The 55,914-nt window shown below is 57.1% G+C and carries 55 protein-coding genes, 3 tRNA genes, 1 pseudogene and 2 riboswitches (1 of these 61 only partly in view); of the genes and pseudogenes, 29 read left to right on the top strand and 30 right to left on the bottom strand.

The features are described 5' to 3' along the window. Positions 1–352, top strand: the 3' portion of a protein-coding gene (locus tag ACR0FB_RS16570) for a group III truncated hemoglobin (RefSeq protein ID WP_480492054.1). The gene continues 62 nt to the left of window position 1, outside the view; 352 of the gene's 414 nt are visible here — the last part of the coding sequence; its start codon lies off the left edge, out of view; its stop codon occupies positions 350–352. A gap of 135 nt (positions 353–487) precedes the next feature. Then, positions 488–1,426, top strand: a complete 939-nt coding sequence (locus ACR0FB_RS16565) for a DMT family transporter (protein ID WP_209835164.1) — start codon at positions 488–490, stop codon at positions 1,424–1,426. Between the two features lie 8 nt (positions 1,427–1,434). On the opposite strand, the gene ACR0FB_RS16560 is transcribed toward ACR0FB_RS16565, so the two are convergent. Together ACR0FB_RS16560 and ACR0FB_RS16555 are read right to left on the bottom strand one after the other, a co-directional pair. Next, complete coding sequence (locus ACR0FB_RS16560) at positions 1,435–2,163, bottom strand: NYN domain-containing protein (protein ID WP_257599578.1); 729 nt, start codon at positions 2,161–2,163, stop codon at positions 1,435–1,437. Between the two features lie 88 nt (positions 2,164–2,251). Continuing rightward, positions 2,252–3,364 (bottom strand): S-(hydroxymethyl)glutathione dehydrogenase/class III alcohol dehydrogenase, encoded by a 1,113-nt coding sequence (locus ACR0FB_RS16555; RefSeq protein ID WP_209835163.1) that lies wholly within the window; start codon positions 3,362–3,364, stop codon positions 2,252–2,254. A 130-nt stretch (positions 3,365–3,494) separates the two neighbouring features. Between ACR0FB_RS16555 and ACR0FB_RS16550 the strand changes: the two genes are divergently transcribed. Beyond that, complete coding sequence (locus ACR0FB_RS16550; protein WP_171637451.1) at positions 3,495–3,782, top strand: I78 family peptidase inhibitor; 288 nt, start codon at positions 3,495–3,497, stop codon at positions 3,780–3,782. A 62-nt stretch (positions 3,783–3,844) separates the two neighbouring features. Then, positions 3,845–5,497, top strand: a complete 1,653-nt coding sequence (locus tag ACR0FB_RS16545) for a DUF6504 family protein (protein ID WP_480621455.1) — start codon at positions 3,845–3,847, stop codon at positions 5,495–5,497. A gap of 3 nt (positions 5,498–5,500) precedes the next feature. Here the strand turns inward: ACR0FB_RS16545 and ACR0FB_RS16540 are convergent, their stop codons facing one another. After that, complete coding sequence (locus ACR0FB_RS16540; protein ID WP_480621454.1) at positions 5,501–6,226, bottom strand: SDR family NAD(P)-dependent oxidoreductase; 726 nt, start codon at positions 6,224–6,226, stop codon at positions 5,501–5,503. Positions 6,227–6,419: 193 nt separating this feature from the next. Here ACR0FB_RS16540 and ACR0FB_RS16535 point away from each other — a divergent pair, with 193 nt between their 5' ends. From ACR0FB_RS16535 to ACR0FB_RS16515, 5 genes are read left to right on the top strand one after another with little or no spacing between them, the layout of a single operon-like run. Further along, positions 6,420–7,751, top strand: a complete 1,332-nt coding sequence (locus ACR0FB_RS16535; protein WP_171637457.1) for an NAD(P)/FAD-dependent oxidoreductase — start codon at positions 6,420–6,422, stop codon at positions 7,749–7,751. Further along, positions 7,705–8,250: a chalcone isomerase family protein gene (locus ACR0FB_RS16530; RefSeq protein ID WP_171637459.1), complete on the top strand. Its 546-nt coding sequence runs from the start codon at positions 7,705–7,707 to the stop codon at positions 8,248–8,250. The genes ACR0FB_RS16535 and ACR0FB_RS16530 overlap by 47 nt, the downstream gene beginning before the upstream one ends. Then, a complete protein-coding gene (locus ACR0FB_RS16525; protein ID WP_480621453.1) occupies positions 8,250–9,473 on the top strand; it encodes an MFS transporter in 1,224 nt (407 codons plus the stop codon). The genes ACR0FB_RS16530 and ACR0FB_RS16525 overlap by 1 nt, the downstream gene beginning before the upstream one ends. Next, the gene (locus ACR0FB_RS16520; RefSeq protein ID WP_480621452.1) at positions 9,470–10,087 is read left to right on the top strand and encodes a DUF3833 domain-containing protein; all 618 of its coding nucleotides are present in this window, start codon (positions 9,470–9,472) and stop codon (positions 10,085–10,087) included. The genes ACR0FB_RS16525 and ACR0FB_RS16520 overlap by 4 nt, the downstream gene beginning before the upstream one ends. Beyond that, positions 10,084–10,626: a DUF3833 family protein gene (locus ACR0FB_RS16515; protein ID WP_480621451.1), complete on the top strand. Its 543-nt coding sequence runs from the start codon at positions 10,084–10,086 to the stop codon at positions 10,624–10,626. Before ACR0FB_RS16520 ends, ACR0FB_RS16515 begins: the two co-directional genes overlap by 4 nt. Positions 10,627–10,655: 29 nt before the next feature. Here ACR0FB_RS16515 and ACR0FB_RS16510 read toward each other — a convergent pair whose 3' ends face one another. Together ACR0FB_RS16510 and ACR0FB_RS16505 are read right to left on the bottom strand one after the other, a co-directional pair. After that, positions 10,656–10,880, bottom strand: a complete 225-nt coding sequence (locus ACR0FB_RS16510) for a hypothetical protein (RefSeq protein ID WP_152459486.1) — start codon at positions 10,878–10,880, stop codon at positions 10,656–10,658. 301 nt (positions 10,881–11,181) lie between these two features. Further along, positions 11,182–11,334, bottom strand: a pseudogene (locus ACR0FB_RS16505) (IS5/IS1182 family transposase); the annotation flags it as partial. Between the two features lie 73 nt (positions 11,335–11,407). After that, positions 11,408–11,611, top strand: a riboswitch (cobalamin riboswitch). Positions 11,612–11,693: 82 nt separating this feature from the next. Between ACR0FB_RS16505 and ACR0FB_RS16500 the strand changes: the two are divergent. Both ACR0FB_RS16500 and ACR0FB_RS16495 read left to right on the top strand, forming a co-directional pair. Continuing rightward, entirely contained in the window at positions 11,694–12,947 is a 1,254-nt protein-coding gene (locus ACR0FB_RS16500) for an aromatic ring-hydroxylating oxygenase subunit alpha (protein ID WP_171724747.1), read from the top strand. 5 nt (positions 12,948–12,952) lie between these two features. Further along, positions 12,953–14,035 (top strand): FAD-binding oxidoreductase, encoded by a 1,083-nt coding sequence (locus tag ACR0FB_RS16495; RefSeq protein ID WP_480621450.1) that lies wholly within the window; start codon positions 12,953–12,955, stop codon positions 14,033–14,035. A 16-nt stretch (positions 14,036–14,051) separates the two neighbouring features. Here ACR0FB_RS16495 and ACR0FB_RS16490 read toward each other — a convergent pair whose 3' ends face one another. Beyond that, positions 14,052–14,327: a hypothetical protein gene (locus ACR0FB_RS16490; protein ID WP_209835156.1), complete on the bottom strand. Its 276-nt coding sequence runs from the start codon at positions 14,325–14,327 to the stop codon at positions 14,052–14,054. Between the two features lie 309 nt (positions 14,328–14,636). On the opposite strand from ACR0FB_RS16490, the gene ACR0FB_RS16485 reads away from it, so the two are divergent. The 5 genes from ACR0FB_RS16485 to ACR0FB_RS16465 all read left to right on the top strand — a co-directional run bounded on the left by ACR0FB_RS16485 (position 14,637) and on the right by ACR0FB_RS16465 (position 18,617). Next, positions 14,637–15,821 carry a tyrosine-type recombinase/integrase gene (locus ACR0FB_RS16485; protein WP_480621449.1) on the top strand — a complete coding sequence of 395 codons (1,185 nt, stop codon included), beginning with the start codon at positions 14,637–14,639 and terminating at the stop codon, positions 15,819–15,821. Positions 15,822–15,929: 108 nt separating this feature from the next. Then, positions 15,930–16,598, top strand: coding sequence for a hypothetical protein (locus ACR0FB_RS16480; protein ID WP_480621448.1), 669 nt, complete (start codon positions 15,930–15,932; stop codon positions 16,596–16,598). Between the two features lie 103 nt (positions 16,599–16,701). Beyond that, positions 16,702–16,926 carry a helix-turn-helix transcriptional regulator gene (locus ACR0FB_RS16475; RefSeq protein ID WP_171638472.1) on the top strand — a complete coding sequence of 75 codons (225 nt, stop codon included), beginning with the start codon at positions 16,702–16,704 and terminating at the stop codon, positions 16,924–16,926. Between the two features lie 133 nt (positions 16,927–17,059). Then, the gene (locus ACR0FB_RS16470; RefSeq protein WP_425079899.1) at positions 17,060–17,284 is read left to right on the top strand and encodes a hypothetical protein; all 225 of its coding nucleotides are present in this window, start codon (positions 17,060–17,062) and stop codon (positions 17,282–17,284) included. A 181-nt stretch (positions 17,285–17,465) separates the two neighbouring features. Next, positions 17,466–18,617: a hypothetical protein gene (locus ACR0FB_RS16465; RefSeq protein ID WP_480621447.1), complete on the top strand. Its 1,152-nt coding sequence runs from the start codon at positions 17,466–17,468 to the stop codon at positions 18,615–18,617. 167 nt (positions 18,618–18,784) lie between these two features. Here the strand turns inward: ACR0FB_RS16465 and ACR0FB_RS16460 are convergent, their stop codons facing one another. The 3 genes from ACR0FB_RS16460 to ACR0FB_RS16450 all read right to left on the bottom strand — a co-directional run bounded on the left by ACR0FB_RS16460 (position 18,785) and on the right by ACR0FB_RS16450 (position 22,894). Further along, complete coding sequence (locus tag ACR0FB_RS16460; protein ID WP_480621446.1) at positions 18,785–20,311, bottom strand: DUF1214 domain-containing protein; 1,527 nt, start codon at positions 20,309–20,311, stop codon at positions 18,785–18,787. 172 nt (positions 20,312–20,483) lie between these two features. Continuing rightward, positions 20,484–22,157, bottom strand: a complete 1,674-nt coding sequence (locus ACR0FB_RS16455) for an alkaline phosphatase family protein (protein WP_480621445.1) — start codon at positions 22,155–22,157, stop codon at positions 20,484–20,486. 661 nt (positions 22,158–22,818) lie between these two features. Further along, positions 22,819–22,894: transfer RNA gene (locus tag ACR0FB_RS16450), tRNA-Lys, on the bottom strand. 210 nt (positions 22,895–23,104) lie between these two features. On the opposite strand from ACR0FB_RS16450, the gene dapF reads away from it, so the two are divergent. Together dapF and mtaB are read left to right on the top strand one after the other, a co-directional pair. Continuing rightward, positions 23,105–23,947 carry a diaminopimelate epimerase gene (gene dapF / locus ACR0FB_RS16445; RefSeq protein WP_480621444.1) on the top strand — a complete coding sequence of 281 codons (843 nt, stop codon included), beginning with the start codon at positions 23,105–23,107 and terminating at the stop codon, positions 23,945–23,947. Beyond that, positions 23,944–25,200 (top strand): tRNA (N(6)-L-threonylcarbamoyladenosine(37)-C(2))-methylthiotransferase MtaB, encoded by a 1,257-nt coding sequence (mtaB, locus tag ACR0FB_RS16440; RefSeq protein ID WP_480621443.1) that lies wholly within the window; start codon positions 23,944–23,946, stop codon positions 25,198–25,200. Before dapF ends, mtaB begins: the two co-directional genes overlap by 4 nt. A 22-nt stretch (positions 25,201–25,222) precedes the next feature. On the opposite strand, the gene ACR0FB_RS16435 is transcribed toward mtaB, so the two are convergent. The 4 genes from ACR0FB_RS16435 to petA form a co-directional block, all read right to left on the bottom strand. After that, positions 25,223–25,639, bottom strand: a complete 417-nt coding sequence (locus ACR0FB_RS16435; protein WP_480486281.1) for a nuclear transport factor 2 family protein — start codon at positions 25,637–25,639, stop codon at positions 25,223–25,225. 150 nt (positions 25,640–25,789) lie between these two features. Continuing rightward, positions 25,790–26,575, bottom strand: coding sequence for a cytochrome c1 (locus ACR0FB_RS16430; RefSeq protein ID WP_171638459.1), 786 nt, complete (start codon positions 26,573–26,575; stop codon positions 25,790–25,792). 17 nt (positions 26,576–26,592) lie between these two features. Continuing rightward, the gene (gene petB, locus ACR0FB_RS16425; protein ID WP_171638457.1) at positions 26,593–27,924 is read right to left on the bottom strand and encodes a cytochrome b; all 1,332 of its coding nucleotides are present in this window, start codon (positions 27,922–27,924) and stop codon (positions 26,593–26,595) included. Positions 27,925–27,939: 15 nt separating this feature from the next. Next, positions 27,940–28,524: a ubiquinol-cytochrome c reductase iron-sulfur subunit gene (gene petA, locus ACR0FB_RS16420; protein ID WP_152459513.1), complete on the bottom strand. Its 585-nt coding sequence runs from the start codon at positions 28,522–28,524 to the stop codon at positions 27,940–27,942. Positions 28,525–28,985: 461 nt separating this feature from the next. Between petA and ACR0FB_RS16415 the strand changes: the two genes are divergently transcribed. After that, complete coding sequence (locus ACR0FB_RS16415) at positions 28,986–29,432, top strand: c-type cytochrome (RefSeq protein WP_171638455.1); 447 nt, start codon at positions 28,986–28,988, stop codon at positions 29,430–29,432. A gap of 19 nt (positions 29,433–29,451) precedes the next feature. Here ACR0FB_RS16415 and ACR0FB_RS16410 read toward each other — a convergent pair whose 3' ends face one another. Beyond that, positions 29,452–30,063 carry an FMN-binding negative transcriptional regulator gene (locus tag ACR0FB_RS16410; protein ID WP_171638453.1) on the bottom strand — a complete coding sequence of 204 codons (612 nt, stop codon included), beginning with the start codon at positions 30,061–30,063 and terminating at the stop codon, positions 29,452–29,454. Between the two features lie 54 nt (positions 30,064–30,117). Beyond that, positions 30,118–30,317: riboswitch (FMN riboswitch) on the top strand. A 119-nt stretch (positions 30,318–30,436) separates the two neighbouring features. Here ACR0FB_RS16410 and ACR0FB_RS16405 point away from each other — a divergent pair. From ACR0FB_RS16405 to cobO, 5 genes are all read left to right on the top strand, one after another. Beyond that, positions 30,437–30,877 carry a 6,7-dimethyl-8-ribityllumazine synthase gene (locus ACR0FB_RS16405; protein ID WP_480621442.1) on the top strand — a complete coding sequence of 147 codons (441 nt, stop codon included), beginning with the start codon at positions 30,437–30,439 and terminating at the stop codon, positions 30,875–30,877. A 118-nt stretch (positions 30,878–30,995) separates the two neighbouring features. After that, a complete protein-coding gene (gene aroC / locus ACR0FB_RS16400) occupies positions 30,996–32,096 on the top strand; it encodes a chorismate synthase (RefSeq protein ID WP_480621441.1) in 1,101 nt (366 codons plus the stop codon). Beyond that, the gene (locus ACR0FB_RS16395; RefSeq protein WP_480621440.1) at positions 32,080–32,742 is read left to right on the top strand and encodes an HD domain-containing protein; all 663 of its coding nucleotides are present in this window, start codon (positions 32,080–32,082) and stop codon (positions 32,740–32,742) included. Before aroC ends, ACR0FB_RS16395 begins: the two co-directional genes overlap by 17 nt. A gap of 45 nt (positions 32,743–32,787) precedes the next feature. Then, on the top strand, positions 32,788–33,723 hold the full coding sequence (locus ACR0FB_RS16390; RefSeq protein WP_480621439.1) for a DMT family transporter: 936 nt from the start codon (positions 32,788–32,790) through the stop codon (positions 33,721–33,723). Positions 33,724–33,779: 56 nt separating this feature from the next. Further along, positions 33,780–34,379 carry a cob(I)yrinic acid a,c-diamide adenosyltransferase gene (cobO, locus tag ACR0FB_RS16385; protein ID WP_480621438.1) on the top strand — a complete coding sequence of 200 codons (600 nt, stop codon included), beginning with the start codon at positions 33,780–33,782 and terminating at the stop codon, positions 34,377–34,379. A 74-nt stretch (positions 34,380–34,453) separates the two neighbouring features. Here the strand turns inward: cobO and arsB are convergent, their stop codons facing one another. Genes arsB through ACR0FB_RS16365 form a run of 4 tightly spaced genes read right to left on the bottom strand, consistent with a single transcriptional unit; the run spans position 34,454 to position 38,554 of the window. Then, positions 34,454–35,473, bottom strand: a complete 1,020-nt coding sequence (gene arsB / locus ACR0FB_RS16380) for an ACR3 family arsenite efflux transporter (RefSeq protein ID WP_480621437.1) — start codon at positions 35,471–35,473, stop codon at positions 34,454–34,456. Next, positions 35,470–36,735 (bottom strand): organoarsenical effux MFS transporter ArsJ, encoded by a 1,266-nt coding sequence (gene arsJ / locus ACR0FB_RS16375; RefSeq protein WP_480621436.1) that lies wholly within the window; start codon positions 36,733–36,735, stop codon positions 35,470–35,472. Before arsJ ends, arsB begins: the two co-directional genes overlap by 4 nt. Beyond that, entirely contained in the window at positions 36,732–37,730 is a 999-nt protein-coding gene (locus ACR0FB_RS16370; RefSeq protein ID WP_480621435.1) for an ArsJ-associated glyceraldehyde-3-phosphate dehydrogenase, read from the bottom strand. The genes arsJ and ACR0FB_RS16370 overlap by 4 nt, the downstream gene beginning before the upstream one ends. Then, positions 37,727–38,554: an arsenate reductase/protein-tyrosine-phosphatase family protein gene (locus tag ACR0FB_RS16365; protein ID WP_480621434.1), complete on the bottom strand. Its 828-nt coding sequence runs from the start codon at positions 38,552–38,554 to the stop codon at positions 37,727–37,729. The genes ACR0FB_RS16370 and ACR0FB_RS16365 overlap by 4 nt, the downstream gene beginning before the upstream one ends. A gap of 235 nt (positions 38,555–38,789) precedes the next feature. Between ACR0FB_RS16365 and ACR0FB_RS16360 the strand changes: the two genes are divergently transcribed. Continuing rightward, positions 38,790–38,865 (top strand) — tRNA-Thr (locus ACR0FB_RS16360). A 62-nt stretch (positions 38,866–38,927) separates the two neighbouring features. On the opposite strand, the gene dxs is transcribed toward ACR0FB_RS16360, so the two are convergent. The 6 genes from dxs to ACR0FB_RS16330 form a co-directional block, all read right to left on the bottom strand. Next, complete coding sequence (dxs, locus tag ACR0FB_RS16355; protein WP_171638434.1) at positions 38,928–40,856, bottom strand: 1-deoxy-D-xylulose-5-phosphate synthase; 1,929 nt, start codon at positions 40,854–40,856, stop codon at positions 38,928–38,930. A gap of 16 nt (positions 40,857–40,872) precedes the next feature. Then, positions 40,873–41,739: a polyprenyl synthetase family protein gene (locus tag ACR0FB_RS16350; RefSeq protein WP_171724771.1), complete on the bottom strand. Its 867-nt coding sequence runs from the start codon at positions 41,737–41,739 to the stop codon at positions 40,873–40,875. Beyond that, positions 41,740–41,982, bottom strand: a complete 243-nt coding sequence (locus tag ACR0FB_RS16345) for an exodeoxyribonuclease VII small subunit (protein WP_152459693.1) — start codon at positions 41,980–41,982, stop codon at positions 41,740–41,742. Continuing rightward, complete coding sequence (locus ACR0FB_RS16340; protein ID WP_210093597.1) at positions 41,979–42,905, bottom strand: histone deacetylase family protein; 927 nt, start codon at positions 42,903–42,905, stop codon at positions 41,979–41,981. Before ACR0FB_RS16340 ends, ACR0FB_RS16345 begins: the two co-directional genes overlap by 4 nt. A 68-nt stretch (positions 42,906–42,973) precedes the next feature. After that, the gene (locus tag ACR0FB_RS16335; RefSeq protein WP_480621433.1) at positions 42,974–43,675 is read right to left on the bottom strand and encodes a response regulator; all 702 of its coding nucleotides are present in this window, start codon (positions 43,673–43,675) and stop codon (positions 42,974–42,976) included. Then, a complete protein-coding gene (locus tag ACR0FB_RS16330; RefSeq protein ID WP_171638426.1) occupies positions 43,672–44,184 on the bottom strand; it encodes a MarR family winged helix-turn-helix transcriptional regulator in 513 nt (170 codons plus the stop codon). The genes ACR0FB_RS16335 and ACR0FB_RS16330 overlap by 4 nt, the downstream gene beginning before the upstream one ends. 161 nt (positions 44,185–44,345) lie before the next feature. Between ACR0FB_RS16330 and ACR0FB_RS16325 the strand changes: the two genes are divergently transcribed. From ACR0FB_RS16325 to ACR0FB_RS16315, 3 genes are all read left to right on the top strand, one after another. After that, positions 44,346–45,212: a branched-chain amino acid aminotransferase gene (locus tag ACR0FB_RS16325; protein WP_171638424.1), complete on the top strand. Its 867-nt coding sequence runs from the start codon at positions 44,346–44,348 to the stop codon at positions 45,210–45,212. Positions 45,213–45,319: 107 nt separating this feature from the next. After that, complete coding sequence (locus ACR0FB_RS16320; RefSeq protein WP_171638422.1) at positions 45,320–46,270, top strand: AraC family transcriptional regulator; 951 nt, start codon at positions 45,320–45,322, stop codon at positions 46,268–46,270. 111 nt (positions 46,271–46,381) lie between these two features. Further along, positions 46,382–46,747: an SPW repeat domain-containing protein gene (locus ACR0FB_RS16315; RefSeq protein WP_480621432.1), complete on the top strand. Its 366-nt coding sequence runs from the start codon at positions 46,382–46,384 to the stop codon at positions 46,745–46,747. A gap of 257 nt (positions 46,748–47,004) precedes the next feature. Here ACR0FB_RS16315 and ACR0FB_RS16310 read toward each other — a convergent pair whose 3' ends face one another. The 5 genes from ACR0FB_RS16310 to ACR0FB_RS16290 all read right to left on the bottom strand — a co-directional run bounded on the left by ACR0FB_RS16310 (position 47,005) and on the right by ACR0FB_RS16290 (position 54,954). After that, entirely contained in the window at positions 47,005–48,306 is a 1,302-nt protein-coding gene (locus ACR0FB_RS16310) for an adenylate/guanylate cyclase domain-containing protein (protein WP_171638420.1), read from the bottom strand. A 178-nt stretch (positions 48,307–48,484) separates the two neighbouring features. Then, positions 48,485–49,675 (bottom strand): acyl-CoA dehydratase activase-related protein, encoded by a 1,191-nt coding sequence (locus ACR0FB_RS16305; RefSeq protein WP_171724776.1) that lies wholly within the window; start codon positions 49,673–49,675, stop codon positions 48,485–48,487. Further along, positions 49,626–51,761: a BadF/BadG/BcrA/BcrD ATPase family protein gene (locus ACR0FB_RS16300; protein WP_480486260.1), complete on the bottom strand. Its 2,136-nt coding sequence runs from the start codon at positions 51,759–51,761 to the stop codon at positions 49,626–49,628. Before ACR0FB_RS16300 ends, ACR0FB_RS16305 begins: the two co-directional genes overlap by 50 nt. Continuing rightward, positions 51,758–53,269: a hypothetical protein gene (locus tag ACR0FB_RS16295; protein WP_480621431.1), complete on the bottom strand. Its 1,512-nt coding sequence runs from the start codon at positions 53,267–53,269 to the stop codon at positions 51,758–51,760. Before ACR0FB_RS16295 ends, ACR0FB_RS16300 begins: the two co-directional genes overlap by 4 nt. Before the next feature lie 152 nt (positions 53,270–53,421). Continuing rightward, complete coding sequence (locus ACR0FB_RS16290) at positions 53,422–54,954, bottom strand: amidohydrolase family protein (protein ID WP_480621430.1); 1,533 nt, start codon at positions 54,952–54,954, stop codon at positions 53,422–53,424. A 446-nt stretch (positions 54,955–55,400) separates the two neighbouring features. On the opposite strand from ACR0FB_RS16290, the gene ACR0FB_RS16285 reads away from it, so the two are divergent. Next, positions 55,401–55,694, top strand: coding sequence for a hypothetical protein (locus tag ACR0FB_RS16285; RefSeq protein ID WP_480621429.1), 294 nt, complete (start codon positions 55,401–55,403; stop codon positions 55,692–55,694). A 130-nt stretch (positions 55,695–55,824) separates the two neighbouring features. Here ACR0FB_RS16285 and ACR0FB_RS16280 read toward each other — a convergent pair. After that, a tRNA-Met gene (locus ACR0FB_RS16280) sits at positions 55,825–55,901 on the bottom strand. Positions 55,902–55,914: the final 13 nt, after the last annotated feature.

Genomic DNA, 55,914 nt, shown 5'->3' with positions numbered 1-55,914 from the left:
TCGCGCCTTTTACGCCCGTGTGCGGCAGGACGCGGTACTTGGCCCGGTATTCGCCAACCATGTCACCGACTGGCCCGCGCATGAGGAAAAGATCGCATCCTTCTGGCGCAACGCCATCCTGTTCGAGCGCAGCTATGACGGCAACCCGCAGCGGGTGCATATCGAACGACCGGACGTGAAGCCCGAGATGTTCGCCCATTGGCTGGACCTGTTCGAAGAGGTCGCCACCCAGACCCTGCCCCCGGAAACCGCCACCCCATGGGTCGCTCTGGCGCGCCGCATCGGTGTTGGGATGAAAGCCGGGGTGCAATCGGCCCGCCAGCCCAAGAACGCGCCACCGATCCTGCGTTGAGCCCACGTCATGGCTGCCTTGCGATGTTAGCGGTAAATTAGGGGCTATGCGGGTCGAGGAAATAGGGTTAGTCAGAGACACGACAGCCCCTTTTGCGCTGCCCCTTCACATCGACACATCACCCGAGGCCGACCCATGAGCACTCAGAACACCACCCTCCGGGGTCTTGGCTATGCATTCGCGGGCTTTGCGGTCTTCGCCACCCATGACGCGCTGATCAAGGTGCTGGGCGGGACCTACTCGGTGATGCAGATCATCTTTTTTGCCACGCTGTTTTCCTTTGTTCCGATGGCCGTGACGATCTTGACGGACCGGACCACGGGCAACTTCCTGCCGCATCACCCCTGGTTGGTGTTGCTGCGCTCGGGTCTGATGGTCACGGCCATGTCCTGCGCGTTCTATGCCTTTTCGGTCCTGCCCCTGGCCGAGGTCTATTCGTTGCTGTTTTCTTTCCCGCTGATCGTCACGGTCCTGTCGATTCCGATACTGGGCGAAGTCGTCCGGGCCCAGCGCTGGGCTGCGGTTGGCGTGGGTCTGATCGGGGTGCTGATCGTTCTGCGCCCCGGCGCAACGGATATCACGCTCGGCCATCTGGCCGCCCTGATGGCCGCATTCTGCAGCGCCTTTGCATCGGTGCTGGTGCGCAAGATCGGAAACGAGGAACGATCGGCCGTGCTGATCCTCTACCCAATGCTGCTGGCGATCGTGGTCATGAGCCTGGCCCAACCGGCCGTTTATCAGCCGCCGTCCCTGTTGCATCTGGCCATGATGGCGCTGGTCGGCGTGTTTTCCGTGATCGCCCAGCACCTGATCATTCTGGCCTATCGCGCTGCGCCCGCCGGCGTCATCGCGCCCAGCCAGTACAGCCAGATCATCTGGGCCACGATATTCGGCATGATGTTCTTTGGCGAAACGCCCGACATGTGGGTCGCAGTCGGGGCCAGCATCATCATCGCGTCCGGTGTGTTCGTTGTCTGGCGCGAGAGCCGGGCCAATGTGTCGCCGAACAAGCCTGTTCTGCGCGTCCGCTCGCCGCGTTCCGACACCGGCGCCTCAGCGCGACCGGGGTCGTAGGGCGTCTGCTACTGATCTTTCAATCTGATCTTCAGGCCGCCGTTTTCGCCTGTTTCCTCGAACTTCCCGATGGCTCGTACCAAGTCGCTCAGCCGCTTGAAGCCATAGGTTCGCGTGTCAAAATCCGGATAGTTCATGCTGAGCTGACTGCCTAGCCAGCCAAGGCCCGCCCACCCGTCCGGTTCCTCGGATTTGAGCACTACATTCCGGATCAACTGATAAGCATGGTTCAGTTCTTGTTTGGCAGAGGGCTTCTTAGCTTTCTCCGGGGAATCGTTCGCCTGCACCTCCTCCTTTTTTATATTCTCGATGTAGATGAACCGGTTGCAAGCCGCGACAAAGGCTTTGGGCGTCTTTTCCTCGCCGATCCCGAAAACACTCAGCCCCTGTTCGCGGATGCGGCTGGCCAGGCGGGTGAAATCGCTATCGGATGACACCAGAACGAACCCGTCGAAGCGGCCCGAATGCAGAATGTCCATCGCGTCGATCACCAGGGCGATGTCCCCGGCGTTCTTGCCGGTGGTATTGGCGAATTGCTGATGGGGGACGATGGCGTATTCCGCCAGTTTCTCGGCGCTCCAGCCCTGCGGGATACCGCCGGAAAAATCGCCGTAGATCCGGCGCAGACTGGCCTCGCCCAATGTGGCGACTTCTTCGAAGATTTCGGCGACGTGTTTTGCCGGAACATTCTCGGCGTCAATCAGAACGGCAAGGCGTTCTGTGGTGGTGTTGGTCAACTTGGTTTCTCAATTCAGACGTATTATTCTGACCTGAACATAGGGGCAAACGCGGGCGGGTGTAACCCCGCCCGTTCACATTCGGGGTTCAGTAGATCACCACCGACCGGATGCTTTCGCCCTTGTGCATCAGGTCGAAGCCGGTGTTGATATCGTCCAGACCCATGGTGTGGGTGATCATCGGGTCGATCTCGATCTTGCCTTCCATGTACCAGTCGACAATCTTGGGCACGTCCGTGCGCCCGCGCGCGCCGCCGAAGGCGGTGCCGCGCCACGACCGGCCGGTGACCAGCTGGAACGGACGGGTCGAGATCTCGGCCCCCGCGGGTGCGACGCCGATGATGATCGATTCGCCCCAGCCCTTGTGCGCCGATTCCAGCGCCGCGCGCATCACGCCGACATTGCCTGTTGCATCAAAGGTGTAATCCGCGCCGCCCTTGGTCAGGTTGACCAGATAGGGCACCAGATCGCCCTCGACCTCGGACGGGTTGACGAAATCGGTCATGCCGAATTTCTCGGCCATCTCGACCTTGGCCGGGTTCAGGTCGACGCCGACGATCTGATCGGCCCCGGCCAGACGCAGGCCCTGAATCACGTTCAGACCGATCCCGCCCAGACCGAACACGATGGCACGGCTGCCGATTTCCACCTTGGCGGTGTTGATCACCGCGCCAATGCCGGTGGTCACACCACAACCGATGTAGCAGATCTTGTCGAAAGGCGCGTCTTCACGCACTTTGGCCAGCGCAATCTCGGGCAGAACCGTGTGGTTCGAGAAGGTCGAGCAGCCCATGTAATGCAGGATCGGATCCCCATCCAAGGTCGAGAAACGAGAGGTGCCATCGGGCATCAGGCCCTGGCCCTGGGTTTCCCGGATCGCCTGACACAGGTTGGTCTTGGGATGCAGACAGTATTCGCACTCACGGCATTCGGGGGTGTAGAGCGGGATCACATGATCGCCCGGCTTCAGGCTGGTCACGCCTGGGCCGACCTCGACCACAACGCCTGCGCCTTCATGGCCCAGAATGGCCGGGAACAGGCCTTCGGGGTCGGCACCCGACAGGGTGAATTCATCCGTATGACAGATACCGGTGGCCTTGATTTCAACCAGAACCTCGCCCGCCTTTGGGCCTTCAAGGTTCACATCCATCACTTCCAAAGGTTTGCCTGCCTGAATGGCGACGGCGGCACGGGTACGCATGGTACTTATCTCCCTGTCACTTTTGCCCCGACCCTGCGTCAAATACAGGGTGGTTTCAACTGTGCTTTCTTGGCAGGTTGGCTAATTATTTGATATTGCAGAAACGACATTGCCAGAATGAGGAACGCCAATGCACCGTTTTTTACCGATCTTTATCTTTCTGGCGGCCTGCGCAGACACAAGCGTCCCGCAGGATGTCGCCGCCACCTCAGAAGACGCACCTGTTGATCTGGCATTTTGCAAGGGCGAGCCCTTTGCCGAATCCGTTGGTCAGCCCGTTTCAACGATTCAGGCTGGTCTTCCCGAACGGTCTCGTGTTTTGGGCCCGGACGACATCGCGACACAGGATTACCGTATCGACAGGCTGAACGTCTATGTGAACGACGCCGGTGTTATTCAGCGTCTGACCTGCGGGTAAGCGTGGACTCGGCTGGTGATTCTGAATTAAGAACAAAATAAGAACATCAATGATGCCTGCCGATGCCCAAACGCCGAATTCTTTCGCTCTGGTTTCCCCGTCTGGGGGCCGAACGGCTGGTCCGCGCCGCGCGGGGCCTGCATGCCGGGCCTTTGGCCGTTGTGGCCGAACAGTCGAACATGCAGATCGTCACGTCATTGAATGCCGAGGCGCAGGCCGCCGGATTGCGCGTGGGTCAGCCGGTCCGCGATGCCCATGCCATGTGCGCCAGCCTGATCACCCGCCCTCGCAACGCCCCGGCCGAGGCTGCGTTTCTGACCGCGCTGCGCCGCTGGGCGGGCAAGTTCAGCCCGTGGGTGGCCGAAGAGGCCCCCGATGGCCTGATCGTTGACCTGTCGGGCTGTGCCCATCTGTTCGGCGGTGAAGAGGCCTTGCTGAGCGTGCTTGAGACCGACTGCGCCGACATGGGCCTGAGCGTGCAGATGGGCATCGCCGACACGCTGGGCGCAGCCTGGGCGTTGGCGCGCTATGCCGGGCAAGAGGCCACGTCCGATCGCAACGGCGACGCCATCAACCAAGAGGCCCGCGCCACCCGCGCCCGGGCAAGCAAGCGGCGGCACTGGACCAGGGGCGGGGCCGCGCCACAGGTGATGGCGCTGGGCGGTGGCGCGCGGATTGCCGCGCCGGGGCAGGCCTATGGCGCGCTCAGCCCCTTGCCCATCGCGGCGCTGCGGCTGGACGATCAGACCGTGGCGCAACTGAACCGCCTGGGCCTGCGCCGGATCGGTGATCTGCTGGGCCAGCCGCGTGCCAGTTTGGCACGGCGGTTCGGCCGCGGGCTGGTGTTGCGTCTGGATCAGGCCATGGGCAGCGCGCCCGAGCCGGTCTCGCCCGCCCGTCCGCCCAATCACTTTGCGGTGCGGATGACTCTGCCCAACCCGATTGGCCTGGTCGAAGACGTGATGGCCGCTGTCGATCGGATTCTGCCAACGCTCTGCACCAAACTGGAAGAGAAGGGGCGCGGGGTCCGCACGCTGCGCCTGGAAGCCCACCGTGCGGATCAGGCCGCTGAAATTATCGAGATCGGCCTGGCCCGTCCGACCTATGATAAAAACCGTATTTGCCCTTTGTTAGAGATGAAAGTTGACAAGATCGACGCAGGCTATGGCATCGACTTGCTGCGGCTTGAAGCGATCCAGACAGAACCCATCCACGCCCGCACCATCGCCGGTCATGCCGAAGCGCGCCGCGTGGCCCGCAACCGGCTTGAGGGCAATACAGCCGTGGATGACCTGATTGGGAAACTGGGCGCGCGGGTAGGGCTGGACGCGATCACCCGGCGGCATCCTGCGGCCTCTCATATCCCCGAGAAAACGGCGCAAACGCTGGCGGCGGCCTGGTCGGAACCCGCGCGCGACTGGCCTGCCCCGCCGCGCCCCCGCCCCTTGCAGATGTGGCAGCCCGAACCCGTGATGGCCCCGGAAACCCCGAATGTGCCCCGCACCTTTCGCTGGCGTGGACGAGACTGGCAACTGGCACAGGCCACCGGCCCGGAACGCATCGCGCCGGAATGGTGGCTGGATGATCCCAACTGGCGCAGCGGGGTACGCGATTACTGGGTGGTGGTGACAGAACAAGGGGAGCGCCTGTGGTTGTTCTATGGGCACGGGGGCGCGATGTCCGCAGGCTGGTTCTGTCAGGGGCAGTTTTGTTAGAGTCTATTTCCCACGATAAACCAGCAGATCCGGCAGACAGTCGATCAGACGAATGAACCAGGAAAACGGTGCCGGAAAATCCGTACGGAAACGGCGACGCGCCATCGCCTTGACCACGCGATCCGCCGCATCCTCGGGCGACATCAGCATCGGCATCTTGAAACCGTTCTTTTCGGTCAGTCGGGTCTTGATAAAGCCCGGATTGACGATACGCACCGTCACGCCAGTATCCGCCAGATCGTGTCGCATCGTCTCGGCCAGAGAAATCAGTGCGGCCTTGCTGGCTCCGTACCCGATGGCGGCAGGCAGCCCATGATACCCGGCCAGTGACCCGATCAGAGTAACCTCTCCCTGGCCTGCCCGGACAAAACCCGGAACGGTTTCACCCAGAACCCGCAGCGCACCCAGATAGTTCACATCGCTCATCCTGAGCGACGCCTCGGTGTCCCATTCGGGCGAACGCATGGGGTCATAAGCCCCGGCATTGTAAACCAGCCCATCGACATGCCCCGCCTCGGCAACAGCCGAACGAACAGAGTCTAAATGGGTCACATCGCACCGAATCGCGCGCGCATCCGACAGTTCAGAACACAGTTCGGACAACCTCTCAAGATTGCGCGCAGACAGGATCAGGGAAGCACCCTGTTGGCCAAGCGCATGCGCCAAAGCGCGACCCAGCCCTTCGCTAGCGCCGATGATCCAAATGGTTTTGCCGTCAAAGCTGCTCATGTGTGGGCCGATTCAGTTGTGTTTCACGATAATACGGCCTTGCGCCCGCTTCGGATCAAAACGGTGGCGCAGGTCACGGAAGCTCAAACCAGACGCCACAAGGTAGTGCATCTGTTAAAAACTTCTAATCGGATTGATCCACTTGTGCCTACCCTGCGTATCTTCTTGTAAACTGTCACATAAAGAGGCTGGAATGTTCGACGAACCCCGGGGTGTACGGAAGAAAATCGCGATTGTAGGTGCAGGCATTTCGGGTCTTTCCGCCGCTTACTATCTTTCAAAAAACAACGACGTGACAGTCTATGAAGCCGAGCCTCGGCTTGGTGGCCATGCCCGCACGGTGATGGCCGGAAAGAACGGGGATCAACCGGTCGATACGGGCTTTATCGTCTTCAACTATGCGACATATCCCTACCTGACCCGGCTGTTTGATGAGCTCGGCGTGCCCGTGATCGAAAGCGAGATGAGCTTTGGCGCGACAATCGACAATGGCCGCATTGAATACGGGTTGAACAATCTGCGCACACTGACCGCTCAAAAGCGCAATCTGGCGCGTCCGGCTTACTATAAGATGATCGCTGATATTCTGCGGTTTGGCAAAGAAGCCCCCGGAGCCGCCAAGGACGATGACACCACGATTGGCGAATTGGTGGACCAGCTGCGGCTGGGTCACTGGTTCCGGCACAATTATCTGATGCCGATGTGCGGTGCCATCTGGTCCACGCCGGTCGAGTTCGTGGATCAGTTCCCCGCACGCTCTTTGGTACAGTTTTTCCGCAATCACGCTTTGCTGGCAAGTGGTCGCGCAAACCAGCATCAATGGTACACGGTCAAAGGCGGCAGCATAGAGTATGTCCGCCGGATCGACGCAGCCCTTCGTGCGCGGGGGGCAGAAATACGTCTGGCCAGCCCCGTTCAGAATATATCCCGTGACGAGATGGGCATCACCATCCACAGCCAGGGCGCCGTGGATCAGTTCGATGAAATCATCCTGGCCACCCATTCGGACCAGTCGCTTGCCATTTTAGGTGATGGCGCGACCCCCGCGGAAGCCGCTGCATTGGGCGCAATCCGCTACCAGCCCAATATGGCCATATTGCATTGTGACCCAGGTCAGATGCCAAAGCGGCGCGCCTGCTGGTCAAGCTGGACCTATCGTTCGCAAGCCGGAGACGTGGGGGTAACCTACTGGATGAACCGGCTTCAGAACATTCCGGACAGTGACCCGCTGTTTGTAACGCTGAACGCTTCATCAGAAATTCCCGCGGAAAAGATCTATGACAAAGTCGAATTTGCCCATCCGGTCTTCGACAAGGCCGCGCTGAAGGCGCAAGGGCAAATCCGCGAGATGCAGGGACAGAACCGAACCTGGTTTGCCGGTGCTTACAACCGGCACGGATTTCACGAAGACGGGATAGCCAGCGCGATGCATGTCGTTGCTCGAATAAATGGTGCCCCGCAAACCATCGGAGCTGATAATGGCATTCTTGGGAAAGACCCGGCCCTATCTGTTGCCGCAGAATAAGGCGATATGGCGCACAGCGTTTCTTGCACTTTCCTTGCTGATCCCCAATGGGCTGATCGCATCGCCGGTCACGGAAGAACTGAACGGTGCCCAACTGCGCGGAACCGCGACGTTCCGGTATCTGGGTTTGCCGATCTATGACGCCAAACTCTATACGCCCAAAGGTGCGCCGTTCAGTTGGAGCGAAGATATCGCCCTGCAACTGACTTATCGCAAGAACATCAAGAAGAAAGCGCTGGTCAATTCGACGCTTGACGAGATGGACCGCATTGGCCGTTCAGCACCGGTTCGCGACCAACTGAACCGGTGTTTCAAAGCCGTGGCAAAAGGGGACAGCTATCTGGCGGTTTCTGATGGTCCCGACAAGGTCAGTTTCTGGTTGAACGGGCAAAAGACGTGCACCATGGCGCATCCGGGCATCAAGCGCAGTTTCATGTCTGTATTTCTGGGAGACAACACGCGGTCCGCGTCCTTCACGCGCAGGCTACAGGGGCGGTGATGCTCTATCCCCGGGTCAGTCTCTATGCGCTGATGCTCGCTGCGGCGGGTATCCCGCTTTATATCCACTTGCCGCGCTTTGCAGCCGTGAACCTGGGTATTGGCCTTGGGGTCATTGGTACGGTGCTGCTGGTGATCCGTTTGGTGGATCTGGTGCAGGATCCGCTGATCGGTTGGGCAATCGACCGATGGCCCGGCGGCCAGCTTGCATTTGCCGCGATGGCGGCTTTGGGGCTGGCGATCGGGTTTCCCCTGCTTTTCAATCTGCCGCAGGGTGCCAGCGTGCCGGAACTGGTCGCGATCCTGATCTTGCTGTTCTCGGCGTACAGCCTGGGAACCATCCTTCTTTATGGTCGCAGCGCAACTCTGGCGAAGCGAACCGATCCGAAAGAGCTGATGACACTGGCCGCCTATCGTGAAGGCGGGCAGTTGACCGGGGTGGTCATCGCAGCCAGCGCTCCGGCCCTGTTGGTTGCTTTCGGGGCACACTCCCAAGGCTACCCCGCATTCGGCGCGTTCCTGGGGCTGCTGTCCGTTGTGACCCTGACACTGACGATCCCGATCTGGCGACGCAGACCGATCACCGGATCAGGCCTGTCCTTTGCGGGTCTGGGTCAGGCCGGTGGCTTGCGCCTTCTTGCGCTGGCTTTGGTCAACAGCCTCCCGGTTGCCATAACCTCCACCCTGTTTCTGTTTTTTGTGGAAGACCGGCTGCAACTGCCGGGCAAGGCGGGTCCTTTGTTGATCCTGTTCTTCCTGAGCGCAGGCGCGAGCGTTCCGCTCTGGGCAAAGCTCAGTAACAAAATTGGCCCGAAACAGACTCTGATTATTGCCATGCCGCTCTCGATCGCCGGCTTTATCGGCGCTGCCACACTGAGTTCAGGAAACCTTGCGGGTTTTGCAATGATCTGTCTCGCCTCGGGCGCGGCGCTGGGCGCGGATATGGTCGTGTTGCCGGCCATGTTCTCGATCGTGCTTACCCGGGCCGGGCTGAACGCATCAGCCGCGTTTGGCATCTGGTCCTTCGCTGGCAAACTGGGCCTCGCCCTGGCTGCCTTTTTCACTCTGCCGCTGCTGGAACGCAGCGGTTTCACCCCCGGTCAAACCAATTCAGCACAGGCACTGGATACACTCAATCTTGCCTATGCGGTGCTGCCCTGCATCCTGAAAGTCGGAGCGTTCGGGATGGTGTTGACCCTGCCCACCGAGGTCACAAGCAAATGAACGCTTTCACCATCATCCTTCTGGTCCTTCTGACCGCTGTCTTCATCCGTGCAAGGCTGCTGAGCTTTCGCGCGCAATCGCCGTCCGATTACAGTGGCACCGGGCCAGATTTTTCCCTGAAAAAGCACCTGAACGGAGAGATCTTGTCCGAAGGCCTGATCTATGGCCCCAACGGCAAAATGTCGAACAGCTTTGTCGCGCGCATGTCCGGCGAATGGCAAGGCAACTCGGGCACGCTGACCGAGTACTTCACCTATTCCAACGGAAAACAGATGACCCGCAAATGGTACCTGACGCTGGGAACTGGCAACACATTCACGGCAATGGCGGATGATATCGTGGGCGAAGGTCGGGGCATTATCTCGGGGTCCACGGTGAAACTGACCTATCGTATCATTCTGCCAGATGACGCTGGTGGACACACACTGGATGTCACCGATTGGATGTACCTGACAGAAACCGGCGTCATCATGAATCGGTCCGAGATGCGCAAGTTTGGCGTCAAGGTCGCGGAACTGATCGCCACAATGCGTCCAAGCCCCAGATCGAAACCGATGCATCCAAGTGGGTCAAACGGGTATGACGCGACTTCGGAAGGGAAGCCGTTGCAATGATCACCTTTCGCTCTTTCATCGCCTGCGTCGCCATCGCAAGCCTTACACTTCTGGCGGCCTGCTCCAGCAAACCGAAGGTACCAAAAACGTTTCTGTCGGACCGGCAGTTGAACCTGGAAGAGTTTTTTGAGGGTAAAACAGTGGCCTACGGTCAGTTTCAGGATGTTCTGGGAAATATCCCCCGCAGATTCACGGTTGATATCGACGGAACATGGGACGGCGAAACCCTGACCCTGGTCGAAGACTTCGTCTACGACGATGGCGCGACGGAACAACGCATCTGGACATTGACCAAAACCGGAGAGGATACGTGGACCGGTACGGCGCCTGGCGTGCTGGGCACCGCCAGCGGGATTGAACGCGGGGATACGTTCAACTGGAAATACAAGATCGACCTGCCGATCAAGGACGGGACCATGCGTGTCAAATTCGACGACTGGATGTGGCTGCTGGATGACGACCGTCTGCTGAACCGCGCGTATGTCTCACGCTATGGCGTCCGTCTGGGTGAAGTCATCCTGTTCTTCGAGAAGAAATAGGGCCGTCAGGCCCGGTTTCATCACAAAAGTCAGTAGAAAATAAACTCGTCCACCAATGCTGTCGTCGATCCCTTGACCTCACCGGCCGTGTTTGCCCTTGGCCCGTCCGAGGCTGCGCCCTCGGCGCGTTCGCCGCCCTCGACCTTCAAGCGCGCGCGTTCTATCTGCCCCCAGAGGAAAAACAGACCATCCCGTTTTCCCATGAGGCGCGAAGGAACTGTTGTCCGCAAAACACCTGTTTTCGGTTTTGGCATCTGCTCTCTTACTGCCTCCGGTGTTTTCCACCATTTTCGGAAAACGTAATGGTTTTTCCCGAAAAAGACAATTTTTTATGGACAAAATGAGGTTTTCTACCGTCCGTTGACAGGATGGACTGACAACTCTCGCATGACGGATATTCGCCTTCTTCACCTGCCTCATGGCAAGCCAGCACTATCCCAAACGGATCAACTTCACCCAAAAGGGTTTGCTGCAAACCTCCTTCACTTGGCCTGACTCTCTCTTTTCCAGCCATGCTCAGGCGACGTGCAGCGTTTCGTTTCTGAGCAGAGCAGCCGGGCCTTCGCTGTCACGGCTGGGGGACAATTTGACGGCCCGGATGTCAGACGTGGCCGCATCCATCGCAAAGCCCACTGGCCCCTGCAGAACGCCGTGCTGGCGGGCTTGCCATGCCCCTGTGCCAAGGACCGTGATCCCGGCGCCGTCCACTCAGCCGGAAAATTTCCATGTCTGTTTTGAAACCGGAAATGTCGCAAGCATTTCAGCGCCCAAGCAGGTAGAAAGTAGGCTGCCATCGTGAGGTGCCGCTGTTTGATTCTCAGACCGCGGAGAATTGGGAAGCCGGTGGAATTCCGGCGCTGCCCCCGCAACGGTAAGGAAGGTCAGGTTCGACAATCAACCACTGGGACGAGGATCCCGGGAAGGTGTCGCAACCGGGTGCAAGCCCCTTTCAAGTCCGGAAACCAGCCTTGCAGATATGTCAAACCGCGGGTGGCGGTGGGGGCACGGGTTTCGGACGTGGTCCTCGCGCGCCTCCGGACGGTTCCTCCCTGTCATCTGCCCAAGCAATGCCGCGGGGCGCGGCAGGAGAGCCAGAAGTGAACAATGTCCAAAACCTGTTGGCGCGTCGAATCCCGGGCTATGCTCTGGAACGGGCCTTTTACACCGACCCCGAGATCTTTCAGACCGACCTGGAAACCATCCACTATCGCGAATGGCTCTTTGCCATTCCGGCCTGTGAACTGGTGAAAGCCGGCGACTATGTAACGTACAACGTGGGTGCCTATCGCGTGATCATCGTGCGCGGCGCCGACAACCAGATCCGGGCGTTTCACAACACCTGCCGCCATCGCGGCTCGATCATATGCAAGGCGGCAAAAGGCAACGCGCCGAAGCTGGTTTGCCCGTATCACCAATGGACCTACGAGCTTGACGGCTCTTTGCTGTGGGCCCGCGACATGGGGCCAGAGTTTGATCCCAGACAGCATGGTTTGAAGACGGTTCATTGCCGCGAGCTTGCCGGGTTGGTCTATATCTGTCTGGCGGATGTCGCCCCGGATTTTGACACGTTTGCCAATATCGCGCGCCCGTATCTTGAGCCGCATGATCTTGCGAATGCCAAGGTCGCATTCGAAAGCTCGATCATCGAGAACGGCAACTGGAAACTGGTCTGGGAAAACAATCGCGAGTGCTATCACTGCGGCGGCAACCACCCTGCGCTGTGCCGGACCTTCCCTGATGATCCGGGCGTGACGGGGATCGAAGGCGGTGAAACCCCAGCCTATATGCAAGCCCATTTCGACAGGTGCCAGTCAGCGGGTATGCCATCGCAGTTCTATCTGCACGAGGACGGCCAATTCCGTCTGGCGCGCATGCCGCTGAAAGAAGGCGCCGAGAGCTATACGATGGACGGGAAATCCGCCGTGCGCCGCTGGTTGGGCCGGTCGCCCTTTGCGGATGCGGGATCGCTTTTGAAGTTCCACTATCCGACTACGTGGAACCACTTTCTTGCCGATCACTCGATTGTTTTCCGTGTTACGCCGATCAGCCCGACAGAGACCGAGGTCACGACCAAATGGCTGGTCAACAAGGATGCGGTTGAAGGCGTTGACTACGATGTGAAACGCCTGACCGAAGTCTGGGTCGCCACAAATGACGAAGACCGTCAGGTGGTCGAGGACAACCAGCAGGGCATCAACAGCCCGGCCTATGTGCCCGGCCCGTATTCAGCCATTCAGGAATCCGGCGTACTGCAATTCGTGGATTGGTATTGCAGCACAGTGTCGGCCCGCCTGACCCCTGACTACATGGCGGCGGAGTAAGTCTGATGAAAGATCTGGACACGCTTTCATCAGCCGTTTGGCAGGATGGAGAGATGCTGGAATGTGTCTCGGTCGTGCCCGAGATGCCGAACACCGCCAGCTTTTCGTTCCGGGCCCCCTCTGGGGCGCAGTTCGCCTATCACCCCGGTCAGTTCCTGACGCTCGAGATTCCGGCGCTTGGCCAGCCCGGGGGAGTCGTGTATCGCACCTACACGATCTCATCGTCGCCATCGCGGCCGCGGTCGATCACCATCACCGCCAAAGCGCAACCCGACAGTATCGGCACGCGCTGGATGCTGGACAATCTTCAACCCGGCATGCGGCTCAAGGCCATTGGGCCTGCGGGCCTGTTCACCAACGTACTGAGCGATGCGCGCAAGTTCCTGTTTATCTCGGCTGGCTCAGGCATCACACCGATGATGTCAATGACCACCTGCATGTGGGACGAAGGCCGCGATCTGGACGTTGTCTTCATCAACTGCGCCAAGCGGCCATCCGAGATCATCTTCCGCCAGCGCTTGGAACAGATGGCCAGCCGCACGGATGGATTGGACCTGAAGTTCGTGGTGGAAGAGCCGGACCGCTACCGCCCATGGACGGGATATCAGGGGCAGTTCAACCAATTGATGCTGGGCCTGATGGCGCCGGATTACCTTGAGCGCGAAGTCTATTGCTGCGGTCCCGAGCCCTTCATGCAAGCGGTGCGCGACGCGCTGGCCGGTCTTGGTTTTGATATGGACAACTATTATCAGGAAAGCTTCGGCGCGCCGGTGGAAACCGAGGCGGATCAGCCCGAGTTGGATGACGTTGTTCTGGACGACGACAGCAGCGCCGAAATCCTGTTCGCGACCTCGGGCGTGACGGCCAAGGTTGCCGAGACCGACACGGTGCTTGCCGCCGCCCGCTCGGTTGGCCTGAACATTCCGTCAGGCTGTACCTTCGGCGTGTGCGGTACCTGCAAGGTCAAGAAAACCGCTGGCGAGGTCCACATGGTCCACAACGGAGGGATCTCGGAAGATGACATCGACGCGGGGTACATTCTGGCCTGCTGCTCGAACCCGATCGGCAAGGTCGAAGTCGAGGTTTAGGCGCTTCGCATCCCGATCAAAGCCGCAGCGTGGCTGACACCCGCTGCGGCTTTCGGCGCGTTTTTTCTGCCCGTTGCAGAATCCGGGCCAGATTGGGTCGCCGGATGTCCGGCACTTTCAGAACTTTGTCATCTTCACGCAGAACCAGCTGCCCGTCTGCTCTGGGTTTCGACATGTGCGAGGCGTGGACCTCTTCCATCGCATCCCGCTTGATACCATGCTGGCCGAATTCGAGATTTGTTCCGCCGAGGTCGTGTTGGATGGCACAAAGCGTGTCCGGCACCTCGATCAAGCCCGTGGCTTCGACCGTCGTTCACAGCTGGGCCAAACACAAGCAGTTCGCTGTAAGCCAAGATCATAGTCCATGGAAAAAAGTGGTGAGCCGTGCAGGATTCGAACCTGCGACCCACTGATTAAAAGAACGGCCAGAGCCATTTCGCTGTATTTCTCCGGATTTCGCCACATTGACAAAAATGAAGCGAAAACAATTATTTACGTTGACCTTCGTTGCGCCTTGAATTCATGAATTACTCCAGAATTCGCCGCCATTTGCTTCCGTATAGCTTCCGGAAGCAGGCCGGAAGCAAGGAGTGTTCTGGATATGTTCAAATTGACCAAACGCGCGGTTGAGGGGCTTGCCGTAGAGACCAAGGAATACCTTGTCTGGGACCGGGACATGCGCGGCTTTGGGCTGCGGGTCTATCCCTCCGGCAAGAAGGCCTATCTAGTTCAGTACCGAGCCGGTCGCCGGACGCGACGGATCACAATCGGCCAGCATGGTGTTCTGACGGCTGAGGAAGCACGGACACACGCCAAGCAGCTTCTGGGCGACGTTGCGCGCGGATCAGACCCATCTGCCGAGAAGCAAGCCAAGCGGCGCGCACCGACCGTTGCCGGGCTGTGTGACCGGTTCCTCGAGGAATATGTCGATCAGCATTGTAAGCCAACCACGGCCCGCGATTATCACAGCATCATTCGCCGATTCATCCGGCCCAAACTTGGACCTATACCAATTGGCGAAGTAACCCGTGCCGACGTGGTGGCATTTCATCACGGTTTGCGCGAGACGCCTTATCAGGCAAACCGGGCGGCGGCGATGCTGTCGAAGCTATTCAATCTGGCCGAGGATTGGGGGTTGCGGCAACCGGGATCGAACCCCGCGCGCCGGATCAAAAATTTTCGCGAAGAAGAAAAGAAACGCTATCTGTCAGACGCGGAACAGATACGGCTTGGTGAAGTGCTGGCCGAAGCGCTGGAAGACGGCACAGAGACCGTTTACGTGGTGTCGGCCCTGCTACTGCTGATTTACACCGGATGCCGCCTCAGCGAGATTCTGACGCTGCGGTGGGACTATGTTACGTCGCACCATTTGGAGTTACCGGACAGCAAGACCGGCCGTCGCCGTATTCCGTTGCCGAGGGAAGCCTATGACATCCTGATGGATTTGCCCCGGCAACCGGGAAACCCCTATGTAATATTAGGGGAGTCAGATGATGGCCCATTGAACAACCTGCAAAAGCCGTGGCGACGTATACGTAAGACGGCAGGGTTGGAGGATGTCCGTATTCACGACCTGCGACATACATATGCCTCGGTCGCCATGAAAGACGGGATCGATCCGTTCACTCTGAAAGAGATTATGGGACACAAGAATCTGACAACGACACTACGTTACGCGCACCTTGCCGATGATGCTGTTCAGCGCGCGGCTGGGTCTGTCGCGGCAAGATTGGCACGCGCAGTTCGAAAGGACGTAAGAACCGCGCCCCTTCGGGTTGTGCAGTAATGTTACCTTACATAGGGGCATCGGCAAGGATTTGAACGCTCTATGTATAGGTTACGTTACATAGGGCACCACAACGCGACCATAAGATATCATACAGGCTTGGAACACATGCTGGACAATCACGACAAGAAGCTTGAACTGGACCTTGAGCATATGTGGAGCCAGATGCAACTACCGTTGCCCGTCGCTAAGGGCTTTGCCACGGATATTGAATATATTGCTCGACACTATCGCCCCAAAGACCGGCGATCAAAGCCGCTTCCTGCGAAAGAGCGCAAGGCGATTTACAGCAAGCTCAACAAGACCATCGGCTCTCTGCTGGATCAGCTTTCAAACCTGCCTCCTTCTATTCAATGGGAAATTGAAGAAGTTGGAATGGCGAATGAGCCGGAAGACTATTTTGAGAACGCGATTGGTGCTGACCACGAAGGGCTGGACTACGGAGAGTATTTGATTGACGTCCTGAAAGGGAATCTCCCCGAGATAGCGTTCCTGATCCAAGAAGGTCTGGACCATCACAAGCGCCCACGCGCCCGCCCTAAACAGAACGAAAGCTTGGAAGATACAATCCAACAGCTTGCGAAAGTGTTCCAGCACTACACCGGACGCAATCCAATGAAGACCTATCGCTATGACGAACTGGACGAAGAACAGCCCTACAAGAGCGATTTCTTTAGTTTCATGTATGCGTTTTTCTGGATCGATCAGAATCACAAATTCCCGACGTCGCACACTCTCGGAAACGCGACATTGCGCGTGTTTGGCCTTAAAAAATAGGGGATGTCATAAATGGACAAATTTTGAGCCATATATGACATTAGATTGAGACGGACCTACGCTGCATATTGGCTGCAATGAAACGATATGCAGCGAGGCAACCATGCAAGCACAGATTGACCCTGACTACTTCGACCGGCTCATCGACGAGAAAGAAGCCGCCAACTATCTCTGTTATTCAGTACGCGCATTGCAAAATTGGCGTGTTCGAGGTGGTGGGCCTATGTTTGTAAAGGTCTCTGGTCGGTCTGTCCGTTACACGCGCAGTGACTTGAAAAAATGGATCGCTGAAAAGCGCGTCGCCAATACCAGCGCCGCACCTTCCTAACATTTGAGTTTTGCCCGTTCAGAGTTGGCAGCGCTGAGCGGGATTTTGGGGCCGGATGGCTCTCAGGGGCGCGGGGTGTCGCCACCCTGCGCCCTTTTTGTGTCTGCCAAACAATTCAAGCAAGGAGTTCACCATGACACAGCAACCCGCTTTCAAATTCAAAATCGGGCTGATCACCGCAACGATCTGGGACAATGATGGGTTTTTCTCAGTCGATATCTCACGATCCTACAAGAACGGGGAGGGCGACTGGCGTACCACCAGTGCGTTTTCTCACAATGACCTTCTGAACGTCTCTAAATGTGCGGAACGTGCAGAGAATTGGATTTCGCGAAAGCAGGCAGCAGCCAGCCAATGATATCCGCCGGGCGTCCAGCCCGGCCCCAAAACAATAGCTGCCCCGCCGGAGGCACTATCGAAGGGCGCGCCAGCGCCCGCCCCTTTTCCCAACCTCAACCAAATCGCGCGGCATTCGCCGAAAGAGGGGGGTGATTGTAGCACCCCCCTCTGGAAATACCGGAGCCCAAGGAGACCTCAAAATGCACGTTGTACATCGTGGATTCGACACTATCGCACTTTCTATTCAGGCGAATATCTCTCAGGAGTTGTTCGACCTGCTGAACACTGAAAGGGAAAGGGCCGAAGAAGAGCGGCATCCCGTTCCTTTCAGCTACGGCGGCGCGGACTTTGATCTTTTGCCACATGGCGGCAACGGGTATCGCTTTATCCTCAAAGGTGGGCCTTTGGATGTCCATTGGTCCTTCAAGAAACCAAATGCACGCGATCCTTGGGGCATTCGGATTTCGGTTGGTTCAACTCTTCTAGCGACACAAGGACTCGGATACGCTCGTTCCTACATCGATAAGACCCTAACTAGGCTTGGAATCCGCTTTGCGTCGCATCAGGTCAGTATCAGTCGTGCCGATTTCTGCGTCGATATTCTCGCGCCGGAATTCGAACTTGTTCCTGAAAACTTCGTCATTCACAGCCACACCAACCGCGCTGACTATCTCACTGCTCAAGATGATGTGCGCAGCAACGGTAAATCTGGTCAGTTCACATCTGTCACGGTTGGCAAAATGCCGGGACGGCAGGTCATCATCTATGACAAACGTCGCGAAGTGATTGATAAGAAAAAGCCGATCTGGTGGGATATCTGGAACGCCAACCTAGACCGGGATGGTTTGCCTCCTTTGGACCCTTCTGATGCGTCTCAGAGCCGCGTGTGGCGCGTTGAGGTGCGTGCGGGGAAGGACTTGCTCAAAGATCGTTGGCAGATCAGGACGTGGCCTCAGTTCGATGCCATGTTCGGCGATGTCATCGCAGAGGCATTAAAAAAGATACGTTACTGTGAACCTGATCCTGATGATGGAAACCGCGCGCGCTGGTCCAATCATGAAATCTGGAACTTGGTTGCCGCGTCGTCAGAGGATGACCTGCTGGAAATGCGCAGCCACGTCGATGCCACAAGCATTAAGCACGTACACCGTACTGAGCAAATTAGGTTGATATCAGCACAAATGGCGGGCCTTGGGATCACGCTGGCCGCGCTGGAAGATACTCAGGAAAGTGAGCTGGGTGAATTTATGGAAAGTGTAGGGGGCAGGCTCGCAGAGAATGTACAGGCTGATCCTGAGCGCGCCGCAAACAAGCTGCATGAAGCGAAGAACAGATATCGGTTTATTGCGTAGACCACTGACGAGCACTCGCCTTTTTTGTGGAGTGCCCGTTAGGGCAGTTTGAGCCCAAAGGCGACGATGCTGTGAAACTGTCAAGTGTCAGCATTGCGCAGTCACCAGACAAAGCAATACTACTAGCGCGGCAGAAAAAAAGGCTCCCGAAAGAGCCCTTGGATTCTCTACTTAGTAGAGATGTTCACAACGTCATTCAGCATCCAGTCCTTGAACCAGTCCTCACTCACGGGGCGGTAGAGGCGGAACAGGAAGAACCAATCGTTGGCATTGGTGGCGCTCTCTGTGGTCACCCAATTGGCTTCAAAGCCTTCTGGCACCTCATCAAGATTGGGAGCGTAGTAAACATCGACAGAGCCATCGTCATTCTTCACCATGTTGTCCAAGTCTTTGGTCGACGCCCCGACCCGATCAACGCCGCGATTAAAGTTCTTGGTTTCCATATTGTACACGATAGCCGACCAGAAATCCTCAGCGGGCACATCGGCAGGTACGTTGAGTTTGTAGGTGTCCTCACCATTGAGCATGTTCCCATCTGAATCGCGCAGACCAGTCAGGTAGAAGGTAGCACCGCCCAACTTGCTCGGAAGGAAGGTCACGTAAAAGAAGGTCGCGGCCCTTTTGTCTATGAGGATTTCCGCACCATCCTCAAATGGGAAACCCATCTGGGCCTGAGGACCAAAGTTCCAGAAAGACCACTCAGACAGTTTCTCACCATCTTTAGTCCAAAGAGGAGCAACCGTTTCGCCCTCGGTGACGAACTTGTTCTGCATGTGGGCGTAGGCGAGCTCCAACCCTTCAAGCGCAGCTTTCCTCTGCGTCTCCGTGGGGTCAAACGCTTCACCCTTCTCGATACCGAAGCTTTCCAGCATCGAGTACATGGCGCGGTCCTTTTCTCGGATCGGGTTGTTCTGCACCACATCGTTAATGTCTTCGATAAAGGTCATGTTGTAATACGGCAGACAGTCGTAAGCGAGCTCGGTGGCATCGAGGTAATGCGTGGGCTCGATGGTTCGGTTAACGTCTTCTTCCAACGAGTAGATCTTAATGCCCTTGGCGTGCTCTCCAGCTTCCGCGTGTGTGGCTCCGTTTAAAAGCGTCGGGCGGAACGAAAATGAGACGTCATACGTGTCGTACTTAGGTACAATTATATAGCCCTGTGCTTCCAGCTTTTCCGCCGTGCCGAACGCGCCATCGTAGTCGGGCGGTAAGAACAGGTATTTACCGCCCTTGCCCTCGTCGGCCCCTTTCGATCCAACGTCGATCATCGGGACGTGCCACGCTGAGATGAAGGAGCCGAAATAGTCCACTTTGTCCGTCATTGGCGGGACTTCAACAACCATCGGGCCGTCTTTGGATGTGATCGACCCCCAAGCATAGGCCGTCGTGTCGTTCGCTGTGAGAAAACCCTTCTCGGACCCAAAGGGTTCGGTCACGTAGTTGACAGTATCGTAATCGCCGCCGGCCCGCACGGTGGCCTTGATGAAGTCGACTTGGGCCACAGCTGGCATGTAGTAGATCGCCGCCTGCGTCGCCCGCTGGACCATGATTTGATATTCGATGTCTTCAATCTCAGCCGAGCGGGCAAGAATGTCGCCAGTGTCGGCAAAGTCTGAGCCTGTGGGTGAGACAGCCATAGACGAACTAACGGAAAGAGATAATATGAGAGCGGTCGAACAAATAATTCTTTTCATTGGCTTATTCCTCACAGTTATGAGCAGATGAAGAATCGGGGTTTTGAATTCAGCACCTGCAGTCACCGATATTGAAGTGTCTAAACCGTTGAGTAGCAATAGCGTATCTGTTCGATCGAATGGCAGTTTTGAGTCGAGAGCGAACGTCTGCCTTGAGCCCAGTACTACCACCTTAAGGACTCGGAGGGCCAATTTCCATTAACGGTTCACCAGCAGCGCTGCTAGGTTGGCTGATACCCAAAAAATTGCTCAATGTAACAGCGACATCCACTGTTGAAACTGGGCGACTTACTCTAGCCGGTTTGATGTCGGGCCCAGAGAAGATGATAGGAACGTGAGTGTCATAGCGCCAAGGTGATCCGTGCATTACGGCAATCGGACCATCCTCAAACAGAAATGAGTACGGCGTCTGCACAACGTAAATGTCTCCAGAGCGTGTTGGGTGGTAATTGCGCCGGATTTGGTTTTGCAGCGTGTGACCCTGTTGTTCAGCGAGCGGTACAGTCGGCATGGCAAGCTCAATACCCGGTTCAGCCATTAACCTTTCGGCGACGCGCTGTTCGATCAACCGGAGGTCGGCGCCTGCCGACGATATAGCGTTGTGGTCGAGATAAACATATGGACGAAAAAAGAACTGAATCACGCCCTCAGCACCGAATTCATCAGCAATAGTGTTATTTACTTCCGCCATCAGTACTTCGGTGGAGTTTCGGAAAGTCGTGAGTCCGGCTTGAGCCATCTCTTCCGGGGCTTCGGGCATGCCATGATCTGCGGAAAGCACGTAAAGTACATTCTCGGGTCCGACTTCTCGATCCAGGAAGGCGAAAAAATCTGCCAGCGTCTCGTCCAAGCAGCGCACCATTTCTTCATTTTCCAGGCTGGTTGGTCCAAAGAAATGGTTGGTTGCGTCCACGCCCGAGAAACTGATGGAGAGGTAGTCGGGCCACTCGTCATGGCCTAGTTCTTCTTCTTTGATAGCAGTTTTTGCAAAATCCGCCGTGATCCGATCTCCATGCGGTGAAACCAGGACCTGTGTGTAATAGAGCCCATCTTCCGGCGTCCCATAGAAATGTGGGAAAGTACGACCGAACGTGCCGAGATTTGTTACGAATGGACGTTCCTCTTTGTCCATCAGGTAGGGCGCGTCCGAGCATTCCGGCCACCATTCACTCTCGATTTTCGTATCTGCCGGGCGCTTGGCGTTCCAATCGTTTGCCCAGTCAGGATATGCGTCATAATAGTACGTGCTTGTTTCAAACGCGCCAGTGGCCGTCGACATCCAAAAGGCCTTGCCGACATGTCCGGCCATTGCAACCGCCGAACGGTCTTTGCCAGACACAGAAAACACTTTGGATCGGCCCGCATTGGACTTCGACAATTCATCTCCGAAAGTTGTGGCCAGCAGGTTAACAGGCGAACGGCCTGAGGTCGTAGCGGCTGCCTGTGTTGGGTCAACTTGATCGACCTCACCCCCAAAGCCGGTAACAGCTAGCATTGGAAAGTTCGGGTCCTCAATATTGTACCCCAAACGCTCTTCAGCCCTGTTAAACCAGGCATTGCCAATCATTCCATGTTCAGAGGGGTATGCCCCAGTCGCAAGAGTCGCGTGGCCGACAATAGTTTCGGTGTTGGCGTGTCTATGGTGAGCGTCGGTGTACCAGACACCGTTGTTCAGAAGCCTGTTAAACCCTCCATCTCCAAAAGAGGCGCTGTACCGGGAAATCAAATCTCCACGCAGGCCATCTACTGTTATCTGCACGACAAGTCGAATGTCTTCCGTGGCACTTACTGCCGTTGCGGAAACAGATAGAAGCATGGTTGCGGCAAATGACCAGTATCTCTTCATTTCTTACCTCGCAGGGTTACTTCAGCGCCGAAAGTATCAGTGCCTATGCATTTCGGCTACTGTCAGTACGATCCCGCCATTGAGGTGCCCGTGCCGTTAAGGCCAAAGCCAGCTTACGATATTGATCGCTCGTCTGCTTAGTCCGCAAAGCGGTCGCTCATGCCTAGTGCAGCGAATGACTGCATTGAGCCCACTTCGACCGATGCTGCAAGCCTCACGGATGTACACGGCGTTGCAGCTGATCGCTGCGTCTACGGATTTTTGTTTCAAGTCTGTCAATGTTGCGATGCGCCGAAACCAGCAGTTTGATCAGAACTAGTCAAGGTCGTCTCCGTCTAAGGTTTGTGGCTGCTGTCCACGCCCCCAAGACACTGCGTCTTTGATCCAAAGTCCGCTTGCTGTGGATTGCCGCCGTCGCTGAGGTCTAGTGCTGCACAAGCAGCGAATGTCTGCTTGGTGGCCGACCTGCTCAAGTCCCGCTTGAGTTTGTCCGGGAGATTGTACACACGTGTAAGTGAGCTGCCGCCGCGTTATACCGTTGTGATCCAATAAGCACACTTCAATCTTTGTCACAGTGCTTCCGTATTGCTTCCGGTAGGCCGCACGTCACGAAGCGCACTCTGCACGGCCTCGTGTAAGTATTTATTTTTATTTAAAAAAGTGGTGAGCCGTGCAGGATTCGAACCTGCGACCCACTGATTAAAAGTCAGTTGCTCTACCAACTGAGCTAACGGCCCACTCTTTTGTTGGATCTGTTGATCCGTGGCGCTCTTTACGGCAATTCCCCGACCGGGTTCAAGCCCTTATTTTGCGCCTCGTTTCGCCGTAACAACGCGTGTTTCCGGCAACCCGATAGGCGGCCTAATTAGGCAGGTGGCGCTGGAGGGTCAACCCCTTTTTTGAGGAATCTTCGCGACAGGGTGGATTCATGTTCGGACCGACGTTATATGCCCGCCATGCAACAGAGACTCGACACCGGACTGCCCTTCATAAAGATGCACGGGCTGGGCAATGACTTTGTCATTGTTGACGCACGCGCACAGGATGCCCCGATCACGCCGACGCTGGCCCAGGGAATCGGGCATCGGCAATTTGGGGTGGGATTCGATCAGTTGACCGTTATCGAAAAGGGTGAAGCCGACGCGCATCTGGTGTTCTACAATTCCGATGGATCAACTTCTGCCGCCTGCGGCAACGCCACCCGCTGTATTGCACGGTTGCTTATGGATGAGACGGGGCGCTCTGCCCTCAAGCTCACCACGGAACGGGGAACCCTTCATGCGCGGGATGCCGGCGATGGGCTCACCTCGGTCAACATGGGGCACCCGCAGCTGGACTGGCGCGAAGTTCCTCTGGCAGAAGAAATGGATACGCTGGAATTGCCGATCGAAGGCACCCCGACGGCAACGGGAATGGGAAACCCGCATTGCACGTTCTTCGTTGACAACGCCGAAGCGATCCCGTTGGCAGAATTCGGCGCGCGTTACGAATACCACCCGCTTTATCCCGAACGCACTAATGTCCAGGTGGCCCAGGTCATTGGTCCGGATCACATCCGTATGCGCGTATGGGAGCGCGGAGTAGGCATCACTCTGGCATCTGGGTCTTCGTCCTGTGCAACGGCCGTGGCCGCCGCGCGACGGGGGCTGACCGGGCGCAAAGTGCGGATTGATTTGGATGGTGGCACGCTTTGGGTCGACTGGCGCGACGATGGTGTCTGGATGACCGGCCCGACATGTCACGTTTTCTCTGGCACTCTGACGCCTGAATTTCTGAGGTCGCTGGGATGAACCCGCCCAAGTTCACCACGTTGGGCTGCCGCCTGAACGCCTATGAAACTGAGGCGATGAAAGAACTGTCGCAACAGGCCGGTCTGACAGACGCTGTGGTGGTGAACACATGCGCAGTGACGGCTGAGGCCGTGCGCAAGGCCCGGCAGGAGATCCGCAAGCTACGGCGCGAGAATCCGAATGCCCGCCTGATCGTTACAGGCTGTGCCGCCCAGACCGAGCCCGAAACCTTTGCGCAGATGGACGAGGTCGATGCGGTCATCGGCAACACCGAAAAGATGCAGCCCGAGACCTGGCAAGGCATGGCGACTGATTTCATCGGTCAGACCGAGGCGGTGCAGGTGGATGACATCATGTCGGTCACTGAAACGGCCGGCCATCTGATCGACGGATTCGGCACCCGCTCGCGCGCCTATGTGCAGGTCCAGAACGGTTGTGACCACCGCTGTACCTTCTGCATCATTCCCTATGGCCGGGGCAACTCGCGCAGCGTGCCGGCCGGTGTGGTGGTGGATCAGATCAAGCGGCTTGTCGACAAGGGCTATAACGAGGTCGTGCTGACCGGGGTCGATCTGACATCCTGGGGCGCCGACCTGCCCGCAAGCCCCAAACTGGGCGATCTTGTCATGCGCATCCTCAAGCTGGTGCCCGACCTGCCGCGCCTGCGCATCAGCTCGATCGATTCGATCGAGGTGGACGAGAATCTGATGCAGGCCATCGCAACCGAGCCGCGCCTGATGCCGCATCTGCACCTGTCGCTTCAGCACGGCGACGATCTGATTCTAAAGCGCATGAAACGCCGCCATCTGCGCGACGACGCCATCCGCTTTACCGAAGAGGCACGCAAGCTGCGCCCCGACATGACCTTTGGTGCGGATATCATCGCAGGCTTCCCGACCGAGTCCGAAGCGCATTTCGAAAACTCGCTGAAGCTGATCAGCGACTGCGACCTGACTTGGCTGCATGTCTTCCCCTATTCCAAGCGTGAAGGCACACCGGCAGCTCGCATACCGCAGCAGGTGAATGGAACGGTCATCAAGGATCGCGCCGCCCGGTTGCGCGCAGCAGGCGACGCTCAGGTCAAAAAGCACTTGTCACAACAAATCGGCAAAACCCATCACATCCTGATGGAAAGCCCGCACATGGGCCGAACCGAGCAATTCACCGAAGTGTCCTTTTCGGCCCCCCGGACCGAGGGCGAGATCGTGACGGCGGCAGTCACCGGTCATACTCAAACCCAGTTGATCGCGTGATGGCGTCGGCTGCCGGCGGCATTCATTGCCCGGTCACGGCAGCGAGGGCGGCCGTGTCGTAGAATTCCTGATATTCGCAGACCCGGTCGCCGCAGAACTTGCAAATGACAACGACCGGCGTTTCGACCTTCTGGCCGCTGGCTTTGTGTGTCCAGGCCGTGACGCCCACCCCGACGACCCGGTCGTCCTGGGCTATGGTGTCCTGCAACGTCCAGTGGACCATTTCGAAGGCATCCGTCAATTCCTTCAGATATTGGTGCATCTGACCCTGCCCCTTGCGGGCGCAACTGAAGTCCAGCCCGTTTTTCCCGTCGCCAAGGGACCGGATGCAGATATCGTCGGTCGTGTAGTCGTCCCACATTTTCAGGTTCGAACCCTTGGATTCGTTCCATCTGGAAAAGGCCTCGCGCAGTTTCGCGGCATTCGACAAAGCGTTCATGACAATTCACTCCAAAATGACTTCTACAATGCAACCAGCGTCGTGTTGCACGGGGTTCGCGTCAAGGAACAAGTTGTCGAGCGGTTTCAAAGAAAAAGCCCCGCGCGACGCACGGGGCCTTTTGAATTTCCTTAAACCTACCCTGACGGATCAGGCGGATTTCTTGCCCTTATGCGGAGCCCACAGGCGCTTGTTGACCAGATAGAGAAGCACCGACAGAACGGTGAGGAAAATCACGCCAACAAAGCCGGCGTTCTTGCGCTCCATCATCTTCGGCTCGGCCGCCCACATCAGGAACGCCGCGACGTCCTCTGACATGTGTTCGACAGAGTTCGAGTGCCCGTCAGCAAACTCGACCTGTTCATCCGCCAGCGGCGGTGCCATCGAAATCCAGCCGCCGGGGAAGGCCTTGTTTTCGTAGAGGACAGTGCCTGCCTCTTCCTTCTCTTCACCAGTATAGCCGTCCAGCAGTGAGGCGATGTACTCGGCTCCGCCCATGCCTTTGACCAACTGATTGATGCCCAGACCGTAAGGTCCGTGGAAGCCCGCGCGGGCCTTGGCCATCAGGCTCAGGTCCGGCGCGCCGACACCGTTGTTGGCCGGGAAGTGGTCAGTCGGAATCGCCGGGCGGAAATCGTCCAGCTCGGGGTCAAACACTTCGAAGTTGCCCGCTGCATAAGCGATAACTTCTTCTTCCGAATAGCCCAGCGCTTCCAGATCGCGCAGAGGCACATATTGCAGACCGTGGCAGGCTGCGCAGACCTCGGTATAGATCTGCAGGCCGCGCTGCAGCTGATGCTGGTCCCAGGTACCGAAGGGACCTTCGAACGAGAAGTCGAAGTCTTCGATATGCTGCTCACCCCCACCTGCTGCAATGGATGCAACAGGGGTCAGGGCCAAGGCAAACGCGGCGCCGATTGCAAGTTTCTTGAACATGTTTCCGGTCCCTCTTCTTACTCGGCCGGCGTGGCTTTGGCGTCAGCCTTGCCATAATGCGCGTTGAAGTCTTCTTCGATGGTCTCGGGCTGTGCCAGAGGCTTCTCGATCACTCCGAGGATCGGCAGGATCACGAAGAAATAGGCGAACCAGTAGGCGGACGCGATCAGCGAGAAGGTCGCATAGGGCTCTTCCGCGGGCATCGCACCCAGCCACATCAGGGCAAAGAAGTCGATGACCAGCAGGTAGAACCACCATTTGAACATCGGACGGTACTTGCCCGAACGCACGTTCGAGGTGTCCAGCCAGGGCGCCAGCGCCATGGCCAGGATCGCACCGAACATCGCCAGAACACCGAAGAACTTGGCATCAATGATACCTCCGGTGATGAAGCTGGCGAATTGAACGACCCAGACCTCACCGGTGAACGCGCGCAGGATCGCGTAGAACGGCAGGAAGTACCATTCGGGAACAATGTGTGCAGGTGTCACCAGAGGGTTGGCTTCGATGTAGTTGTCCGGGTGGCCCAGATAGTTCGGCATAAAGCCCACGACGGCCCAGAACACGACCAGGATCACGGCTAGGGCGAAGAGATCCTTGATCACGAAGTACGGCCAGAACGGCAGCGTGTCTTTCTCGGCCTCAGCTTTCGAGCCCCGGCGCACTTCAACACCTGTCGGGTTGTTGTTGCCGGTGGTGTGGAAGGCCCAGATATGCACCACAACCAATGCCGCAATGATAAACGGCAGCAGATAGTGCAACGAGAAGAAGCGGTTCAGCGTGGCGTTGTCCACGGCGGGCCCACCCAGCAGCCAGGTCTGAAGCGCGTCACCAACAAACGGGATCGCACCAAACAGGCCGGTGATCACAGTCGCACCCCAGAAGGACATCTGACCCCAGGGCAGAACATAGCCCATGAAGGCGGTGCCCATCATCATCAGATAGATCAGCATACCGATGATCCACGTGATCTCACGCGGGGCTTTGTACGAGCCGTAGAACAAGCCGCGGAACATGTGGATGTAAACCGCCACAAAGAACAGCGACGCGCCATTCATGTGCAGATAGCGGATAAAGTGACCGCCATTCACGTTGCGCATGATGTGCTCGATGCTGGCAAAGGCCAGATCGACATGCGGGGTATAGTGCATCACCAAAACGATACCGGTGATGATTTGCAGCGCCAGGCAGAACGCCAGAACGATGCCCCAGATCCACCACCAGTTCAGGTTCTTGGGGGTCGGGATCATAAGGGTATCGTACAGCAGGCCGACAATCGGCAGGCGGCTGTTCAGCCACTTCTCGCCGTTTGTCTTCGGCTCGTAATGATCGTGGGGAATTCCGGACATAAGTTTGGGTCTCCCTTAGCCGAGTTTGATTGTGCTGTTATCCACCCATTCTGCGGGCGGGACAGGCAGGTTCTCAGGCGCGGGGCCTTTACGGATACGACCGGCGAGGTCGTAGTGCGAGCCGTGGCACGGGCAGAACCAGCCACCGAAGTCGCCGGCATCCCCCAGAGGCACACAGCCGAGGTGCGTACAAACGCCCATCTGAACAATCCAAGCACCCGGCGCTTCGCCTTCCGGTGACGGCATGACACGGTTTGCGTCAGTCGCAGGCGCATCTGCGCTCAGGTTGAAGTTGCGTGCCAGCGGATCTGGCAGCGCATCAACACCTTCGGCGTCCTGTTCCTGGGCTTCCTGAATCTCGGCACCGGTGCGGTGACGGACAAAAACGGGTTTTCCCAGCCATTTTACCGTCAGTTGCGTGCCCGGCTCGACGCCGCTCACATCCACACGGATCGAGGACAGCGCCTGAACGTCTGCCGACGGGTTCATTTGGTTGATCAGTGGCCATACGGCTGCACCCGTTGCAACGACACCTGCGCCGCCAGCGACGTAGTACAGGAAATCTCTGCGGGTGCCTTCGTGGTCTTCTGCGTGGGACACGAGGTTATCTCCGATTATCTGGCGCCCGCGGACGGGCAAATAGCTCGCGCACCGCACGAATGCGGTGTCTTAACCGCGCTTACTATCGGGGAGAATAGTGTTCGTCCAGCGTTCATAAACGCGCAATACGCCGCATGTGTCCCTTCATGCACGTGACGAGGGGCTTTTTTTGGTGATTCTCGTCCGCAACTTTACCTGTGGCTTCGAATCAACGGGGATTGATTCGAACTTCGAACTCAGTTTTGCAGGCGAAATCCAGCCCGATTCTGACCACCAGTCGGCCAATCATTTGAGAGCGTATTCTTGACAATCAGCATCGCGAAGCAGCGATTGTCTGCTGGGTAAATCATATTTGCCAAATAGATGATTTAAATCGAAAATTGAGCGCAATTACACAGTTGCACTTTTTGCGTGAATACCGGACAGCGCAAAAACGCGCGAACTCCTGCAAGGAGACCCCAATGTCAAAAATCACCCTGGCCACTGCGATACTCACATTGGCCCTGTCCTCGCAAACACTTGCGGCAGGTGATCCAGCGAAAGGCGAGGCGATGTACAACCGCTGTTCATCGTGTCATGCGATCATCAAGGACGGCGAAGTACTGGTCAAAGGCGGAATCACCGGCCCGAATCTCTATGGTGTCGTCGGACGTGTCGCCGGGTCCGAAAATGACTATCGCTACGGCAGCGAGCGCCTGCCGGTCGGTATGTTCACCGATGACATGATCCGTGCCGGCGAAGAAGGTCTGATCTGGACCGAAGAAAACATTGCCGCCTATTCCAAAGACCCCATCGGTTTCATCAAAGAGTATCTGGATGACGAAACCGCCCGCCCGAACATGAGCGTCAAGCTCAGGAAAGGCGCGGAAGATATCGCCGCCTATCTGGCAACTTTCAGTTCCGAGTAATCCTGTTTCCCGGTGCTGGTTACGCCTTGTGCATCAAGGCGGCCAGCTGACCGGTTTCACTGCCAAATCCGCCGGGCACTTTGTCGGCAGCAGCGATTCTTGCATCCTCCGGCTTGTTCTGGCCCAGTTTCCAGGTGCCCTGGATATCCTCTACCTGCATCCGGCATGGTACGATCATCCGCATCATTCTGGCCAACGCGTCATCAGACATTTTCCCGGTGACCCATGGCGCTTTGGGCAGCAGTCGATCTTCAAAGAATGCCGTTTGTCGATCCAGCAAATCACGCAGCTCGTCCTGCGGGCGCAGTTCAAGCCGTCCGGTCAGGTGCACGGCAACATAGTTCCAAGTCGGAACTTGATCGGCGACACCGTACCAGTCGGGCGAGACATAGCCATCAGGCCCCTGCACCGCGATCCTGACCTCTTTCGGCCCGTGCAGCATACGGACAATCGGGTTTGATCGCACCAGATGAAGATCGACCACCGCACCGTCCTCAGACAGCAGAAAGGGCACGTGACTGATCAATGGCGCGCCGTCGCCGGAAATCGCCAGAACGCCAAAAGCCCGGTCGCGGGCGAATTCAATATGACGCGCACGATCCTCGGCGCGGAAGGCTGGATTTGGGTGCATGGGCGACCTCCTGCCAAATCTCTTGCAGATGGGGTTGGTTCTTGGCAAGGTCTGCCTCGTTCTCAGGGCGGGGTGGAATTCCCCACCGGCGGTATGCGGGCCATGACCCGTAAGCCCGCGAGCGGCTCTGCCGTGTCCACGATCCGAACGGCAGAGGCCGGTATTCGGACAAAGTGTGGAACCACGAAAGAGTGTCAGCAGATCTGGTGAGAGGCCAGAGCCGACGGTCAAAGTCCGGATGGAAGAGAACGTGCAAGTCGTGCCGGTGAACCGGCGCGCCTGCTCGTGATCGCCTTGGGTGACGTGTCATGCCGGGCTGGCAGCAAAGGTTTTCGCGACCGCCAGCAGGCCACCGAACTGAAAGGAGATCACGATGACACACACCCGCTATGCTTTTGTCAAAGCCAACTGGCATTCCAACATCGTCGACCGCGCGCTGGACGGGTTTCTTGAACTGATCCCGGCCGATCAGGTCGATGTTTTCGACGTTCCCGGCGCGTTCGAGATGCCGCTGCTGGCCCGCGATCTGGCCCAAACCGGCCGCTACGCGGCTGTCGCCTGCGCCGCATTTGTCGTGGATAGCGGCATTTACCGGCACGACTTCGTGGCGCAGGCCGTCGTGGACGGGTTGATGCGCGCCGGCATGGATACCGGCGTACCGGTCCTGTCCGTCTCCCTGACGCCGCACCAGTATCAGGAAACCGACCATCACAACGCCATCTACCGCGCGCATTTTGTTGAGAAAGGCCGCGAAGCCGCACAAGCTGCGCTGAAAATCACAGCGACCCGAACGGCGCTGACGCAGGCCGCCTGATCTTCATCTTCTCAAAACTACTCATTCGCGCCACCGCAAGGTGGCGCGCACCAATTCGCAAATCCCCTTGAGGCTCACGGCGCTCCCCGCTAATCACGATCCCAAAGGAGCCCGCCCCATGTCGATGAACAGTTTTGGCCATTTATTCCGTGTCACCACCTGGGGTGAAAGCCATGGACCCGCCTTGGGTGCCACTGTTGACGGCTGTCCGCCGGGTGTCGCGATCGACAAGACCATGATCCAGCACTGGCTGGACAAGCGCAAACCGGGGCAGAACAAGTTCACAACCCAGCGGCGCGAACCCGATCAGGTGAAAATCCTGTCTGGTGTGTTCGAAGGGCAGACCACCGGAACGCCTGTGCAACTGATGATCGAGAACACCGATCAGCGCTCGAAAGACTATGGCGATATCATGGAAAAGTTCCGCCCGGGGCACGCCGATATCACCTATTGGCAGAAATACGGGATCCGGGATTATCGCGGCGGCGGGCGGAGTTCTGCACGCGAAACAGCATCACGTGTTGCTGCGGGTGGATTGGCGCGTGAGGCGATCAAACAGATTGCGCCCAACGTGCAGATCACCGGATACATGACCCAGATCGGGCCGCATAAGATCGAGCGCGACAATTTCGACTGGTCCCAGATCGAGCAGAACCCGTTCTGGACACCGGATGCGCAAGCCGCCGAGAAGTGGGCCACCTATCTGGACGATCTGCGCAAGTCCGGCAACTCGGTTGGCGCAATTGTCGAAGTTGTGGCGCGTGGCGTGCCCGCAGGGCTTGGCGCGCCGGTTTATGCCAAGTTAGACACTGATCTAACCGCTGCGATGATGTCGATCAACGCGGTGAAAGGCGTCGAAATCGGCGAAGGCATGGCCGCGGCTGAACTGACGGGCGAGGCCAACGCGGATGAGATTTTCATGGGCCAGAATGGCCCACAATACAGCTCGAACCATGCGGGCGGGATTCTGGGCGGCATCTCAACCGGACAGGACATCGTCGTGCGCTTTGCGGTCAAGCCGACCTCGTCTATTCTGACCACACGCAAAACCATCACCAAATCAGGCGAAGAGACCGAGATCATCACCAAGGGCCGTCACGACCCTTGTGTTGGTATTCGCGCGGTCCCGGTAGGAGAGGCGATGATGGCCTGCGTGATCCTCGACCACCTGCTCTTGCATCGCGGCCAGATCGGAGAGAACCGTGGACGGATCGGCTGATCTGCGCTCCCGCCTGCGGGCTGCGGTCGCACATCGCATGGAAACGGATCCGGCCCATGATCTGGCCCATCTGGATCGTGTTTGGACCAACGCCCGGGCCATCGCAGATGATCAAACCGATATGTCCGTGCTGCTGGCCGCAAGTTACCTGCACGATCTTGTGAATCTGCCCAAGGACGATCCCGCCCGGCATCTTGCCTCGCGCAGATCCGCAGCTGAATCAGAGCCTATTCTAAAGGAAATCGGGTTTGAGGCCGATCAGGTCCGTGCGATCCAGCACGCGATCGAAGCCCATAGTTTTTCGGCCGATATCCCCCCTGAAACGATCGAGGCACGCATTCTGCGCGATGCGGACCGCCTTGACGCCCTAGGCGCCATCGGTATCGCCCGCAACTTTTCCGTTTCCGGAGCCTTGGGGCGTACTCTTTACGATCCGGCGGACCCTTTTGCCCAAGCCCGGCCACTGGATGACCTTCATTTCTCGCTCGACCACTGGAAGGTGAAACTTCTGCGCCTGCCAGGTGACATGTTGACCGAAACCGGAAGGCGGATTGCAGAACAACGCACCGCGCGCATGATCCGCTTTCTTGAAGAATTCGCCGAAGAGATCGGCTGTTCCTTGCCGCAATCCTGGGTGAATTGCTGAATCCACCCGTTGATCTTTGCCCGTCAAAGACGCAGGTTCGCGCCGATGACAAAACCCTTAACTTCGCATCGACCTCTGCTTGCCGTAACGCTGAAGCTGTGCGCCTTGTTCCTGTTCACGTCGATGTCCGCGCTGGTCAAAGCACTTTCAGATGAATTCCCGCCGGGCCAATTGGTGTTTTTCCGGTCCCTGTTCGCAATCCCCGTGATCATTCTTTGGCTCATCGCGCGGGGGGAGTTGTCGAAAGGCTTTGTGGTCAAGAAACCCATGGGCCATTTCTGGCGCGGTGTTCTGGGGACAAGCGCCATGGGTCTTACCTTTACCGGCCTCAGCCTGTTGCCCCTGCCGGAAGTCACTGCCATCGGCTATGCGACACCGATCTTCACCCTGATTCTGGCCGCCGTCATGCTGGGCGAACGGATTCGGCTTATCCGTATCGGCGCTGTGGCTTTGGGTCTGCTGGGCGTCCTGATCATGATATGGCCACGTATTGGCACCACCAAGATGGAATTCGCCGCCACCATCGGCGCGTTATGCGTGTTGGGCGCAACCCTCGCCCGTGCCTTCGTTCAGATCCATATCCGGCAATTGGTCAAGGTCGATCACCCTGCGGCCATCGTGTTCTATTTCTCGATGACCGCGACGCTCCTGTCCGCTCTGACAGCATTCTGGGGATGGACGATGCCCACCTGGAATCAGGCTCTGATCATGGTCATGATGGGCCTGATCGGCGGCGTCGCGCAGATTTTGGTCACATCTTCCTATCGGTTTGGCCAGGCCTCGATGCTGGCGCCTTATGACTATGCAACCATGCTTTTTGCGATCGTGATCGGCTATGTCTGGTTCGACGAACTGCCAACGATTGCAATCCTGATCGGGGCCGCGCTGGTGATTGCAGGCAATGTTGTCGTCATCTGGCGCGAACACCAGTTGGGGCTGGAGCGGGGCAAGGCCCGGTCGGTTACAGACCCCAAAGCATGACTTTACCTTTTGCAATCTTCCCCTAGGTTGGGCCGAACAGTCAAAGAGGTTCCCAAATGAGCGACGCGCAGGATCACAAGGAAAAGATGCAGAAGGTGCAGGCCCAGCACCGCAAGAAAGTGTCCGAGGCCGTGGATCCAGGCCGCGGTCTGGTCCTGATCAATACCGGCAAGGGCAAGGGCAAGTCCTCGGCCGCGTTCGGCGTGGTCATTCGTGCCTTGGGCTGGGGCCAGACGGTTGCTGTGGTGCAGTTCATCAAGGGCAAGTGGAAAACCGGCGAGCGCCGTTTCTTCGAAGAGCGCGATCTGGTGACATGGCATACGATGGGCGAAGGTTTTACCTGGGACACACAGGACCGGGAGCGCGATATTGCGGCTGCCAATGCCGCCTTCGACAAGGCCTGCGCCCTGATGTCCAGCGGCGAATACGATCTGGTTGTGCTGGACGAGATCAACATCGCCCTGCGTTACGAATACCTGTCGGTCGAACAGGTCATCGAAGGTTTGAACACGCGTTCGGAAAAGACCAGCGTATTCCTGACTGGTCGCGACGCGCCGAACGCGCTGCGTGACTATGCTGATCTGGTCACGGAAATGACCGAGGAGAAACACCCGTTCCAAGCGGGCATCAAAGCACAGCGCGGCGTGGATTTCTGAAGCAACGTTGCTGAAAGGCTGGCGGTGCATAGCCGCCAGTTCCGATTATCGCCCTGCTGCGTTGACCGATTCTGTCATGTCGCAGGTTCCGGGAAACGCTGGCGTGTTCGGTTGGCGAAAGCCACAAGCGACAGCATCACCGGTACTTCGACCAGGACCCCCACGACCGTCGCCAGTGCCGCGCCGGAATGAAGACCGAACAAGCTGATTGCGACGGCAACGGCCAGTTCAAAAAAGTTCGATGTCCCGATCATGGCACAGGGCGCTGCGATCCGGTGGGGAACCTTCAGCGCATAAGCGGCGCCATAGGCAATGGCAAAAATCCCATAGCTTTGGATCAGAATGGGAACGGCGATCAGAACGATGACCGTAGGTTTCGCCAGAATGGTCTGACCTTGCAGGCCGAACAAGATGACCACGGTTGCAATCAATCCCATGACGGACCACAGTTTCACCCGCGAAGAAAAGGCTTCTATCGCTTGTTTAGAGCCTAATCTGCGGCGGGTGATCAACCCGGCGACAAGCGGCAGCACTACATAAAGGACCGTGGCCGAAACCAAAGTCTGCCACGGCACTTCGATGTCGGTGACATCCAGCAAAAAGGCCACGATCGGCGCAAATGCCACGACCATGATCAGATCATTGACCGAGACCTGAACCAGCGTGTAAGTCGCGTCGCCTCTGGTAAGCTGCGACCACACAAACACCATGGCGGTGCAAGGGGCGGCCCCCAGCAGGATCAGACCGGCAGTGTATTGCGCGGCATCTTCGGGCGCGATCCAGGGTGCGAAGACATAGTCGAAAAACAGGACGGCCAGCAGTGCCATGGTGAAAGGCTTTATCAGCCAGTTCACTACCAGCGTCACAATCAGACCACGTGGCTGGCGGGCGATTCCGGCGACTGCGCCGAAATCGACGTTGACCATCATAGGGTAAACCATTGCCCAGATCAGCACCGCCACCACCAGATTGACGCTGGCGATTTCGGCGCTTGCCACCAGGTGCACCAGCCCCGGCGCGGCCAGCCCGATCAGGACGCCACCGATCATCGCAAGTGCAACCCAGATCGTGAGATACCGTTCAAAAATGCTCATGACAGCGCCTCAGTCGTTTGATCCGTAAGTTTGCCAGAGGTCAGCGCGGCAAGCCCGACCATCACGGCCGCCGTGCCCAGCACCATGGGCAGCCCTCCGACCTGATAGGTCAGGCCAGACAAGACGGTGCCGGCCAACCGCCCCGTCGCATTTGCCATGTAGTAAAAGCCGACATCCATCGTCACACGCTCGGACCGGGTGAAGGCAAGAATCAGATAGGAATGCAGCGATGAATTGACCGCGAAGATCGCACCAAAGACCAAAAGCCCGACGACCAGTGTCAGGGTCAGCCAGGTCTCGGGCCCATTTGACAGCAAAACTGCCAGTGTCAGAGCCGCAGGAACGCAGAACAGGATCGCCGCCCAGCTGCGTGCGGCACGGATCAGATCACCTTCGGTTCGATCTGACGCACGAAGAATCCTTGGCGCGTTGGCCTGCACGGCGCCATAGAGGATGATCCATACCGCCATGAATGTTCCGATCATGAAGAACGCGGCCCGATTGCCCTGTTCGGTGCCATCTGAAAGAACAGCATAGAAATAGATCGGGATGCCGACCACAAACCAGACGTCCCGCGCGCCGAACAGGAAGACACGCGCCGCGGACAACCAGTTCACATTTGCGGATTTTGAAAAAACCTCAGAGAACTTTGCGCCCTTGCGCCCCTTCGGCAGACCCGCTGGCATGAACAGCATCACCGCGACCAGGATCACCGCCAGAACGGCGGCCATGGCAAGCACTGCCGGAAGGAAGCCCAGTGTTGCAAGCATGGCGGCACCCAACAGGAATCCCAGCCCTTTGACCGCGTTTTTCGAACCCGTCAGAACCGCAACCCATCGAAACAACGCGCCTCCTTCGGAAGGAGCCAGCAATTTGACCGCCGATTTCGAAGACATCTTGGCCAGATCCTTGGCTACTCCACTGGCCCCTTGCACGATCATGACAAAAGTGACCGAAGCCGCGACGGTCCAGTTCGGGTTAAGCTGCGTCATGGCGAGCAACGCGACCATCTGCACCCCCAGCCCAGCATAGAGGGTCGAGGTCAGCCCGAACCGTGCGGCGATCCAGCCGGCGGACAGGTTGGTGACAATCCCGGCGATTTCATAAAGCACAAACAGATAGGCAAGCTGCACCGGTGAAAAGCCCAGGGTGTGAAAGTGCAACAGCACCAACATCCTGAGCGCCCCGTCGGTCAGCATGAAGGCCCAATAGGCAGCCGTGACCGCGATATAAGCCGACAGTCCTTCGGGGCGTTGCGTCACAATGATGCCCCGACCATCAGCGCGACATCCACCAGCCGATGCGCATAACCCATCTCGTTGTCGTACCACGCATAGATTTTCACCTGCGTCCCGTTCACAACCATGGTCGAGGGCGCATCGATGATCGAAGAGCGTTCGTCATTGGTGTAATCGGTGGACACCAGCGGGCGCATCTCATAGCCCAGAATGCCCTTCAGTTCGCCTTCGGCAGCGGCTTTGAAGAAGGCGTTGACCTCTTCAACCGTGGTTTCACGCTCAACCTCGAACACGCAATCGGTCAACGAGGCGTTCAGCAATGGCACCCGAACCGCATGGCCGTTCAGCCGCCCTTTGAGTTCAGGGTAGATCAGTGTGATGGCCGTGGCCGACCCGGTCGTGGTCGGGATCAAAGAGTTCAGGGCCGAGCGTGCGCGCCTGAGATCCTTGGCAGGCCGATCCACAATTGTCTGCGTGTTGGTTACGTCGTGAATCGTCGTCATCGATCCATGGCGGATGCCCAGGTTTTCGTGAATGACCTTCACGACAGGCGCAAGACAGTTTGTCGTGCACGAGGCCGCCGTCACGATCCTATGCGCCGCGGGGTCGTAGGTTCCGTCATTCACACCCATGACGATATTGGCCGTCGGCCCGTCCTTGACCGGAGCAGAGACAACAACCTTCTTCACCCCAGCGTCAAAATACGGTGCCAGCATCGCTTCGGTCTTGAACACGCCGGTGCAGTCGATCACCACGTCAACACCGTCCAGCGGCAACGCGCTCAGGTCTTTTGTGCCAACGAACGGCAGGCGGGTACCGTTGACCGTGATGCTGTCTGCATCATGGTCGAATTCCGCGTCCCAGCGCCCATGCACGGTGTCGAACTCCAGCAGATGCGCATGCATCTCGGGATCACCGACGGCATCGTTGATCCAGGCTATCTTTGCGCCTTTTTCAAGCAAGGGCTTCAGGGCCAGTTTTCCCATACGGCCAAGGCCGTTCAGTGCGTAGGTGGTCATTTCGTTTCCTCGGTAGGCGTACGCCCGATTTCATCGACGGCGGATTGCAATGCGATCCGGTCAAGGCTTTCGACCGGCAATGACGAAAAGGCCTGAATCCGGCGCTTCAGTGCACCATAGGCGGTTTGAAAGGCCAGGCTTTTCTCGGCGTCGGTACCTTCGGCCTTGACCGGATCTTCCACGCCCCAATGGCCACTTATCGGTTGACCCTCCCAAGCCGGGCATTCCTCGTTGGCGGCCTGATTGCAGACAGTAAAGACAAAATCCATGACGGGCGCGTCCGGCGCCGAAAACTCGGACAGATTCTTCGGCCGCAGGCCCGAGATATCGTGCCCCTTGTCGTGCAGAATCTGCACCGCAAAGGGATTGAGCTCTGAACTGGGCCGCGTCCCGGCCGAATAGACGTTGAACCGGTCGCCGCCGATCTGTCGCAGCAAGGATTCGGCAAAAATCGAACGGGCCGAGTTGCCGGAACAAATGAACAGCACATTGACCTTTCGGTTCGTCGCGGTGTCTTTGGGAAAGGGCATGCAGATATCCGGACGGCCACGGCAGCAATCCACGATCAGGAAATCCAGCATCTGCTGCACAGTTTTCATTTCAATCGAATAGAGCAGAGACGTCCCGGATCGTTCCTGTTTCACCAATCCCGACCGCTGCAATGCATTCAGGTAGTTCGACATGGTACTGGGTTTGATATCCAGCTCCGCTGCCAGCTCGCCCGCGGGAACCCTGTCAGGAAACCGTCGCATCAACATGCGAAACACGGTGATGCGCTGCGGGTGGCCAAGGATGGTAAACTGATCGATTATCTTTTCTATCATATTTCATGAATTATTAAAATAAAGAAGATGGGTCAATTTTATTCCGCATCGTCACAAAAAATTCACGGATCAGAGCGCCAATTTGAAAGACTGGCCGCAGGCTTTCGGTTCACAACTCGAGGCCCAGCCGTGCTGAGCAACGTCAAAACGGTTACGACCGGGCTTGCAGGCGCCAGACTGACGGTTTAAACGAAGCTTCGCATCCGGTCATAATCAGTTCCATATGACCTAAGGTGCCGCTGTAGCTCAGCTGGTAGAGCACGTCATTCGTAATGATGGGGTCGGGGGTTCGAGTCCCTTCAGCGGCACCAGATATTTCCAGGTCAAACGGAATTCGGCCCTCGCAACCTCCGCTGCCCTGCCGACTGGCGCGCTAAGCGCGTTTCTCTCCGATCGAGGCAACACCCAGAACGTCCAGAACTTTCGCTTCGATATGCTCGGCATTCATGCCGGCCACCGCATACATGTCCGCGGGGCTGGCTTGATCGATGAAAATATCCGGCAAAACCATCGAACGGTATTTCAACCCCCGATCAAATACACCTTCATCTGCCAAAAGTTGAGCGACATGGCTGCCAAAACCGCCAACGGCCCCTTCTTCTATGGTGATCAACGCCTCGTGGCGGGATACCAGATCCAGGATCAGGTCACGGTCAAGAGGTTTGGCAAAACGAGCATCGGCAATCGTGGGCGTTATGCCTTTGGCTGAAAGGGATTCCGCCGCCTTCTGAACCTCTGCCAGACGTGTACCGAATGAAAGCAAAGCCACCCGCGCACCTTCCCGGATAACGCGGCCCTTGCCGATTTCCAGAACCTCGCCGCGTTCGGGCAAGTCCACCCCGACTCCTTCGCCACGCGGATAACGGAACGCAATGGGGCCTTCGTCATGCGCGGCGGCGGTCGCCACCATATGCATCAGCTCGGCCTCGTCTGCGGCAGCCATGACGACCATACCGGGCAGGTTGGCCAAATAGGCAATGTCGAACGACCCCGCATGGGTGGCGCCGTCAGCCCCGACCAAACCTGCCCGGTCGATTGCAAAACGTACGGGCAGGCGCTGAATCGCCACGTCATGTACCACCTGGTCGTAACCACGCTGCAGAAAGGTCGAATACATTGCGCAAAACGGCTTCATTCCTCCTGCGGCAAGCGCAGCCGAAAACGTCACGCCGTGCTGTTCGGCAATCGCCACATCAAAGCAACGTGACGGATAGCGCTCGGCGAACAGGTTGAGGCCAGTTCCGTCGGGCATCGCAGCAGTCACGGCAACGATCTTGTCGTCACGCGCGGCCTCATCCACCAGCGCCTTGCCGAATACAGACGTATAAGAGGGCGCGTTTGAAGGTGCCTTCTTTTGCTCCCCAGTAACCACATCGAACTTGGCCGTGGCATGGCCTTTGTCGCGGGCCTGTTCGGCGGGGGCATACCCCTTGCCTTTTTTAGTCAATACATGGATCAGAATCGGCCCGGTTGCCCGTGCTTTGACCGTGCGCAGAACAGGCAGCAGCTGGTCCATGTCATGGCCATCTATCGGGCCGAGATAGGAAAACCCAAGCTCTTCGAACAGCGTGCCGCCCACCGCCATGCCTTTCAGCATCTCCTTGGCGCGCTTGGCACCCTCCCGGAATGGCTCGGGCAGCAATGAGACAGCGCCTTTTGCAGCAGCTTTCAGATCGTGAAACGGTTCTTCGGAATAGATACGCGATAAATAGCTGGACAACGCACCAACTGGCGGCGCGATGCTCATCTCGTTGTCGTTCAGAATGACGATCAGACGCTTTTTCAGGTGGCCCGCATTGTTCATCGCCTCAAAGGCCATGCCCGCAGACATCGAACCATCGCCGATCACCGCAATTGCGTCGCCCAGCCCTTCGGGCGTGACACCACCCAGATCCCGTGCGACAGCAAAACCCAAAGCAGCGCTGATCGACGTGCTGGAATGCGCAGCGCCAAATGGATCATAGGGGCTTTCGCTGCGCTTGGTGAAACCGCTGAGGCCATCCTTCATGCGCAATGTGCGGATGCGATCACGTCGTTCGGTCAGGATTTTGTGCGGATAACACTGATGACCCACATCCCAGATGATCTTGTCTCGGGGCGTATCAAACACAGCGTGCAACGCGGTGGTCAGTTCAACGACACCCAAGCCGGCCCCCAAATGCCCGCCGGTCACGGCAACCGCCGAAATTGTTTCGGCCCGCAACTCCTGTGCGACCTGGTGCAGCTGCGCGTCCGAGAACTGCTTGAGATCCGCAGGACGGTTCACAAGATCCAGCAAGGGCGTATTGGGGCGGTCAGACATGTGTCGCGTTCCTGGCTTAGCTGTCCCGGGCAATAACGAAGCGGGCGGCTTCCTTCAAGGTTTCCGCCCTCGGACCAAACCCGTCCAAAGCGGCGCAGGCCTGATCCACAAGTTCACTTGCGCGGGCTTTGGCAGCAGGCAGACCCAAAAGCGAAACAAAAGTGGCTTTCCCTGCCTCGGTATCCTTTTGCAATCGCTTGCCCGCCTTTTGGGCATCGCCTTCGATATCAAGGATGTCATCTGCGATCTGAAAAGCAAGACCCATTGCCCGGGCATATCGGCGCAACGGGTCAGGATCGGATCGGGCCATAACGGCGCCAACGCAGGCAGACCACTCGATCAGGGCGCCCGTCTTGCCGGCCTGAAGACGCGTGATTTCGTCCAGCGTCAGCGGATTGGCGGCCGTTTCCGCCGCAATGTCCAGCGCCTGTCCCAGCACCATACCTTGTGCGCCGCTGGCTTTGGCCAGGGTCAGGGCAAGGTCCGCGCGAATGTCTGCGGACCCAACCTGAGAACAGGTGCAAAGTTCGAAAGCAAGCGTCTGAAGGGCATCCCCGGCCAGAACAGCCGTGCCCTCATCCCACTCTACGTGAACGGTGGGCCGCCCGCGGCGCAGGTCATCGTCATCCATGCAGGGCAGGTCGTCATGCACCAGGGAATAAGCGTGCAGCGCCTCTATGGCCGTGGCCGGCCAGATCGCCCGGTCTTCTTCAACACCGTGCAGTCGGGCACTTTCCAATGCTAGAAACCCGCGCAGCCGCTTTCCGCCTCGGGTGGCATATGCCATGGCCCGGGTTACATCCACGTCTGCAAACGCGCCCAAAACCAGATCAAAATGGCTTTGAATGCTGGCAGCATCCTGCGCAAGTCTTTCGGGGAACATTCACATACCTTCGACAGGCGTCGTACCGGTCGGCTGACCACTGGCGTCCAGAGTGATCGCTGCGACTTTTTCTTCCGCGCGCTTCAACTCCTCCTCGCACCGCTTTTTCAGCGCCGCGCCGCGTTCGTACAGCGCAATTGATTGATCCAGCGCGACATCGCCACGTTCCAGCTGGCCGACTACGGCTTCAAGCTCTTTCATCGCCTGTTCGAATGTCATCTGGTCTACGGGAGTCTGGGTCATCGGGCTGCCTTTATCAATTCTTCCACATGGGCGCGTGTGGCCTGGGCCAGTGCGTTCAGATCATACCCGCCTTCCAGAGTCGAGACGATACGACCGTCGCAAACCTCGTCGGCAATCCTGCACAGCTCTGCGGTGATCCAGGCGAAGTCATCAGTGGCCCAGTTCAGATTGGCCAGCGGGTCGTCCTGATGGGCGTCGAACCCGGCGGAAATGATGATCAGTTCCGGCCTGAAGGCCCGCAAGCGCGGAAAGGCCTTCGTTTCATAGGCGGCACGCATCTCGACGCCGCCACTGCCGGGCGCCAGAGGGATGTTGAGAACCGTATCATGAACACCCGTTTCCTCGGGCCGGCCCGATCCGGGCCACAAAGGCATCTGCTGGCTGGTTATCACCAATGCCCGCGCTTCATCCCACAACAGGTCTTGGGTTCCATTGCCGTGATGCACGTCAAAGTCGACCACGGCCACACGATTCAAGCCGTGATGGTCCAGCGCGTGTTTCGCCGCCAATGCTGCATTTCCAAACAGGCAGAAGCCCATGGCCGTTTCGGTTTCCGCATGGTGCCCCGGCGGGCGAATGGCACAGAACGCGTTCGATGCTTCACCGCCCAAAACCAGATCAACGGCCCGCACCGCCGCACCCGCCGCGCGGTATGCTGCGTCCACCGATCCCGGAGACAGGAACGTATCCCCGTCGATCTGGGCGAACCCGTCCGCAGGGCGCGCGGCCCGAATGTCGCGGATATAGCTCTCGGGGTGAATGCGCAGAAGATCGTCATCCGCAGCCAGCGGAGCCGTCACCCGCTTCAGCTCCAGCGCTTCCAATGCATGCAATATATGCTCCAGCCGCGCCACCCGTTCCGGGTGCCCGTCAGGTGTCACATGGCCCAGACAATCGGCATGGGTCAAAAGGGCAGTCGTCATTGGGATCCCATCTTCATCTGGCTACAAATATCCTCGCCGAAGGCCAAAATACGCCGCGCAGCGGCACCTCAATCCGGCGCAAGCATATACCCTGCGCCCCGCACAGTCTGCAAATAGCGTGGCTGCTTGGGGTCCTGTTCGATTTTGCGTCGAAGGCGCGTGATCTGTACATCCACAGCGCGCTCCTGCGCCTGGCCCTTGTCGCGCCCCAGATCCTCGACCAGCTTGGCGCGGCTGATCGGCTCTCCGGGCTGGGCCGAGAATATCTTCATCAACTGGCTTTCGGTTGCGGTCAGACGGACCGGGTCTTCGCCCTGCCACATCTCGCCGCGTTCAATGTCATAGCGGATGGGCCCGAGATACAGGATCTTCGCCGTGGTTTCTTCTGCCGGCGTTTCCGGCATCCGGCGCAGGATCGCGTTGATCCGCAACAGCAGCTCTTTCGGCTCGAACGGTTTTGCCAGGTAATCATCCGCCCCGGCCTCGAGGCCCGCGATCCGATGTTCCGTCTCACCCTTTGCGGTCAGCAGCAGGATCGGTGTCGTATGCGTTTCCCGCAAAGCACGGGTCAGGCTGACACCATCCTCGCCCGGCATCATCACATCCATGACGATCATGTCGAAATCCAACCCCGACAATACGCGCCGCGCGTGGGCCGCATCCCGTGCCGCAGTAACCAAAAACCCGTTTCGCATCAAAAACTTCTTGAGCAGATCACGAATGCGCTCGTCGTCGTCAACAATCAGCAGATGGGCATCCATATCGCTCATGTGGTCGTATCCCGAAGTTTCGTATAGGCATGACGCATATCAGCATCCATCATTGCTTCAAGCACTTTGCGAAATCCGGCCACGGCTTCGGGACCGGCATCCTTGTAGGCGGCGCGCATTCTTGCCCGCTGAGCATCCGACAACGTGGTTTCCAGCGACTGCCCCTTTTCTGTCAGAAATAGGTGGCGTTCGCGTTTGTCCACTGTACCCACGCGGCTTTCCACCAAACCATCCTCGATCAAGGTTCGCAAAACCCTGTTCAGAGACTGTTTTGTCACGCCAAGGATGGCCAACAAATTGTTGACCGTCGTGCCCGGCGCGCGGTTGATGAAGTGGATTGCCCGGTGGTGGGCGCGGCCATAGGCCATCTCTGCGAGGATGCGGTCGGGATCAGCCGTAAAGCCACGATAGGCGAAGAACATGGCCTCGATCCCCTGCCTCAATTGCTCATCGGTCAAAAACAAAAGGCTCTCGCCCCCATAACGCGGGGCCGGACGGACGTCGGACATATCATGCCTCATTCGTTACTACCGGGGCCGAGTTTATGTCAGCGTTATTGACATTCCAAGAGTAGAGCGGTATCGAATTGCAGTTTTTGCGCAATATTGTGTCCGTACCGGACCTAAATCGCGCAACAATCGAAAACTCAACCCGGTTCAGGAGGTTTCGCATGGCGGGGTATGATGATCGTGATGGCACCATTTGGATGGATGGCAAGCTGGTGCCCTGGCGTGAGGCCAATGTGCACATTCTGACCCACGCAATGCACTATGCGTCATCGGTATTCGAAGGCGAGCGCGCATACAACGGTAAGATCTTCAAAAGCCGCGAACATTCCCAGCGTCTGATCGCCTCGGCCGAAGCGCTGGACATGCCGATGCCTTATTCGGTTGATGAAATCGAAGCTGCGAAGGAAGAAGCGCTGAAAGCCAGCGGTTTGCAGGACGCATATGTGCGGGCGTTGGTCTGGCGTGGCTCGGGCGAGGATATGGGCGTGGCCTCGGCGCGCAATCCGGTGCGCATGGCCATCGCAGTCTGGCCTTGGGGCGCCTATTACGGCGATGCCAAGTTGCAGGGCGCCAAGCTGGACATCGCCGAATGGAAACGCCCCAGCCCGGAAACCATCCCGGTCCATGCCAAGGCGGCGGGTCTTTACATGATTTGCACCATATCCAAGCACAAGGCCGAGGCCAAAGGATGCTCGGACGCATTGTTCATGGACTGGCGCGGTTATGTCGCCGAGGCCACCGGCGCAAACGTGTTTTTCGTCAAGGATGGCGAGGTGCACACCCCGCTGGCAGACTGCTTCCTGAACGGCATCACCCGCCAGACGGTGATCCAGATGTTGAAAGACAAGGGCATCACCGTGCATGAGCGCCGCATCAAGCCCGAAGAAATGGCTGACTTCGAACAGTGCTGGCTGACCGGCACCGCGGCCGAGGTCACGCCTGTCGGACAGATCGGCGAATATACATTCGAGGTCGGCGACCTGACCCGCCAAATCGCCGAAGATTACGAGAAACTGGTTCGCTCGTAAGACATTGCCCCCGCTTTGTCGGGGGCTTTTTGTTGCCAAACGTGCAATTTTTTGTGCAAACCGTTCGGCCATCTGGACGGATTGCACAGATTGCGTATCTTCGGCACATGTTGGACCTTCTCAGCGATATTCTCACCCGCCTTTCCTTGCGCGGCACGTTTTACTTCCGCACGTCATTCACTCCGCCCTTCGGAATTCAGGTGCCGGGGTTCGAAAACGTGGCGCGGTTTCATTTTGTGCAGCGTGGTGAGCTGAAGGTTCATGTCTCGACCACGGGCGAAACGCTGCGGTTGAGGCAGGGGGACCTGATCCTGATCCCCCACGGGGCGCCACACGCATTGCTCTGCGCCGAGGTCAAGCCGTTGGACGCATTGCCTCTGGAGCAGGTGCTGGAGCGCGCGGGCTACTCGGGCGAAGGCGTGCTGGTCTATGGCGGTGATGACGAGGAACGGGATACACAGCTGATCTGCGGTCATTTCTCTTTTTCCGGCCCGGCCGGCCGAAACGGCACCGGGCATATGCTGATCGACCGCCTGCCGCCCTATATCCTGATCGAGAATTATGGCGAAGAGGCCGGATCGTGGATGGAAGCCACCCTGCGCATGATCGGCTCTGAGGTTTCAGGCGCAAAAATCGGTGGCGACCTGATCGCGCTGAAACTGTCCGAGGCCCTGTTCGCACAGGCGATCCGGGCCTATCTGGAGCGTCAGAGCCCGCAGGATTCCGCATTGGCAGGATTTGCTGATCAGCGCATCTCGCGGGCCTTGACCGCGTTCCACCAGGCCCCGGCCAAGGACTGGAGCGTCGCGTCTTTGGCACGTGTGGCGGGTATGTCGCGCACTGCCTTTGCTCAGCGTTTTGCTGAAAAGATGGACACTACGCCGATGCAGTACCTCACGGATTGGCGGATGCAAATCGCGTGCCACGGCCTGACCGAGGCAAGATGGAACGTTGCAGATGCAGCGGCCGAGGTCGGGTATGCCTCCGAGGCGGCTTTCTCACGCGTGTTCAAGAAACAGGTTGGGCTGTCACCGGCTGCGTACCGGGCGATGCATTGATCCCCCAGGTTTTTTGAACGATCTGCATGGTATTAGAGACGATCAGGAATTCAGCGTTCGGCTTGGGCGTCCTACCTTCCCTTTATCATTGATTGAGAAAAGGAAGATCTGATGTCCCTGCGTTTCGTTACCCGCTCTGTCCATGCTTACCTCGACTACCCCGTCGCCATTGCCCTCATGACGTTGCCGTTCCTGTTGGGATTGGGCCAATCCAACCCCCTGGCCCTGTGGCTGTCGGTTGTCACCGGTGTTGCTGCGTTTGTTCTGACGGTACTGACGGATCACCACCTTGGGATTTGGCGGGTCCTTCCCTACAAGTTCCATCTGGCCGTAGACTTGATTGTCGGCATCGCATTCCTGTTTGCACCCAGCGTCCTGGGGTTCTCAGGACTGGATGCGGTGTTTTATTGGCTGAACGGCGCGGCCGTGGTGCTTGTCATCTCGCTCAGCGCGCCCGAGCAGGAAGTTGCCGCATAAAACCGCTGACCACGGTTGTCCCAGTTTCACCGTAAAGCGCCAAGGTCCGAGCCGCCGGGGTTTTCATCCGGCGGCTCGTTTTTGAAAAAGCGGCCGGGCTTCAAAGGAATGCTCTCACTGTCACAACAGGCCATCCGGCTGCGGCTCGCAGCTGCCTCCGCGTGATCTGTTGTTTCAACTGACCCAGGTTCGCCCCATTCCAGTCACTGATTGAACCCGCACTGACATTGGCACGTTTCACCGAGAAGATAAGGTTTTCAGCCTTTGATGAGCCGCTCGGACGAGTGTGACGTTGCAGGTTTGTCGTGGACCTTCAGCAGCCAATACGGTTGGATTTCGCCATTTCCCTTGATATTGATAACCTCTCGTCTCTCGCAATCTACATATTCGGCTATCTCGTCTCTTACTTCGGGTGAGATTTGAACGCGCCCGGGTTCTCCGGTGCTTTCCATTCTTGAGGCGATGTTGACTGTATCACCCCAAACGTCAAAAAACGGTTTGTCGCCGCCGATTACACCTGCGATTACCGGGCCTTTGTGAATTCCGACCCGCAGGGACACCTTTGGATGCAGTTTGTCTGTCACCTGCTCGACCGTCGCAATCATATCAATCGCCAACGCAGCCATGCGAACAGAATCCGGTTGCCTCTCTTTGACCGAGGGGTCCAAACCACCTGCAACCATGTAACTGTCACCGATGGTTTTGATTTTCTCCAGCTTGTAGCTCAAAACCAGTTCATCGAATGCTGAGAACACGGAGCCCAGCAATTTGACCGTCGCCCTTGCCCCATTGGCGGCCGCGAATTCAGAAAATCCAGACAAATCAGAAAACAGAATTGTGGCGTCATCAATTCTTTCAGCGATTAACCTGTCCGGGTGCGCTTTGATGCGCCTTGCAATGCGCGAAGGCAAAAGAACATTTATCAGCCGCTCGGAAACAGCAAATTCCCTTTCCAAAGCATCTTCGTATCGATCTATTGCGGCATTTGCAGAATAGGAGGTGAAAAAAAGCGCCGAGACGATTCCCAAAATCAATACAATGAAAATAACATCCTGAGGCTGCCTTACAAATCCGTCCCGATATGACTGCGCAATAATATCCCAAATCGTTTCGCCGGGCGGTATATGCAAAGGAACGACAAGCGATATGTAAATAAACAAAGCTGCGCTGAGGATCGTTATCAAAGTGATCCAGCGCCAATATGCGGCCCCTAGAAAATAAAAAAGCAAGGGCGGGCCGACCAGCAAGACCAGATGATCTTCACCGTTTTTGCCGACGCTGATGTCATGGGCCAGAAACAGGAATAGCCACACTGTAAAATAAGCGACTTTGACCTCAAGGCCGAAGCGATCCAACGTCATAGTCAAAAGTGCCGCGAAGCCAAGACCAAAGTTTACCCATGCGAGATATCTCCAGTCTGGTCCAAGTTGGAACTGGTAGAAAGCTGTGAAACCGAACCCAAGCGACGCAATAAAGGCTGCAACGTTAACAACTTGCATTTTTCGTCTTATTTTTCCATCGTCGATCGGATTTTCAGAGTCCACAATGTGTTTCAGCAAAGCATCGCCCCCGCGCCAGCTCTATGCAAAATATCCCTCAAATCCCTTTCTTAGTCGATAAGCCACAGGTTGTTTGTTCAGAAGCTACTTTCGCGTCGCGACGCCAACACAGCCTGAACCGCTTTTGGCCTCGCGCCCGCAAACGGGTGCCGTACTGCCCTGAAAATCGGCCGTTGGATCAAGTTGGCAACAACAATTCAGGTGGTGCTGTTTTCAGGGCCTCCAGTTTGCTCTGAATGATATTCGGCGATTTCTGTTCCAGATAGTAAGCAATGGTTTCCACGCGAATTCGGACAGAGCCGGCAGGTTTCGTCTCATCGAGATCCTGAAACACAAAGAAAAGCGTTCCAAGCGCTTCGGTAATTTCCTGGACTGGTGAATAAGTCGGCTGGTCCATTCCGCATTCATAGCTTGAAAACCGGATTGAACAGGTTATCCACGGCATAATAGATCCATAGCGTGCAGCCCAGAGAAGTTCGTTGGTGTTTGCACTGTGAGACGTTTTCCAAATATCCGAAATGTCAAAAGGGCTTTGAATTCGGCCAGCTTTGATCAGATCGCCGTATAACCAATCCAGTATCTCTGCGTCCAATGGCAGGTACTGACCCCAGAGGATCGGATAACCAAAGGCCTGCAACTCACTTTCAATGGCGTGGCCAATTCCGGTGTCCATGTGGTAGGGGCGGCCCAAGGCCAGGATGCAAGGCCGATGTTGTGTGGCGCACTCGGACAGTACCGCCAGACTTTGCCGCCGCAGACTCTGATCAAACTCTTGAAGGGCGTCATAAGCTTTGGAAACCGCAGCGCGCAGTTCAGCCAAGCGCAAGTCGGTGATTACGCCCTTCAGGGCATCGTACAGCTGCCGGGTCGCAATTTGTGGGTCTGCCAAGGATACGGCGGGCGAAAGATAATGTACGCCCACTTCCTTGAACACGTCCTTTTCCCGCCGAAATCCGGCTCGTGTACTTTCGGGGCCGGCAATAACGCGCGGGCAGGCCATGTTTTCCCGAACATGACCCCGCAAAAAGGATGGGACAGTCAGGATTATGGGAACGAACAGGATATCAATGGGGCGCTTTTGCCCGTCCAGCAATTCACCATAATGGCCGGACATGCACTTGACGGGGTAACAGCAATCAACAGCACCACGCCCTTTTCCGAATTTCAGCTGTTGTGCTTCTGATGTGTCCGACGAATAGACGATATTGCGGCGATTGATTCCCAGTTCAACGAACAATGTCGTCCAAAACCTGTGCGTCGACCACTGGTTCAGGACCCGAGGGATGCCGATCCGAAAATCCCGCTTGGGTGGTTTGGACTTAGCGAAAGGCGCCTTCGCGAACGCTTTCTGCAATATTTGGATTGGCATTCGCTTCCTCGTCGATTTGCTTTTTTCGCGCTTTCATCTCGGCTGCGTCTTCAATCAACCCTTTCGAGCAAGAATTGCCGGTAATCACCCGCTCCCACCCTTCCGCCAGAGGAACCTTGCTGTTTGCCCGGCCACGACCGCCGGGGATCTGAACATCCACAAAGGCCCGGCTACAGTTCATCGCACACCACTTGCAGGTGGTTTTGCTGTTGGTTGTACTGACATATTCCAACTCTTCGATGCGGTCGTGCCCGACGAAGCGGGACGTTTGCCCGGTGTTCACATGTTCGAGCGCCAGAAGGGCGGCGCCCAAAGCGCCAGCCTCGCCAGCATGAGGGTGCACGGTAATTTCCGCGTCAGGAATTTTACCCCTGATGAAATCGATCTGGGCTTTGACGACGGCCAGGTTTCGATGTGTTCCACCTTGCAGAACAAACTTCCTGCCGATGGCCTTGAGGTTCTGAAACTGCCCGGCATAGACCCAAACATTCAGGGGCAGGACCGCAGCAAGGCTTGCCATGATTTCTTCTGCCGCCCACCCTTTGCGTTGCTGGTTCACGATGTCGGACTGAAGGAACACGCCGCACCCCATCATGAGTTTCGGCATCCGCTTGGCGCTGAAGGCTTTTTCGGCGTAATCCTCAAGCCGGACATCATAGCGTTCGGCAACGCCTTGAAGAAACGCCCCATTGCCGGAAGAACATTGGGAATTGAGCCGAAAATCGACGACCGCTTTCTGCCGCAACAGCATGATTTTGACATCGGTCCCACCGACGTCGCATATCGCGTCTGCGTCGGGATGTATGTGCATGGCAGCAGCCGCATGTGCGACCGTCTCAACCACTGGCACGTCCGCCCCCAAAATATCCTTCAGCAGATCTTTCCCGTACCCCGTCAGGCCAAGAGCGCCGATATCCTCGATCCCTGCATCGCGCAACTTGCGGAAAACGGACTTGGCGTCTTCGATCGGGTTTCCCTGACTATGCTGATAAACCGAAGCCTTAATTTCAGCGTCGCAGTCCAACGCCACCGCCTTGACCGTAGTGCTGCCGAAATCGCACCCGACATAATATGTCTCGGCCACAACGGGCTGGGGCATCTGGATCACTGGTTGCGTAAAATCCTCCAGGAACCGGACGAGTTCACCGTTCCGGGCCAAGGCCTCTTGCCCGGTCTTGGCCTTTTCACCGTGTTGGCCTGTTTCCACCCACCATTTCAGGCCATCCGTGCCGGAATAGGCCCGGGATACATTTTGTTCCCGACGAGATATCTCGACGCAACCAAGGCTTGCATAGTACAAGGCATCGCCGGGAACCAGGATTGCATCGGTGACGCTCTGTCCTGCTTCCAATACGACATTGCGCTCGTCCCAGAGCGCGGCCAAATGGCTTGCCCAAGCCTGCTGAAGACCTTGAAAGAACATGTTCGGCCCACCCAGCAAAAGCACTGATGGTGTGGGGGTGTTGCCTTTTGTCAAAGTCGCCAGGTTCTGCCGCACGACTGCGTCAAACAAGCTTGCGATGATTTCGGTCTTGGGAACTCCGGCCTTGACCAGACTGTTTGCGTCCGTCTCTGCAAAGATCCCACATTTGGCGCTGATCCGATGAAGGGTTTGTCCATCGAATGGCAGAGTGGTCAGCTCGTCCGGGGAGATGTTCAGTTTTCGTGCGGACTTTTCGATAAAGGTGCCCGTACCGCCGCTGCACGCTGATTGCATATAGACCTGCTTGGCCTTGCCTGCGGTAGTTGGCGTGAAGAACAACGTCTTCATGTCTTCACCGCCAATTTCAGACACGAAATGCACATCCGGATGCAACGCTTCGACGGCGGCGGCGACGGCGACAACCTCCTGGATTTGCCGCGCGTTCACATGATCTGCCAGTGTCCCTGCCCCGGATCCTGTAAACGTGACAACATCGCGACCGGCGGTCAGGCCGGCCTCCAGCTCCATCTGCGACAGCAGTTCAAGGGTTTTCTCGGCCTGGCGTGTTTTGTGACGACCATAGGCTTTCCAGATGACTTCGCCATCTTCCACCACGACGCCTTTTACAGTTGTCGATCCAATATCTACCCCAGCGAATTTCACAACGTGGCATTTCCCAGCTCAAGCACGACATTGGATGCCGTACCCACGGCGCCGCGATGGGGAACTTTCCAAAATGGCGTGTTGACCTTGGGATGCTCTTTGGCGCGCTTTCTGGCCTCGTCCGCAGTCAACCCGGCGGCGGCAAGAGCAGATTCAAATTCCTCCTGCGCGCGGATCTTGGCGTCTGCCAGCACCATCTGGCACCGCGACAAAGCGTGTACGTCGCTGTCCCCTTTTACCTCGATTGGGGCATAGAGCATGTCCGGATACCGGCCCTGTACGGCCGCCATTGCGCCGATGCTCATTGTGTTGGGAAGGCAGCCATAGGGCGACAGCTCGCAAATCATATGTGCCTTTCGCTGGGTATGCGACCAGATCGCCTTGGCGATCAGCAAATCACCTTCACCCCCGTTGATCATGTTGTCAAAAAAAGGAGCCGCCAGTTTCCGCAGCTTGTCCTGATCGGGCATCGGACGGGGAACGCCCCCAAGCATCCGGCGCATCTGATCGTATTTGAACCTGAAAAAGCGCTGCCCAAGTTTCAACAGAACATAGTTTTGTCGCGCTTTGTCTTTAATCCCGAAGCCCAGCTTGAGCTTTTGCCCGCCATACCGCATCAGGTAATCGAACCATACGACCATCGGCGCCGGCTGAACTTCGGCGCCTTCGCCTTCAAGCCATTTGTGCATATTGTAGTTCTGCACCCCTTCGGCGGTGGCCAGATAGAACTCGCCGGTGATCTTGACCATGGGCTTGACCCTCAATCGATCAAGCTGGATGTCTTCAAAATGGCCGCGCGCACGCCTCATGGCCTTAAGAAAGCGTCGGGTCGTCGAATGCCACAGGACCGATCCCCATTTCGGCATTTGCTTCGGCCTGCTCAGCATGGCGTCGTATACCTCGGAAACCGCCTTCTGCGCCGCCCGGTTGGTCGCTCCTTGCTCTAGCTCATAGGGTCGCAGCTGGTATTCCAGATCCTGAATGGCATCCGCTGCCATCATGCCCAAGGCCGTGCTCAGCAGCAGGTGAATATCAGTCTGCAAACCGGCGTCTTTGCCTTTCGACTGATCGATTTCATGCTGTTGAACCAGAAACATCCTGAACGCCTCGAGCCCCAGGTTCTTCAGCGCAAGCTCATAGCTTTGGTGATATTGACCGAAACGGCAGGCTCCGCAGGCCCCGGCGGTCACATAAACATATTTTTCGGCCACTTCGTCAGCGCCGATAGCCTCGGCTTCGTTTCTGAGAAAACTCGACAAGTTGCCCGTTGTGAAGGCGGTGGGGCAGCACTGTCCGACATCCGCCAGTTCACGTCCCAGGTACAAGTCTTCAACTGTCACATCAGGCAGGCGCTGCGCATTGTAACCCGCACTTTTGAACAGGCCTTCCAGCAGTTTTTCGGCGCGCCACGTAACCCCACCAAACAACAGGGTGACATCCTTGCGCTGATCCGCAGTAAAAGGACGAGGTTCGTAAGCCCTATAAGACTCTTCCAAAATACGACTCATAAAAATACCCCCCAACCAACATAACATGTATTTACAATGCACAATATATTATTCAGAGATCGCCCCCTGCATCGGGAGTCCGTGTGAAACAGAACCGTCGGAATTTCAGGTTTTCTTAGACGCCGGTCAGGCACTTTCAGCCTGAAAACCCATCAAATACCCAGGAATTTTTTTGCATTTCCTTCAAAGAAGTTAGATGCACAAGGACTGATCTGTGGATCGCTGAAGAACTTGTCAAATTCGATCAGGTATTCACGGGTTCTGCCGACCATCAGGGGCATCGCCCAATCCGTTCCAAAACACACTTTGTCCCGGAAATGGTGCGGTGCGTTCTTGGTTCTCTTGGCCACTAGTACTGATTTCAATCGCTGAAATATCTTTGGCTTGAGCTTTGAATCCAGAATTCCCAAAAAATGACCCAAGCCAAGATAGACATTGTCGAATTCCTCAACCAAGCGAATAGCACGATAGGCAAATGTTTGGTCAAAATTGTTGGTTGCTGCCCATCCCATCCAATCTACTTCTTTTGCGCCACCACCATGAGCCAGGAACAACCAAAGGTCCTGGGCATTGTGGGTCTCCATCGCGTGCTTCCACAACTCTGGATCGGAATAGACGCCGTAACCTTTCTCCACCTCAAACCCCATCGGGCTGCAATGGGCAAACAAACGCAGGTTGTGGCTGGAGAAATGGCGAATGATGTCACCCATCTTGGCCTGTGCCATCGGGTAGGGCGCAGGGTTCTGCGCTTTTTCTTTGTACTTGTCCAGACTTCGCCCAGGGGCGACCGGTGTCTGGTAGCCGCGCATATCGATCGGCCGGATCCCCAAGGGCGGATAGATTTTGTATCCCGTTATCCCTAGTGCAACGCCTGAATCGACAATCTGTTTCCAGTTCCCGCCTCGAAACGGGTCAACTGCCCCAAAATTGATCAATTCATTCGGGTTCTCGGCTGCGAGTGACTGCATCCGGTCCATTTGTTCGGTGAAGTCAAAATACGGCGGTAGGAATCCGGGCATCCAAAATTCCTTGAGCTTGTCGAAGGCACGGCGCATATCCAGCAGGATACCCACGAAAAGGCTGGCTTCCGGGTCGCTCGGCTGACCATCCTTCTTGAAATCCCTCTTGAGCGCTTTGAACCGGTTTCGCTCGGACAAGGTCATGATGACAAAGAATTCAAGAAACTGAAAGATAATGCCGATTTGACCGATTGGAATGCGGACGGCACGAAAGCCGGCATCAGATCCAGGTTTGTACACCTCACCCGACGGCAAGTGTGCAGCTTCATGAAAGAAATCGCTTTCTACCGCTTTTTGACCAGCGACCCGGAAGGCCTCGGCCAGAAACCGATCCAGCAAATCAGCGTCCGTGCCACTGTCGGCAAAGACGGACCTTTCAGAAATTCTGTCGCCGCCCACAAGCTGGACACCTATCGGGAGGTCGCCGGCCCCTGAATAGTTGATATCATGGTCAATATCGTTCAGGGCTCGGATCAGCTCCTCTATATCCTTCCAATCTTGGTGGCTGGGGTTGGGTGTCGATTGATACTCTCTGATCTTCTCGCGAACTGGATGTGCAATGGCCCGCATAAGCCGGTCCACATCGTGATCGAGCAACGCGTCGATCAAATCGTCCTGGTCAGGTTCTTCCGTCGCGAGTTTGCTGAAGTCACTCATGCGGGTCAAACGAACCGCCAGAAAGGCCAACCCAAGCGAAAACCAATACAGTGAAGTGAACGAGTAGAAGATACTGTGCAACGGCAAATATCGCGCCGTGAACAGGTGGGTGTGCATGTCAATAAAGGTGTTTTTGTCAGTCATATTTTTGGCTCCACGAAATAAAATTCAGCCGGGAATTTTCTGTTTTCGTATGACTTTGCTGTCAAAAACCGGAAATGGCTTTTGGCCTTAATCTGCTGAGTTTAAGGTTTTTCGAAAATTTTTGCAATTTTCAGCCCCGGCAACCCGCTTCACCAAATCCAAGTTGAGCAGGGCAATTTGCGGTCAGTCCATGTGAGGTGTTGGCAGAGTTCTCAACACCTTTACCGCAACCGGCCATCGCCGATTGGTCCGCTATCGCATGGGAGATGTAGAAGCGTTCGAGATCGCGCGTCTTCAGGAGGTGGTTACAAATGACTGGTAACTGGAAGCCCATCGAATTTGCGACCATTGCCGCACTGGCCCGGATCAATCTGCAAGTTTTACTGGCCGAATGGTTGCCAGATGGCCGGATCATTGGGCGCGAATGGGTGGCGCCGAATCCCACCCGCGCAGATCGGTCGCGGGGTTCGTTTCGGATCAATCTCGACAGCGGACTGTGGGCAGACTTCGCGACGGGTGAAAAAGGCGGGGATGCCATCAGCCTTTTTGCCTATCTGAACGAGGTGCAGCAAGGTAGACCACACGTGCGCTGGCTCGGCGCCTAGCCTTTGTTGCACATTCACCACAGGACGACTCCGCTCCTGATGCTTCCACAGTGCTTCCAGTGGGGTTGGCCCAGAATGAACAAAGCCGCCCTGAGGCGGTGCGTAACATACTGTTTTATGTAGGTAATATTGGTTGCGGGAGTAGGATTTGAACCTACGACCTTCAGGTTATGAGCCTGACGAGCTACCGGGCTGCTCCATCCCGCGACAGTTTTTGTGA

The sequence above is a fragment of the Ruegeria sp. P10 genome, assembly GCF_056534925.1.
This window is presented reverse-complemented; position numbering and strand designations above follow the sequence as displayed.

Coding starts and splice junctions, on each gene's coding strand:
- ACR0FB_RS16565 (WP_209835164.1), top strand. CDS start 488: ATGAGCACTCAGAACACCACCCTCCGGGGTCTTGGCTATGCATTCGCG.
- ACR0FB_RS16555 (WP_209835163.1), bottom strand. CDS start 3,364: ATGCGTACCCGTGCCGCCGTCGCCATTCAGGCAGGCAAACCTTTGGAA.
- ACR0FB_RS16550 (WP_171637451.1), top strand. CDS start 3,495: ATGCACCGTTTTTTACCGATCTTTATCTTTCTGGCGGCCTGCGCAGAC.
- ACR0FB_RS16545 (WP_480621455.1), top strand. CDS start 3,845: ATGCCCAAACGCCGAATTCTTTCGCTCTGGTTTCCCCGTCTGGGGGCC.
- ACR0FB_RS16540 (WP_480621454.1), bottom strand. CDS start 6,226: ATGAGCAGCTTTGACGGCAAAACCATTTGGATCATCGGCGCTAGCGAA.
- ACR0FB_RS16535 (WP_171637457.1), top strand. CDS start 6,420: ATGTTCGACGAACCCCGGGGTGTACGGAAGAAAATCGCGATTGTAGGT.
- ACR0FB_RS16530 (WP_171637459.1), top strand. CDS start 7,705: ATGGCATTCTTGGGAAAGACCCGGCCCTATCTGTTGCCGCAGAATAAG.
- ACR0FB_RS16525 (WP_480621453.1), top strand. CDS start 8,250: ATGCTCTATCCCCGGGTCAGTCTCTATGCGCTGATGCTCGCTGCGGCG.
- ACR0FB_RS16520 (WP_480621452.1), top strand. CDS start 9,470: ATGAACGCTTTCACCATCATCCTTCTGGTCCTTCTGACCGCTGTCTTC.
- ACR0FB_RS16515 (WP_480621451.1), top strand. CDS start 10,084: ATGATCACCTTTCGCTCTTTCATCGCCTGCGTCGCCATCGCAAGCCTT.
- ACR0FB_RS16510 (WP_152459486.1), bottom strand. CDS start 10,880: ATGCCAAAACCGAAAACAGGTGTTTTGCGGACAACAGTTCCTTCGCGC.
- ACR0FB_RS16500 (WP_171724747.1), top strand. CDS start 11,694: ATGCCGCGGGGCGCGGCAGGAGAGCCAGAAGTGAACAATGTCCAAAAC.
- ACR0FB_RS16495 (WP_480621450.1), top strand. CDS start 12,953: ATGAAAGATCTGGACACGCTTTCATCAGCCGTTTGGCAGGATGGAGAG.
- ACR0FB_RS16485 (WP_480621449.1), top strand. CDS start 14,637: ATGTTCAAATTGACCAAACGCGCGGTTGAGGGGCTTGCCGTAGAGACC.
- ACR0FB_RS16480 (WP_480621448.1), top strand. CDS start 15,930: ATGCTGGACAATCACGACAAGAAGCTTGAACTGGACCTTGAGCATATG.
- ACR0FB_RS16475 (WP_171638472.1), top strand. CDS start 16,702: ATGCAAGCACAGATTGACCCTGACTACTTCGACCGGCTCATCGACGAG.
- ACR0FB_RS16470 (WP_425079899.1), top strand. CDS start 17,060: ATGACACAGCAACCCGCTTTCAAATTCAAAATCGGGCTGATCACCGCA.
- ACR0FB_RS16465 (WP_480621447.1), top strand. CDS start 17,466: ATGCACGTTGTACATCGTGGATTCGACACTATCGCACTTTCTATTCAG.
- ACR0FB_RS16460 (WP_480621446.1), bottom strand. CDS start 20,311: ATGAAAAGAATTATTTGTTCGACCGCTCTCATATTATCTCTTTCCGTT.
- ACR0FB_RS16455 (WP_480621445.1), bottom strand. CDS start 22,157: ATGAAGAGATACTGGTCATTTGCCGCAACCATGCTTCTATCTGTTTCC.
- dapF (WP_480621444.1), top strand. CDS start 23,105: ATGCCCGCCATGCAACAGAGACTCGACACCGGACTGCCCTTCATAAAG.
- mtaB (WP_480621443.1), top strand. CDS start 23,944: ATGAACCCGCCCAAGTTCACCACGTTGGGCTGCCGCCTGAACGCCTAT.
- ACR0FB_RS16435 (WP_480486281.1), bottom strand. CDS start 25,639: ATGAACGCTTTGTCGAATGCCGCGAAACTGCGCGAGGCCTTTTCCAGA.
- ACR0FB_RS16430 (WP_171638459.1), bottom strand. CDS start 26,575: ATGTTCAAGAAACTTGCAATCGGCGCCGCGTTTGCCTTGGCCCTGACC.
- petB (WP_171638457.1), bottom strand. CDS start 27,924: ATGTCCGGAATTCCCCACGATCATTACGAGCCGAAGACAAACGGCGAG.
- ACR0FB_RS16415 (WP_171638455.1), top strand. CDS start 28,986: ATGTCAAAAATCACCCTGGCCACTGCGATACTCACATTGGCCCTGTCC.
- ACR0FB_RS16410 (WP_171638453.1), bottom strand. CDS start 30,063: ATGCACCCAAATCCAGCCTTCCGCGCCGAGGATCGTGCGCGTCATATT.
- ACR0FB_RS16405 (WP_480621442.1), top strand. CDS start 30,437: ATGACACACACCCGCTATGCTTTTGTCAAAGCCAACTGGCATTCCAAC.
- aroC (WP_480621441.1), top strand. CDS start 30,996: ATGTCGATGAACAGTTTTGGCCATTTATTCCGTGTCACCACCTGGGGT.
- ACR0FB_RS16390 (WP_480621439.1), top strand. CDS start 32,788: ATGACAAAACCCTTAACTTCGCATCGACCTCTGCTTGCCGTAACGCTG.
- cobO (WP_480621438.1), top strand. CDS start 33,780: ATGAGCGACGCGCAGGATCACAAGGAAAAGATGCAGAAGGTGCAGGCC.
- arsB (WP_480621437.1), bottom strand. CDS start 35,473: ATGAGCATTTTTGAACGGTATCTCACGATCTGGGTTGCACTTGCGATG.
- ACR0FB_RS16370 (WP_480621435.1), bottom strand. CDS start 37,730: ATGACCACCTACGCACTGAACGGCCTTGGCCGTATGGGAAAACTGGCC.
- ACR0FB_RS16365 (WP_480621434.1), bottom strand. CDS start 38,554: ATGATAGAAAAGATAATCGATCAGTTTACCATCCTTGGCCACCCGCAG.
- dxs (WP_171638434.1), bottom strand. CDS start 40,856: ATGTCTGACCGCCCCAATACGCCCTTGCTGGATCTTGTGAACCGTCCT.
- ACR0FB_RS16350 (WP_171724771.1), bottom strand. CDS start 41,739: ATGTTCCCCGAAAGACTTGCGCAGGATGCTGCCAGCATTCAAAGCCAT.
- ACR0FB_RS16345 (WP_152459693.1), bottom strand. CDS start 41,982: ATGACCCAGACTCCCGTAGACCAGATGACATTCGAACAGGCGATGAAA.
- ACR0FB_RS16340 (WP_210093597.1), bottom strand. CDS start 42,905: ATGACGACTGCCCTTTTGACCCATGCCGATTGTCTGGGCCATGTGACA.
- ACR0FB_RS16335 (WP_480621433.1), bottom strand. CDS start 43,675: ATGAGCGATATGGATGCCCATCTGCTGATTGTTGACGACGACGAGCGC.
- ACR0FB_RS16330 (WP_171638426.1), bottom strand. CDS start 44,184: ATGTCCGACGTCCGTCCGGCCCCGCGTTATGGGGGCGAGAGCCTTTTG.
- ACR0FB_RS16325 (WP_171638424.1), top strand. CDS start 44,346: ATGGCGGGGTATGATGATCGTGATGGCACCATTTGGATGGATGGCAAG.
- ACR0FB_RS16320 (WP_171638422.1), top strand. CDS start 45,320: ATGTTGGACCTTCTCAGCGATATTCTCACCCGCCTTTCCTTGCGCGGC.
- ACR0FB_RS16315 (WP_480621432.1), top strand. CDS start 46,382: ATGTCCCTGCGTTTCGTTACCCGCTCTGTCCATGCTTACCTCGACTAC.
- ACR0FB_RS16305 (WP_171724776.1), bottom strand. CDS start 49,675: ATGCCAATCCAAATATTGCAGAAAGCGTTCGCGAAGGCGCCTTTCGCT.
- ACR0FB_RS16295 (WP_480621431.1), bottom strand. CDS start 53,269: ATGAGTCGTATTTTGGAAGAGTCTTATAGGGCTTACGAACCTCGTCCT.
- ACR0FB_RS16285 (WP_480621429.1), top strand. CDS start 55,401: ATGACTGGTAACTGGAAGCCCATCGAATTTGCGACCATTGCCGCACTG.